This window comes from Streptosporangium nanhuense, assembly GCF_059358815.1.
This window is the reverse complement of record NZ_JCADBG010000001.1, coordinates 921308-978978: the sequence shown is the minus strand read 5'-3', so window position 1 is coordinate 978978 and position 57671 is coordinate 921308. Positions and strand designations below refer to the sequence as shown.

Annotated in this window: 48 protein-coding genes, 2 pseudogenes and 1 riboswitch (2 of these 51 running past the window's edge); of the genes and pseudogenes, 27 read left to right on the top strand and 23 right to left on the bottom strand. The window is 71.5% G+C overall.

Annotated elements, in window-relative coordinates:
* The 3 genes in view from AC5L38_RS04080 to AC5L38_RS04070 are tightly spaced (at most 6 nt apart) and all read left to right on the top strand, a layout consistent with a single transcriptional unit that may run on beyond the window.
* Positions 1-786, top strand: partial view of a serine hydrolase domain-containing protein gene (locus tag AC5L38_RS04080; RefSeq protein WP_495241376.1) — the 3' portion only. It extends 963 nt beyond the left edge of the window; only the last 786 of its 1749 coding nucleotides appear in the window; its start codon lies off the left edge, out of view; its stop codon occupies positions 784-786.
* 6 nt (positions 787-792) lie between these two features.
* A complete protein-coding gene (locus tag AC5L38_RS04075) occupies positions 793-1467 on the top strand; it encodes a response regulator transcription factor (RefSeq protein WP_495241375.1) in 675 nt (224 codons plus the stop codon).
* Positions 1464-2522: a HAMP domain-containing sensor histidine kinase gene (locus AC5L38_RS04070; RefSeq protein ID WP_495241374.1), complete on the top strand. Its 1059-nt coding sequence runs from the start codon at positions 1464-1466 to the stop codon at positions 2520-2522. Before AC5L38_RS04075 ends, AC5L38_RS04070 begins: the two co-directional genes overlap by 4 nt.
* A 75-nt stretch (positions 2523-2597) precedes the next feature.
* On the opposite strand, the gene AC5L38_RS04065 is transcribed toward AC5L38_RS04070, so the two are convergent.
* Both AC5L38_RS04065 and AC5L38_RS04060 read right to left on the bottom strand, forming a co-directional pair.
* Entirely contained in the window at positions 2598-3800 is a 1203-nt protein-coding gene (locus tag AC5L38_RS04065) for a DUF6716 putative glycosyltransferase (protein WP_495241373.1), read from the bottom strand.
* 97 nt (positions 3801-3897) lie between these two features.
* The gene (locus tag AC5L38_RS04060) at positions 3898-4866 is read right to left on the bottom strand and encodes a hypothetical protein (protein WP_495241372.1); all 969 of its coding nucleotides are present in this window, start codon (positions 4864-4866) and stop codon (positions 3898-3900) included.
* Between the two features lie 822 nt (positions 4867-5688).
* Positions 5689-5827, top strand: a riboswitch (cyclic di-AMP (ydaO/yuaA leader).
* An 18-nt stretch (positions 5828-5845) separates the two neighbouring features.
* Between AC5L38_RS04060 and AC5L38_RS04055 the strand changes: the two genes are divergently transcribed.
* The 7 genes from AC5L38_RS04055 (at position 5846) to AC5L38_RS04025 (ending at position 14169) form a co-directional block, all read left to right on the top strand.
* Positions 5846-6544, top strand: coding sequence for a CHAP domain-containing protein (locus AC5L38_RS04055; protein WP_495241371.1), 699 nt, complete (start codon positions 5846-5848; stop codon positions 6542-6544).
* 791 nt (positions 6545-7335) lie between these two features.
* Entirely contained in the window at positions 7336-8685 is a 1350-nt protein-coding gene (locus AC5L38_RS04050; protein ID WP_495241370.1) for an ABC transporter substrate-binding protein, read from the top strand.
* An 83-nt stretch (positions 8686-8768) separates the two neighbouring features.
* On the top strand, positions 8769-9746 hold the full coding sequence (locus AC5L38_RS04045) for a carbohydrate ABC transporter permease (protein WP_495241369.1): 978 nt from the start codon (positions 8769-8771) through the stop codon (positions 9744-9746).
* A 92-nt stretch (positions 9747-9838) separates the two neighbouring features.
* Complete coding sequence (locus tag AC5L38_RS04040) at positions 9839-10645, top strand: carbohydrate ABC transporter permease (RefSeq protein WP_362871105.1); 807 nt, start codon at positions 9839-9841, stop codon at positions 10643-10645.
* A complete protein-coding gene (locus AC5L38_RS04035; protein WP_495241368.1) occupies positions 10642-12066 on the top strand; it encodes a GH1 family beta-glucosidase in 1425 nt (474 codons plus the stop codon). Before AC5L38_RS04040 ends, AC5L38_RS04035 begins: the two co-directional genes overlap by 4 nt.
* Positions 12067-12100: 34 nt before the next feature.
* Positions 12101-13108: a LacI family DNA-binding transcriptional regulator gene (locus AC5L38_RS04030; protein WP_495241367.1), complete on the top strand. Its 1008-nt coding sequence runs from the start codon at positions 12101-12103 to the stop codon at positions 13106-13108.
* 71 nt (positions 13109-13179) lie between these two features.
* The gene (locus AC5L38_RS04025; protein WP_495241366.1) at positions 13180-14169 is read left to right on the top strand and encodes a phosphotransferase family protein; all 990 of its coding nucleotides are present in this window, start codon (positions 13180-13182) and stop codon (positions 14167-14169) included.
* Positions 14170-14273: 104 nt separating this feature from the next.
* Here the strand turns inward: AC5L38_RS04025 and AC5L38_RS04020 are convergent, their stop codons facing one another.
* The 4 genes from AC5L38_RS04020 to sigK all read right to left on the bottom strand — a co-directional run bounded on the left by AC5L38_RS04020 (position 14274) and on the right by sigK (position 17081).
* The gene (locus tag AC5L38_RS04020; RefSeq protein WP_495241365.1) at positions 14274-14693 is read right to left on the bottom strand and encodes a YkvA family protein; all 420 of its coding nucleotides are present in this window, start codon (positions 14691-14693) and stop codon (positions 14274-14276) included.
* Positions 14694-14846: 153 nt separating this feature from the next.
* Positions 14847-15455 carry a TetR/AcrR family transcriptional regulator gene (locus AC5L38_RS04015; RefSeq protein ID WP_495241364.1) on the bottom strand — a complete coding sequence of 203 codons (609 nt, stop codon included), beginning with the start codon at positions 15453-15455 and terminating at the stop codon, positions 14847-14849.
* 232 nt (positions 15456-15687) lie between these two features.
* The gene (locus AC5L38_RS04010) at positions 15688-16494 is read right to left on the bottom strand and encodes an anti-sigma factor (protein WP_495241363.1); all 807 of its coding nucleotides are present in this window, start codon (positions 16492-16494) and stop codon (positions 15688-15690) included.
* Positions 16491-17081 (bottom strand): ECF RNA polymerase sigma factor SigK, encoded by a 591-nt coding sequence (sigK, locus tag AC5L38_RS04005; protein ID WP_389907948.1) that lies wholly within the window; start codon positions 17079-17081, stop codon positions 16491-16493. Before sigK ends, AC5L38_RS04010 begins: the two co-directional genes overlap by 4 nt.
* A gap of 94 nt (positions 17082-17175) precedes the next feature.
* Here sigK and AC5L38_RS04000 point away from each other — a divergent pair, with 94 nt between their 5' ends.
* Both AC5L38_RS04000 and AC5L38_RS03995 read left to right on the top strand, forming a co-directional pair.
* Positions 17176-18393: an FAD-dependent oxidoreductase gene (locus tag AC5L38_RS04000; RefSeq protein WP_495241362.1), complete on the top strand. Its 1218-nt coding sequence runs from the start codon at positions 17176-17178 to the stop codon at positions 18391-18393.
* Between the two features lie 65 nt (positions 18394-18458).
* Positions 18459-19790, top strand: a complete 1332-nt coding sequence (locus tag AC5L38_RS03995) for a class II 3-deoxy-7-phosphoheptulonate synthase (RefSeq protein WP_495241361.1) — start codon at positions 18459-18461, stop codon at positions 19788-19790.
* Between the two features lie 265 nt (positions 19791-20055).
* On the opposite strand, the gene trxA is transcribed toward AC5L38_RS03995, so the two are convergent.
* A complete protein-coding gene (gene trxA, locus AC5L38_RS03990; protein WP_495241360.1) occupies positions 20056-20427 on the bottom strand; it encodes a thioredoxin in 372 nt (123 codons plus the stop codon).
* 427 nt (positions 20428-20854) lie between these two features.
* Between trxA and AC5L38_RS03985 the strand changes: the two genes are divergently transcribed.
* Positions 20855-23038: a fibronectin type III domain-containing protein gene (locus AC5L38_RS03985; protein WP_495241359.1), complete on the top strand. Its 2184-nt coding sequence runs from the start codon at positions 20855-20857 to the stop codon at positions 23036-23038.
* 401 nt (positions 23039-23439) lie between these two features.
* On the top strand, positions 23440-24498 hold the full coding sequence (locus tag AC5L38_RS03980) for a pentapeptide repeat-containing protein (RefSeq protein WP_495241358.1): 1059 nt from the start codon (positions 23440-23442) through the stop codon (positions 24496-24498).
* Positions 24499-24562: 64 nt separating this feature from the next.
* On the opposite strand, the gene AC5L38_RS03975 is transcribed toward AC5L38_RS03980, so the two are convergent.
* On the bottom strand, positions 24563-25462 hold the full coding sequence (locus tag AC5L38_RS03975; protein ID WP_495241357.1) for a LysR family transcriptional regulator: 900 nt from the start codon (positions 25460-25462) through the stop codon (positions 24563-24565).
* A gap of 79 nt (positions 25463-25541) precedes the next feature.
* Between AC5L38_RS03975 and AC5L38_RS03970 the strand changes: the two genes are divergently transcribed.
* Together AC5L38_RS03970 and AC5L38_RS03965 are read left to right on the top strand one after the other, a co-directional pair.
* Positions 25542-26801 carry an MFS transporter gene (locus AC5L38_RS03970; protein ID WP_495241356.1) on the top strand — a complete coding sequence of 420 codons (1260 nt, stop codon included), beginning with the start codon at positions 25542-25544 and terminating at the stop codon, positions 26799-26801.
* 2 nt (positions 26802-26803) lie between these two features.
* A complete protein-coding gene (locus AC5L38_RS03965; RefSeq protein ID WP_495241355.1) occupies positions 26804-27004 on the top strand; it encodes an NmrA family NAD(P)-binding protein in 201 nt (66 codons plus the stop codon).
* A 54-nt stretch (positions 27005-27058) separates the two neighbouring features.
* On the opposite strand, the gene AC5L38_RS03960 is transcribed toward AC5L38_RS03965, so the two are convergent.
* A complete protein-coding gene (locus tag AC5L38_RS03960; protein WP_495241354.1) occupies positions 27059-27898 on the bottom strand; it encodes an alpha/beta fold hydrolase in 840 nt (279 codons plus the stop codon).
* A 165-nt stretch (positions 27899-28063) separates the two neighbouring features.
* Here AC5L38_RS03960 and AC5L38_RS03955 point away from each other — a divergent pair, with 165 nt between their 5' ends.
* Complete coding sequence (locus AC5L38_RS03955; RefSeq protein ID WP_495241353.1) at positions 28064-28753, top strand: permease prefix domain 1-containing protein; 690 nt, start codon at positions 28064-28066, stop codon at positions 28751-28753.
* A 37-nt stretch (positions 28754-28790) separates the two neighbouring features.
* On the opposite strand, the gene AC5L38_RS03950 is transcribed toward AC5L38_RS03955, so the two are convergent.
* On the bottom strand, positions 28791-28961 hold the full coding sequence (locus AC5L38_RS03950; protein WP_495241352.1) for a hypothetical protein: 171 nt from the start codon (positions 28959-28961) through the stop codon (positions 28791-28793).
* 47 nt (positions 28962-29008) lie between these two features.
* On the opposite strand from AC5L38_RS03950, the gene pdxR reads away from it, so the two are divergent.
* Complete coding sequence (gene pdxR, locus AC5L38_RS03945) at positions 29009-30427, top strand: MocR-like pyridoxine biosynthesis transcription factor PdxR (protein WP_495241351.1); 1419 nt, start codon at positions 29009-29011, stop codon at positions 30425-30427.
* Between the two features lie 205 nt (positions 30428-30632).
* Here pdxR and AC5L38_RS03940 read toward each other — a convergent pair whose 3' ends face one another.
* The gene (locus AC5L38_RS03940; RefSeq protein WP_495241350.1) at positions 30633-30962 is read right to left on the bottom strand and encodes a helix-turn-helix transcriptional regulator; all 330 of its coding nucleotides are present in this window, start codon (positions 30960-30962) and stop codon (positions 30633-30635) included.
* 166 nt (positions 30963-31128) lie between these two features.
* On the opposite strand from AC5L38_RS03940, the gene AC5L38_RS03935 reads away from it, so the two are divergent.
* The 5 genes and pseudogenes from AC5L38_RS03935 (at position 31129) to AC5L38_RS03915 (ending at position 37604) form a co-directional block, all read left to right on the top strand.
* Entirely contained in the window at positions 31129-32313 is a 1185-nt protein-coding gene (locus AC5L38_RS03935) for a cytochrome ubiquinol oxidase subunit I (RefSeq protein WP_495241349.1), read from the top strand.
* A gap of 9 nt (positions 32314-32322) precedes the next feature.
* The gene (locus AC5L38_RS03930) at positions 32323-33093 is read left to right on the top strand and encodes a cytochrome d ubiquinol oxidase subunit II (protein ID WP_495241348.1); all 771 of its coding nucleotides are present in this window, start codon (positions 32323-32325) and stop codon (positions 33091-33093) included.
* A 16-nt stretch (positions 33094-33109) separates the two neighbouring features.
* Positions 33110-34897: pseudogene (gene cydD / locus AC5L38_RS03925) on the top strand (thiol reductant ABC exporter subunit CydD); the annotation flags it as partial.
* On the top strand, positions 34886-36862 hold the full coding sequence (cydC, locus tag AC5L38_RS03920) for a thiol reductant ABC exporter subunit CydC (RefSeq protein WP_495241546.1): 1977 nt from the start codon (positions 34886-34888) through the stop codon (positions 36860-36862). The pseudogene cydD and the gene cydC, both read left to right, overlap by 12 nt.
* 328 nt (positions 36863-37190) lie before the next feature.
* Complete coding sequence (locus tag AC5L38_RS03915) at positions 37191-37604, top strand: SRPBCC family protein (protein ID WP_495241347.1); 414 nt, start codon at positions 37191-37193, stop codon at positions 37602-37604.
* A gap of 140 nt (positions 37605-37744) precedes the next feature.
* On the opposite strand, the gene AC5L38_RS03910 is transcribed toward AC5L38_RS03915, so the two are convergent.
* Complete coding sequence (locus AC5L38_RS03910; protein WP_495241346.1) at positions 37745-39145, bottom strand: family 43 glycosylhydrolase; 1401 nt, start codon at positions 39143-39145, stop codon at positions 37745-37747.
* Positions 39146-39702: 557 nt separating this feature from the next.
* On the opposite strand from AC5L38_RS03910, the gene AC5L38_RS03905 reads away from it, so the two are divergent.
* The gene (locus AC5L38_RS03905) at positions 39703-41208 is read left to right on the top strand and encodes an RICIN domain-containing protein (RefSeq protein WP_495241345.1); all 1506 of its coding nucleotides are present in this window, start codon (positions 39703-39705) and stop codon (positions 41206-41208) included.
* 181 nt (positions 41209-41389) lie between these two features.
* Here AC5L38_RS03905 and AC5L38_RS03900 read toward each other — a convergent pair.
* Positions 41390-41758: pseudogene (locus AC5L38_RS03900) on the bottom strand (VOC family protein); the annotation flags it as partial.
* Between the two features lie 735 nt (positions 41759-42493).
* Here AC5L38_RS03900 and AC5L38_RS03895 point away from each other — a divergent pair.
* Complete coding sequence (locus AC5L38_RS03895; protein WP_495241344.1) at positions 42494-43054, top strand: hypothetical protein; 561 nt, start codon at positions 42494-42496, stop codon at positions 43052-43054.
* A 153-nt stretch (positions 43055-43207) separates the two neighbouring features.
* Here AC5L38_RS03895 and AC5L38_RS03890 read toward each other — a convergent pair whose 3' ends face one another.
* The 3 genes from AC5L38_RS03890 to AC5L38_RS03880 form a co-directional block, all read right to left on the bottom strand.
* A complete protein-coding gene (locus AC5L38_RS03890) occupies positions 43208-43438 on the bottom strand; it encodes a hypothetical protein (protein ID WP_495241343.1) in 231 nt (76 codons plus the stop codon).
* A gap of 240 nt (positions 43439-43678) precedes the next feature.
* Positions 43679-45049 carry a S1C family serine protease gene (locus AC5L38_RS03885; RefSeq protein ID WP_495241342.1) on the bottom strand — a complete coding sequence of 457 codons (1371 nt, stop codon included), beginning with the start codon at positions 45047-45049 and terminating at the stop codon, positions 43679-43681.
* A 205-nt stretch (positions 45050-45254) separates the two neighbouring features.
* Entirely contained in the window at positions 45255-46358 is a 1104-nt protein-coding gene (locus tag AC5L38_RS03880; protein ID WP_495241341.1) for an NAD(P)/FAD-dependent oxidoreductase, read from the bottom strand.
* A 244-nt stretch (positions 46359-46602) separates the two neighbouring features.
* Between AC5L38_RS03880 and AC5L38_RS03875 the strand changes: the two genes are divergently transcribed.
* On the top strand, positions 46603-47073 hold the full coding sequence (locus AC5L38_RS03875; protein ID WP_495241340.1) for a MarR family winged helix-turn-helix transcriptional regulator: 471 nt from the start codon (positions 46603-46605) through the stop codon (positions 47071-47073).
* 248 nt (positions 47074-47321) lie between these two features.
* On the opposite strand, the gene AC5L38_RS03870 is transcribed toward AC5L38_RS03875, so the two are convergent.
* The 7 genes from AC5L38_RS03870 to AC5L38_RS03840 form a co-directional block, all read right to left on the bottom strand.
* Positions 47322-48857, bottom strand: coding sequence for an AMP-binding protein (locus AC5L38_RS03870; RefSeq protein ID WP_495241339.1), 1536 nt, complete (start codon positions 48855-48857; stop codon positions 47322-47324).
* Positions 48858-49054: 197 nt separating this feature from the next.
* Positions 49055-49660, bottom strand: a complete 606-nt coding sequence (locus AC5L38_RS03865) for a hypothetical protein (RefSeq protein WP_495241338.1) — start codon at positions 49658-49660, stop codon at positions 49055-49057.
* 168 nt (positions 49661-49828) lie between these two features.
* Positions 49829-50485, bottom strand: a complete 657-nt coding sequence (locus AC5L38_RS03860) for a methionine ABC transporter permease (RefSeq protein ID WP_495241337.1) — start codon at positions 50483-50485, stop codon at positions 49829-49831.
* Positions 50485-51444 (bottom strand): methionine ABC transporter ATP-binding protein, encoded by a 960-nt coding sequence (locus AC5L38_RS03855; RefSeq protein WP_495241336.1) that lies wholly within the window; start codon positions 51442-51444, stop codon positions 50485-50487. The genes AC5L38_RS03860 and AC5L38_RS03855 overlap by 1 nt, the downstream gene beginning before the upstream one ends.
* Before the next feature lie 95 nt (positions 51445-51539).
* A complete protein-coding gene (locus AC5L38_RS03850; protein WP_495241335.1) occupies positions 51540-52670 on the bottom strand; it encodes a Fic family protein in 1131 nt (376 codons plus the stop codon).
* 151 nt (positions 52671-52821) lie between these two features.
* A complete protein-coding gene (gene lon, locus AC5L38_RS03845; protein WP_495241334.1) occupies positions 52822-55191 on the bottom strand; it encodes an endopeptidase La in 2370 nt (789 codons plus the stop codon).
* A gap of 282 nt (positions 55192-55473) precedes the next feature.
* Positions 55474-56319 carry a cellulose binding domain-containing protein gene (locus AC5L38_RS03840; protein ID WP_495241333.1) on the bottom strand — a complete coding sequence of 282 codons (846 nt, stop codon included), beginning with the start codon at positions 56317-56319 and terminating at the stop codon, positions 55474-55476.
* A gap of 437 nt (positions 56320-56756) precedes the next feature.
* Here AC5L38_RS03840 and AC5L38_RS03835 point away from each other — a divergent pair, with 437 nt between their 5' ends.
* On the top strand, positions 56757-57671 hold the 5' portion of the coding sequence (locus tag AC5L38_RS03835; RefSeq protein WP_495241332.1) for a sensor histidine kinase. Its footprint extends 399 nt past the window's final position; only the first 915 of its 1314 coding nucleotides appear in the window; its start codon is at positions 56757-56759; the stop codon falls past the right edge of the window.

Below are 57671 nucleotides of genomic sequence, written 5' to 3'. Positions count from 1 at the left end.
TGGGTGGCGTTCGACGACTCGCTGTTCGGCGAACCGTTCCTGGCCACGGCGGGGGGCGGCGGCGAGATCGGCCACAACACCACCGTCGCGTGGATTCCCGGGCAGCGGCGGGTGGTCGCGATGGCGGCCAACAGGCCGGAGGTGAGCGCCGAGGACCTGCTGCGGGCGGTGGGCCCGGCGCTGCTCGGCGGCGGCCCGCTGCCCACCCCCACCCCCGCCTCCACCGCCGCGCCCCGCGACGGCGGCGATCTCGCCGCTATCGTCGGAACGTACGAGCTGGAGACGGGGGGTTCCTTCGACGTGAGCGCGACCGCCGGCGAGGTGACGGTCTCCGCCACCGGCCCCGACGCCGTCGCGGCGCTGTTCCCGCCCCGCGGGCCCGCCGGCGACCCGCGCGGGCACGACGGGCGCGTGCTGGCGCTGCTGGCCGGCCGGACACAGGAGGGCCGCAAGGAGCGGGAGGCCCTGACCGCCTCCTTCGGGCCCCTGGGCGACGTCACCCTGGCCGGAACCGTGGTCAGCGGCGGCGAGGTGCGCACCTACGTCACCATCGTCGCGGGGACGCGGCCGGTCCTCGGCTGGTACAGCGTCAACGAGCGAGGGGGTGTCGAGGCGGCCGAGGTGCCCGCGAGGCCCCCGAGGCTGACCTTCGTCGCCGCCGGGAACGGCCACTACCACCCTGACGACCCGGCCGGCACCGGGCCCGCGGTGAGCCTCTCCTTCCCGGACCGGAAGCTGGTCGTCTCACAGGCGGGCGGGACGTCGACCGCCCGGCGGGCCGGCTGACGCGCCGTGCGCATCCTGATCGTCGAGGACGACCCCGACCTGGCCGAGCTGGTCGCCCTCGGCCTGCGCAACGAGTCGTACGCGGTCGACGTGGCGGCGACCTGCCGCGAGGCGGAGGAGGCGCTGCGGACCACGGCCTACGACGTGGCCTGCCTCGACCTCTCCCTGCCCGACGGCGACGGGCTCGACCTCGTGCGGCGGCTCGCCCTCGACCCCGGCCTGCACCGGCCCCGGCGCACGCTCGTGCTGACCGCCCGCGACGCCGTCGCCGACCGGGTGGCCGGCCTGGACGCCGGCGCCGACGACTACCTCGTCAAGCCGTTCCACTTCACCGAGCTCCTCGCCCGGCTGCGGGCGCTGGGCCGCCGCGGCGACGAGCTCGGATCGGTCCTGCGGGTGGGCGAGCTGACACTCGACCTGACAGCCCACCGGGTCTGGCGATCCGGCGTCGAGCTCGACCTCACCTCGCGCGAGTACTCGCTGCTGCGCTACTTCATGCACCATCCCGGTGCGACGCTCTCGGCCGAGGACCTGCTGGAGCACGTGTGGGACGCCCACGCCAACCCCTTCACCGCCTCGGTGCGGGTGATCCTCAGCCGGCTGCGCAGGAAGCTCGGCGACCCTCCCCTGATCGTCACGATCACCAGCGCCGGCTACCGGCTGAAGGGGCCCTCGTCATGACCCGTCCCTGGCGGTCGCTGCGCGCGCGCCTGGCCGTGCTCGGATTCCTCGCGATCTACCTTCCGGCCCTCCTGCTGTTCGGGGTGATCCTGGTGACCGACACCGAGACGACCTCCTGGCTGGTCGACGGCGTGGAGAGCACGCGGACCGTGTCCGGGCACAGGTCGGCGTGGGTCACCTGGACCATCCTCGCCCTCGCCCCGGCCGCCGCCGCGCTGGCCTGGTGGTGGGCGGGCCGGGCGACGGCCCCGATCGAGCGGATCCGCGCGGCGGCCGACGACATCGGCGGGACCGACCTGAGCCGCCGCATCGCCCTCGACCGCGGGCCGGCCGAGGTGGTGGCGCTGGCCGCGAGCTTCGACGCCATGCTCGACCGGCTGGAGCGGGCCGCCGCGACGCAGTGGCGGCTGATCGACGAGACCAGCCACGAGCTGCGCGTGCCGCTGTCGGTCCTGATGACCAACGCCGAGGTGCTCCTCGACCACCCCGCGCCCACCGTCGAGATCTACCGGCGGGGGCTGCAACGCTCGCGGGCGGCCTCGGAACGGCTCCGGACGACGATCGACCACCTGCTGGTCGACGCCCGCGCGCGGGCCCGCGCCGTGGACCGGCGGCCGGCCGACCTGGTGACCCTGGTACGCGACGTCGTCGAGCACGCCGGCGTGCTGGCGGCCGAAAAGGAGATCGGCCTGTCGGTCACCGGCCCGCCCGCCGCCGTGTGCTCCGTCGACGAGCCCACCATGAGCCGGGCGATCTCCAACCTCGTCGACAACGCGATCAGGTACGCCCCGGCCGGATCGGAGGTGGAGATCGCCGTCGAGGTCGCAGGTGCCGAGGCCGCGGTGACCGTGACCGACCACGGCCCCGGCATCCCCGCCGGCGAGCGGGAACACGTCTTCGAACGCTTCTGGCGCGGCCGGCGCGACGTCCCCGGCACCGGGCTCGGCCTGCCGATCGCCAGGCAGATCGCGCTGGCCCACGGCGGCGACCTCACGCTGGACCCTGCCCGGCCCGAGGGCGACGGCTGCGCCTTCAGGCTCACCCTGCGCCGCTGACCGGTCCCGGGGACGGCCTTCGGCTCGCGGCCCCGGACCGGGGCACCGCCGCGACACCGTGTCCGGGGGCCGTTCCTAGCCGAGCGCCTTGAGGTAGCGGCGCATCCGGCGCTTGGCGCGGTAGCCGACGCGCAGCACGTTCGGCGGGACCTCCACGCGCATGCGGGCGCGGCGGCGGGCGGCGGCGTACTCGGGGCCCTCCAGCAGGGAGCTCGCCGGGACGAGCCGCCCGGAGCGGGCCTGCCCGACCAGGGAGACCATCCGCGACACCCAGTCGCTCTCGCCGCCGGGGTGGAAGTAGTTGACCTTGCACCAGGCGTCGTCCGGGTCCAGGAACCGCCCTGCGGAGAGGTCGTCGAGGGTGCCGAGCAGGCCGCTGTCCTCGAAGACCAGATTGATCATCTCGGCGCCCACCCCGAAGTCCGACAGCACCAGGAGCGGCACCCGCTGGGCGATCGCCTCCAGCGCGGCGGTCGAGCTGACGGTGACGAATCCGGCCGCGTGGGCCAGGTGCTCGTGCATGGGCCCCACCGCGAAGCGCACGGCCTCGGCGCGCACCCGGCCCTCCTCGGCGAGCGACTGCCACAGGCGCTGGTAGTGGTGGCGCTCGTTGTGGGTCTGGCGCTCGGTGTCCAGGGCGCGGAGCTTGACGACGACGTCCAGGTCCGGCCGCCTGCGGGCCAGCTCGGCCAGGGCGAGCAGGACGCGCTCGCGCTCCTCCCTGCGCCTGGGCACCTTGGCCTGGGTGGCGAACACCACCCGGTCGCGCGGCCCGGTCGCGGGGGTCTCCACGCCGTCGCGCAGGAACGGCAGCCGGGCCAGCCCGATCTGGCCGCCCCCGCCCAGCCGGCAGCCGATCTCGGAGAACTCCTCGACCTCCCGGCCGCTGTGCAGCACGAACAGGTCGCACCCGCTGCGGAACAGCCACGCCTTCTCGGTGGCGGGGACGGAGATGCCCGGCAGCCCCGAGACGAACACCGGCCGGGGCCGCAACCCGGCCAGCACCTCGCCGACCAGCACGTCCACCACGGGTCCCGTACAGGCGACGAGCACCACGTCGGGCCGAAGGCGCTCCGCGGTCCGGCGCAGCGCGCGGGCCGACAGCACGGGCGGGTCGGCCGCCGAGCCGGCGACGGCCGCGTGGATCTGCGCCGGCGACGGGGTGATGGGGGTACGGATGACCGCCAGCTCCGTCTCGCAGCCCGAGGGCAGGTCCCTCAGCAGGCAGGCCGCCCACTTCAGGTAGGAGTCGGAGTCGGCCACGGCCAGGACCTTCAAGGAGAACCTCCGGCGGGGAATCCCCGGTTTCGTACGGTTTCGTGTGCAGGGAAGCGCGTCCCGCGCGCGGCGGGCCCGCCGGGCGTCGGCCACGGGATCATGCCCCGGGGACTCCCGTGTCGTGATGGGCGAACCTCGACAGGTGCGAGCGCAGTGACGGCGCCGCCTCGGCCGTCCACCACTCGTCGGGGACGTCCACCGTCTCCACGGCGACGCCCCGGGCCGAGAGCAGGACCCGCAGGGAGGTGACCGCGGTGGACGGCAGGCTGAGCACCCGCTGCTCGGCGGCGAGCCCGCGCAGGGTCATCTCGGCGGGGGTCCCGCCGTCGTAGACGGTGATCCCCGGCTGCTCCCCGACCCGGACGAGGTCGTCGGGATCCTCGCGGCGGTGCGGGAAGTAGGCCACCGGACCGGCCGAGCCGAGCCCGGCCAGCCAGGTGAAGTAGCGGTCGCGGTGGATCAGGCCGTTGCGGACCAGCGAGGTGCCGAGGACGACGGTGCGCTCCTCGGGACGGGGCCCGCGCAGCGGCTGGGACCGCAGCCAGGCGAAGTCGTGGGTGACCAGCTCGGCTCCCCCGGCGCGTACGGCCTTCGCCAGGTCGGGGGGCACGGGCAGCGCGGTGAAGATCGACAGTCGTCCCGAGCGGGCGGCGGCGCGCAGCCTGAGCCCGGCCGCCGCGCCGAGGGCGGTCCTGAGCCTTCCGGCCTTCGCCCTGGCCCTCAGCAGGGGCGTTCCCACCCTGCCGGTGAGCAGTTCCAGGAGCCTGATGGTGGCGAGACCGTCGTCGACGATCACGATCCGGCCGGGGAGCGCGGTGAGCCAGCGGAACTGGACCTTGCCGGAGAAGGCGTCGCCCACCACCCAGGTCTCGCCCCGGCGCGGCCTGGGCATGTCCTGCCTGGCCGCGGTGAGCTCCAGCCCCCTCGGCAGGGTGAGACGGCCCAGCTCGCGGCCCGTCACGGCCAGCGGGCGGAGTTTCGCCCTGGGCACGAGATGGCTGCGGGCGCCGAGCAGCCCGGCATGATGTGCCTCCACCGCGCAGAGCATCTGCAGCGGGGACTCCACCCAGGCAACGGCCGAACCCTGATCCCGCGCGTGGTCTCGGCCGTCCTCCACGCCGGGCGATGACCCGTTCACGACTGCCACAACCTAACCCGGTGTGCTTAAGCGCCCGGGAACTGCGGGTGAACAGCCGACCACGCGCGTCTGTTGATGATCGTCCGGACTTTACCCGCGGGCGCGGCGGGGCCTCGGGGAAAGCGTGTTCCTTTACTCGGCACCTTTACCTTCGCGGGGTCACGGAGCCTCGCGGGGCCCCTCACGGGCACATCTCTTTACCTTCCGGGCGGCGAGGCCCGCCCGCTGCCCTCCATCATCGCTCTGAGCTGCGCAAACTCCCTCGGGCGCGGGGCCGGGGCCACTGGATCCGGCGCGCCGCCCCCGGCCCCCGCATGGGGGAACCTCTACCATCGGAATACTTTTTACCATCGAATACATGTTCGAAACTTTACCGGGTGCCTCACGCCCTTACCGAGGGTCCGCTCGCGCGTCATAGCACCCCTCCGCAGGCGACTCGCGGGCGGGTGCGGAAAACCCGGATCGCCGCAGGGGCAGGGGATCCCGACGTCGGCGCGAGTTGCGCCCGACCACCTCGGGGAGGTGTGGCCGAGGTCGCCGCGCCCCGCCTCTCCGGCCGGAGGGCACCCCGCAACACCGACCTGATTCAGGCGTATTCCCAAGTCAAGGCAATATGTCCTACTTGTAATCGTCTGTCCCCCTGACGTACCTTCGTCCTATTCGTGGCGATTGCCTAGGTCTATCCAGGTCTGTGCATTGCCGTCACATTGCCCGACTGTGTCCCACCTGGTGGAGCCCCTCCACCGATGGTGAGCACGGCCGCCGAATCCGCGAGGTCTGCGGAACCGGGGAACCACGTTCCTGGGGTGAATCAGCGCACCTGTGCGCCGTAGGGCACTTCCCAGCCCGAACCCGTCAGCTAACCCGGTAGGCGGAATGGAAGCGAAGCAAGGAGTCGAACCCCCGTATGACTAAGCATCGCCTCATCTCCACCCCCCGCGCCGCCTGCGCCATCATGGGCGCGTGCGTCGCCCTGGCGACCGGCACCACCGGCACCGCCCTGGCCGCCGACGGCCACGGCGTCGTGAACGCGCCGCCCGTCGACACCAAGGCCCAGGACGCCAAGGCCGCCAAGACCCCGCTGCAGATCGTGGCCGAGAGGCTCCCCAAGGTCTCCGCCGCGAAGGTCCTGGACATCGCCTCCAAGCAGATCGGCGTCCGCGAGAACGCCAACGGCGGCGGGACCAAGTTCCACTCCTGGTACATGTCGAGCCCCCGCGCCAAGGAGACCCTCGCGCGCGACGGCGGCAACACCGTGTACGACTACGCCAACGCCCCCTGGTGCGCGATGTTCGTCTCCTGGGTCGGCGAGGTGGCCGGCATCCGCCCCACGATGGGCTGGGACGCCTACACCGTGGCCCACGCCAAGTGGTTCAAGAACAACGGCCACTGGGGCACCATCCCGACCCCCGGCGCCGTCGTCTACTTCGACTGGGCCGGCGGCAAGAGCATCGAGGGCATCGACCACGTCGGCTTCGTGAAGAAGGACAACGGAGACGGCACGATCACCACGATCGAGGGCAACACCGGCAACGGCGACGTCGAGCAGCGCGTCCGTCCCGTCTCCGAGGTCGTCGGCTACGGCTACCCCGTCTACTCCAACTGACCTCACCCGGTCCGCTTCGACCGACCGCGCTCACCGCCGCCCGCGGCCGCCGTTCCCCCACGGCGGGCGCGGGCGTCCCGGCCCCCGCCGGCGAACGACGGCCAGGTCCCGGCCGGTGAACGACGGCCAGGTCCCCGCCGGTGAACGACGGCCAGGTCCCCGCCGGTGAACGACGGCCAGGTCCCCGCCGGTGAACGACGGCCAGGTCCACACGCTCCCGGGGGCGCCGCTCGAACGAGCGGCGCCCCCGGGAGCGTTTCGCGTCCTCCCCCGCCCGGCTCCGGCCCCGGGACCGGGACCGCCCTCCTGCCCGGCCCCCACCTTGGCCCCTCTCCGGCCCGGCCCCGAGGCCGCCCCGCCTCACCTTGCCCTCGTTCCTCCTCGCGCCGGCCTTCCCGGCGCATCCGCTCCAGCCGCGCCCGCCCCTTCCCGGACTCGCCCTGACACCCCCTTGACAAGCCCCGCGCCGACGTCTTCCGAGGCCTCCCCCGACGGACCCTCTCCCAGGAGGACACGAAATGCCCCGACTGTATGCCCGTGAGATGGGAGCGCTCCCAATAACCAGTATGAGGCGTTTGTGAACGTTTCATGCCGGTAGTCCCACCTAAACCGCCCGGATGTAACGGTTGAGTTTCGGCATATTGACGTCCCGGTTGCCTATCGTCCACTCTTCGTGGGAGCGCTCCCAAAGCACATTGAGGAACGACCTCGTCGCGAGGACCGGTTTGTCGGGGACCGGTCCGCGATGTCGCCTCCCAATGATTCGGGCGACCACCTGAGAGGGGTCCGGAATGTTGAACAACAAGCGGCACGGCAAGCTCGCCGCCGTCTCGGTCATGGCGGCCACCGCCCTGGCCATCACGTCGTGCAGTTCCAGTGAGCCCGCCGCGCCCGCAGCGGGCGGTAGCTCCGCCGCCGCGGCCGAGCCGGTGACCATCACCGTGCACACCTTCGGCGGCGGCGAGAACTTCGGCTACGACAAGGCCGTGGAGACGTGGAACGCGGCGCACCCGAACATCCAGGTCAAGTACCAGAACCTGACCGACCGTTTCGAGGACGTCTACCTCCCGCAGCTGCTCCAGCGCCTGCAGGCCAACAGCGGCGCGGCCGACATCATCGCCCTGGACGAGGGCGCCATGGGCCTCATGAAGGCCCGTCCCCAGTTCTTCACCGACCTCGCCGAGTACGGGCTGGACAGCCGCAAGGCCGACTTCCCCGCGGCGAAGTGGGACAACGGCATCAACGCCGACAACAAGCTCTTCGCCCTGGGCACCGACATCGGCGGCATGACCATGTGCTACCGCAAGGATCTGTTCGAGAAGGCGGGCCTGCCCACCGACCGTGAGGAGGTCGGCAAGCTCTGGCCGGACTGGGCCGCCTTCAAGGCGATCGGCGAGAAGTTCAAGGCCGCCAACCCCGGCAAGACCGATCCCAAGTTCCTCGACGGTCCCAACACGCTCTACAACGTGATCCTGTCGCAGGAGGCGCCCAAGAACGGCAACGTCGCCTACTTCGACAAGAACAACCAGCTCATCATCGAGACCAACCCGGCCATCAAGACCTCCTTCGACACGGTGAAGAGCTTCAGCGAGGCGGGCCTGACCGCCAAGCTCGCCTCCTTCACCCCGCCGTGGAACGCCGCGATCAAGAAGGGCGCCTTCGCGACCATGGGCTGCCCGGCCTGGATGCTCGGCGTGGTCTCCGGCGCGGCCGGTGACAGCAACAAGGGCAAGTGGGACGTCGCGTCCGTGCCCGGTGGTGCGGGCAACTGGGGCGGCTCCTACCTGGCCATTCCCAAGCAGAGCAAGCACCCCAAGGAGGCCGCCGAGGTCCTGAACTACCTCACCGGCAAGGAGGGCCACGTGATGGCCTTCCAGGAGGCCGCGGCCTTCCCGAGCTCCCTCCCCGCGCAGCAGGACCCGGCGGTCGCCGACCTGAAGAACCCGTTCTTCAACGACGCGCCGACCGGCCAGATCTTCGGCGCCTCGGTCAAGGACCTGCTGCCCGTCTTCCTCGGCGAGAAGCACGCCCAGGTCAAGACCTCGGTGGAGAAGGTGCTCGAGGGCATGGACCAGGGCTCGGTTCCCTACGACCAGGCCTGGACCAAGTTCCTCGAGGCCGGCGTCAAGGCAGCGGGCTGATCCCCGTACCGACCCGCATCGGCCCGGCTGCGGTGATCCCGCGGCCGGGCCGGTCGCCTGCCCACGCTGAAAGGCACTGACCGATGACACTGCACGTCGACTCCCCGGCCGCGCCACCGCGGCCCGGCCCCCGCCGGCCGGCCGGGCGCCGCGGACCGAGACGGGGCAGTGGGTGGGCCCGGTTCGACCTCCGGGCGACCCCCTACTTCCTCGTATCCCCTTATTTCCTGCTTTTCGCCGTCTTCGGCATCTTCCCCCTCGGCTACACCCTCTGGGTCTCACTGCACGAGTGGGAGCTCGCCGGGGACAAGACCCTCGTCGGCCTCGACAACTACATCGAGCTGATCACCGACGAGGCCTTCTGGAACGCGGTGATCAACACCCTCGGCATGTTCGTCATGTCGACGGTCCCGCAGCTCGTCCTGGCCCTCCTGCTGGCCAACGCCCTCAACAAGCGCATCCGGGGACGGCTCTTCTTCCGCCTCGGCGTGCTGCTGCCGCTGATCACCTCCGTCGTCGCCGTCGCGGTGGTCTTCACCCAGCTGTACGGGCGCGACTACGGCTTGATCAACTGGTTCCTGAGCTTCTTCGGGGTCGACGCGATCAACTGGCAGAACGAGAAGTGGTCCGCGTGGATCGCGATCTCCACGATGATCGACTGGCGCTGGACCGGCTACAACGCGATCATCCTGCTCGCCGCCATGCAGACCATCCCCAGGGACCTCTACGAGGCCGCGTCCATCGACGGCGCCACGCCCAGGCGGCAGTTCTGGCAGATCACCATCCCGATGCTGCGCCCGACGATCATCTTCGTCGTGTTCATCTCCACCATCGGCGGCCTGACGCTGTTCACCGAGCCGGTCATGTTCGACGGCAACCCGACGATGAGCGGCGGCGCCACCGGCCAGTACCAGACCGTGGCGATGTTCATCGTCAAGGAGGCGTTCCGCGACTTCGACTTCGGCTACGCCGCGGCCGCCTCGTGGCTGCTGTTCGCGCTGATCCTCATCGGGACGCTCATCAACTACTCCTTCACCCGCCGTATCGGGGGTTCCAAGTGACGGTCACCCAGCTCCGGCGGCCTCCTGCGCAGCACTCCAGGCGGCCCTCGGGCCCGTCGGCCGCGCGGAACCGCATCTGGGACGCCGGCCCCATGACGAAGGTCGTGCTGGCCTTCGCCCTCGTGCTGTCGGCGTTCCCCATCTACTACATGTTCATCATGGCCACCCGGACCAACGAGGAGGCCATCGACGTACCGCCGCCGCTGTTCCCCGGCGGCCACCTCGGCGAGAACATCGCGCGGCTGCTGTCGACCGAGGACGCCTACTTCATGACCGGCCTGGTGAACTCGGCCATCGTCTCGGTCACCGTGACCGTCTCGGTCGTGCTGATCTCCACGCTGGCCGGCTTCGCCTTCGCGAAGCTGCGCTTCCGGGGCAGCAAGATCCTGCTGGGCCTGATCCTGGTGACGATGATGGTCCCGCTCCAGCAGATGGGCGTCGTGCCGCTGTACGAGCTCATGGTCACCCTCGGGTGGACCGGCCAGCTGAAGGCGGTGATCCTGCCCTTCCTGGTCAACGGCTTCGGGGTCTTCATGATGACCCAGTACGCCACCCAGGCGGTGCCGGACGAGCTGGTCGAGGCGGCCCGCGTCGACGGCGCCTCCACCATGCGCATCTACGTGAACGTCATCCTCCCCGCGCTCCGGCCGGGAATGGCGGTCCTCACGCTCCTGGTCTTCATGCAGACCTGGAACGAGTTCATGTGGCCGCTGATCGTGCTGAACCCGGACAACCCGGTGGTTCAGACGTCGATCGCGGCGCTCAACCAGGCCCACGGCACCGACTACGTGATGCTGTTCACCGGCACCGCGGCGTCGGTCCTGCCGCTGTTCATCGTTTTCATCGCGTTCGGCCGCCAGATCGTCGGCGGACTCATGGAAGGTGCGGTCAAGGCGTGACGACGCAAGAGACGCGAATTCAGACCCCGGAACTGATCTTCCCGACGAACTTCGTCTGGGGCGCGGCCACCTCCGCCTACCAGATCGAGGGCGCCGTGTCGGAGGGCGGCCGAGGCCGTTCCATCTGGGACACCTTCGTCAAGCAGCCGGGACGGGTGGTGAACGGCGAGCACGCCGACGTCGCCATCGACCACTACAACCGTTACCGGGACGACGTGCGGATGATGGCCGAACTCGGCCTCGGCGCGTACCGCTTCTCCGTCTCCTGGCCCCGGATCCAGCCCGAGGGGCGCGGTGCCGTCAATCAGGGGGGCATCGACTTCTACAGCCGCCTGGTCGACGAGCTCCTCTCCCGGGGCGTCGACCCGTGGGTGACGCTCTACCACTGGGACCTGCCCCAGCCCCTGGAAGACGCGGGCGGCTGGCCGGCACGGGACACGTCGAAGCGCTTCGCCGACTACGCGGCGGCCGTGCACGACGCGCTGGGCGACCGGGTCCGCAACTGGAGCACGGTCAACGAGCCCTGGTGCTCGGCCTTCCTCGGGTACGCCTCGGGCGAGCACGCCCCCGGGCGGCGCGAGCCCGACAAGGCCGTGCACGCCGCCCACCACCTCCTGCTCGCGCACGGCCTGGCCGCGCAGGCGATCCGGGCCCAGCGGCCCGAGACCGTCATCGGCGGCTGTGTCAACCTGTACGCGATCACGCCCCAGACCTCCTCCGAGGCCGACCAGGACGCCGCCCGCCGCATCGACGGGCTGCAGAACCGCTTCTTCCTGGACGCCCTGCTCAAGGGCGAGTACCCGGCGGACGTCCTGGAGGACCTCGGCCGCCCGGCGGGGCTCGTCCACGACGGGGACATGGAGATCATCTCGACGCCGCTGGACAAGCTGCTGATCAACTACTACAGCCGCTTCACCGTCTCGGGCACCCCCGGCGGCGCCGCGTCGGCCGCGGCGGCGCCCACCGACACCGGGTCGCCCTGGGTCGGCAGCGAGCACGTGTCGTTCGTCGAGGGCGGGCGGCCCGTGACGGCCATGGGCTGGGAGATCGACCACTCGGGGCTGCTGGAGGTCCTGCACCGGCTGGCCACCGAGTACCCGCGCGTCCCGCTGGTCATCTCCGAGAACGGCGCCGCCTTCGACGACGTCGTGGGCCCCGACGGCGTCGTCCACGACCGCGAGCGGGTGGACTACATCGACGCCCACCTGCGCACCTGCCACGCCGCGATCGAGGCGGGCATCCCGCTGGAGGGCTACTTCGCCTGGTCGCTGATGGACAACTTCGAGTGGGCGTGGGGGTACGGCAAGCGTTTCGGACTGGTCCACGTCGACTACGAGACCCAGGTCAGAGTTCCCAAGGAGAGCGCTCTCTGGTATGCCGGGACCATCAGGCGTGGAGGCCTGAGCGGTCCGGCAGAATAGGGGCCGGGAAATCCACCACTGGGGGCGCAAACACATGAACGGCGACCGTCGTCCGACGCTTGAGGCGGTCGCGGCCCTGGCCGGTGTCGGCCGGGGCACGGTGTCGCGGGTCATCAACGGCTCGCCGAAGGTCAGCGAGAAGGCCCGCGACGCCGTGCTGCGAGCGATCCAGGAGCTGGGTTACGTGCCCAACCGGGCGGCCCGCGCGCTGGTCACCCGGCGCACCGACACCGTGGCGCTGGTCGTCTCGGAGTCGGAGCTGCGGGTCTTCGACGAGCCGTACTTCGCCGGGACCATCCGCGGCATCGGCTCGGCCCTGTCCGAGACCGGCCTGCAGCTGATCCTCGCGATGGCGCAGTCGGAGCAGGAGCACGAGCGTCTGGAGCACTACCTGACCGGGCAGCACGTCGACGGGGTGCTGCTGATCTCCCTGCACGGCGCCGACCCCCTGCCGGGGCGGCTGGAGGCGATGGGCGTGCCGACCGTCATCGGCGGTCGGCCGGTCGGCCTCACCCCCTACAGCTACGTCGACGTCGACAACCGGGCCGGGGCCAGGCAGGCGGTCAAATACCTGCTGGGCAGGGGCCGCCGCCGGATCGCCACCATCGCCGGCCCCCAGGACATGGGCGTGGGCGTCGACCGGCTCGCGGGCTACCGCGACGCGCTGCTCGCGACCGGCGTGAGCGAGATGGTGACGTACGGCGACTTCAGCGAGGAGAGCGGGATGGCGGGGATGCGCAGGCTCCTCGCCGAGCACCGCGACCTGGACGCCGTCTTCACCGCCTCCGACCCGATGGCGCTGGGCGCGATGCGGGTGCTGCGCGAGGAGGGCAGGTCGGTCCCCGGCGACGTCGCGGTGATCGGCTTCGACGACTCCCCCGCCGGGGCGCACTCCTCCCCCGCCCTCACCAGCGTTCACCAGCCCACCGAGTCGATGGGCCGGCAGATGGCCCACCTTCTCGTCGCCCGCATCAACGGGGAGCAGCTGGAGCAGCCGGTGGTGATACTGGACACCCACCTGATCCAGCGCGACTCCGCCTGACTTGACTCACCCTCGCCCCCCAGGCAGCACTGAGGCATGACAAGGCAGTCCAAGGTAGGACAAGGCGGGAAATGGACAGCAGGACGAAGCGCCCCCTCACCCCCGCCGAGCTCGACGCGCTGGCGCGGCGGGCCCTGGGCGTCGGCGTCTCCTCGGTCACCGAGATGACCGACGGCTTCGCCAACGCCGTGTGGCGGCTCGCCCTGCTGGACGGGCGCGAGGTGGTCCTGAAACTGTCGCCGCCGCCCGAGCTGGAGCAGCTGACCTACGAGCGCGACCTGCTGCGCACCGAGGCCATGGTCTACGGCCTGGCCGGCCCCGCGGGGGTGCCGGTCCCCGAGCTGCTGCGCGCCGGGTTCGACGACCCGGTGCTGGGCGGCGACTACCTGGTCCTGTCCGCCCTCGGCGGGGTGCCGTGGAACCAGGTGCGCCCGGCCGAGGCGGACCGGCGGGCCCTGCGCCGGGAGCTCGGCGGCCACCTGGCCCGGCTGAACACGATCACCGGTGACGTCTACGGCTACCCGTACGCGGGCCTGACCGGCGGCACCTGGCGGGAGGCGTTCCTGGCGATGACCGGTGCGCTCCTGGCCGACGCGGGGCGCTACGCCACCCCGCTGCCGAGGCCGGTGCCCGAGATCGCGGCGGCGATCGAGTCGGCCGCGGGCGCGCTGGACGAGATCACCACCCCCCGCCTGGTCCACTTCGACGTGTGGCCGGGCAACGTCTTCCTGACCCGCGACGAGCCGCCGCGCATCCAGGCGATCATCGACCACGAGCGGGCCTTCTGGGGCGACCCGCTGGCCGACCTCGTCACCCCGACGATCTTCGGCGAGCTGGACGAGTCGGACCCGATCGTCGCCGGGTACCGCGACGCGGGCGGCGTCGTGGAGTTCACCGCTCCGGCCCGCACCCGGATGGCCCTCTACCGGCTCTACCTCGGCCTGATCCTCCTGGTCGAGAACGGTCCCCGCCAGTATCCGGAGAAGGAGTACGCCTCCCTGCGCGACCGCGCCTCCGCGAGCGTGCTCAGAGCCCTCGACGCGCTCCCCGCGGCGCCGTGACCGCGGCGGTCGTCAGCGTGCTCAGAGCCCTCGACGCGCTCCCGGCGGCTCTGTGACCGCGGCGGTCGTCACCTCGTGCCGGCGCGGGGAAACGCGGCTTCCGGCTATCGGGGTCCTCCGGCGAGGCGCCGGACGACGGCCAGCCCCTCCGGCGTGCCGGGCCAGTGCCCGGCCAGCGCGTCGGGACCGGCCCGCCTGACGACCGAGCGCAGGACGAGGGCCACGACGATCGCGTCGTCGGCGTAGCCGAGCACCGGGACGAAATCGGGGATCAGGTCGACGGGCATCGCCAGATAGGCCAGCAGCAGCCATAGCCGGACCCGTACCCCGCGCGGCAGGCTGCCGTCGCGCGCGAGCCCGGCGACCAGGCGGAGCAGGTCGGGCAGCAGGCGCAACGCCTCGCCCAGCGCGCCTCCCCTGGGACGCGCCGCCACCAGGAGGGCGGCCAGGATGAGCCAGAGCAGCGCCGTGCCCCCCACGATGCCCCCCACGACCCCCGCCGCCACCTTCCAGACCTCGGACACCTTCGGCCCCTCCCTCGTTCTCGTCGCCCGGCGAACACCGCCGTACCGGCGCCCCGGACGCCGGAACGGAGGCCAGGGTACGCGCGACCCGGGAGGGACCGGGGCCGCCGGGGCCTTCTCGGAGAGCTCGTGGCGGCTCGTGGCGGTGGGGCTTCAGGCCGCCGAGGCCCGCAGCGCCGTCAGGGCGGCGTCCAGCGCGGCGCGCAGCGGCCTGATCGACCGCGTCGTCTGGGTCAGCAGCAGGCCCCCCTGGAGCGCCGCGAAAATCGCCAGGGCCAGTTCCTCGGGGTCGGCGCCGGCGCGCAGCAGGCCGGTGGCGCGCATGCGCGTGAGCCCGGCCCGCAGGTATCCGCACCAGCGGTCCATGTGCCCGGCCACCTCGGCGGCGCGCTCGGGGTCGGTGCCGACGAGCTCGCTCGCCATCGCCCCGATCGGGCAGCCCCAGTGCGGCTGCGAGCCGTAGTGCGCGATGACGGCGTCACGCCAGCCCTCCCACGCCTCCCAGGTGTCGAGCGTGTCCAGATACGGCCGCTGCGCCTGGAGCACCCGCTCGGCCTGGAACGCCGCGATCGCCGCGACCAGGTCGCGCTTCCCGTCGGGGAAGTAGTGGAACAGCTGGCTCTTGCTGGTCGCCGTCCCGGCCCGGATGTCGTCCAGGGTCGTGCCGCCGACCCCGCGGGCCAGGACCAGGTCGGCGGCGGCCTCGACGATGCGGGCGCGCGTGAGCGCCCCCTTGACGGTGAACTTCGCCGTGGTCGACATGCCGCCAGCATAACTCCCTGGACCGCACGGTCCAATAGATCGGCGGACCGGGAGCGAGGCGGGAGCGAACCGGGGACGGACCGGGGACGGACCGGGGAGGGACCGGGGACGGACCGGGGAGGGACCGGGGACGGGGGCGGGGACGGGATGGGGACGGGGGCGGGGACGGGATGGGGACGGGGGCGGGGACGGGATGGGGCACACGCGGTCGTCACCGGCCGCGAGGCCCCGTTCAGGTGGAGGGGAGATCGGCGATCATGATGGGGGTCGTGGTGGGCTGGTCGGAACCCCCCGCCGGTTCGACGGTCAGGCCGACCCGCTCGTCACCACGCAGGGGGGTGGCCAGGACCGGGACGACACCGCCGTCGGCGGCCCGCTCCAGCAGCCCGGCCGGGCGGACGCCGTCGCCGCCCATCAGCCACAGCTCGTAGACCCGGGAGCCGGGCAGCGGCGGCAGCCCGCTGGCGGTGAAGATCATCCTGCCCCGGGAGGGCGCCACCACGATGACGCCGGTGCCTCCGGAGGAGACGCGCTGCCTGACGGTCTTGGCGTCGGGGGCCGCGATCACGGCGACGACCTGCCTGAGTTCCTCGCGTTCCCCGGCGGCGTCGACCGCGACGACACCGAGGACCACCGCCGCGGCGGTCGACACCGCGGCCAGGCCGGTCAAGACCCGCCCGCGCCAGGGGGAGGCCGGGCGCAGCGGCACCACGTTCCCCTTCCCGTGCCGGCCGGGCCGCTCGGACCGGTCGGGCCGCTCGGGCTCAGGCCGCTCGGGTTCGGGCCGCGCGGCCTGGCGATCCAGGATCGGCGGCTCCTGCCGCACCTCGGCGATCCGCGTCATGACGCGGGCCCTCATCGCCCGGGGAGGGGGTTCGGCCGCGCCCAGGGCGAGCCGGGCGGCGGTCTCGGACAGGCCTCGCACCTCGACGGCGCAGGCCTCGCACCGGGCCATGTGCGCCTCGAAGAGCGCCGCGTCCCGCTCGGGCAGGGCGTGCAGCGCGTACGCGCCGGAAAGGGTGTGGAGGTCGTCGTTCACCTTTCCACCCCCATGCAGTCGCGGAGCCGCACCAGGCCGTCGCGCATCCTCGTCTTGATCGTACCCAGCGGCACCTTCAGCAGCCCGGCCACCTCGGGGTAGCTGTAGCCCCCGTAGTAGGCCAGGGTGACGGCCTGTCTCTGCAGGTCCGTCAGGCCGCCGAGGCAGCGGCGCACCCGCTCGCCCTCCAGCCGGGTGGTCACCGTCTCGGAGACCTGGTCGTAGGGGATCTCCCCGGACATCCTGGAGACCCTTTCCTCCCGGTCGGTGGAGGCCTGGGCGGACCGGACCCGGTCGACGGCGCGGCGGTGGGCCATCGTCATCACCCACGCCAGGGCGCTGCCTCGGGTCCGGTCGTAGCGGGAGGCGGTACGCCAGACCTCGACCAGGACCTCCTGCGCGACCTCCTCCGCCTGCGCGCGGTCGCGCACGACACGTCGCGCGAGGCCGAAGATCGGGCCGGCCAGCAGGTCGTAGAGCCGCTCGAAGGCCGGCTCCCGCCCGAGGGCCACCTGGGCGAGCAGGTCCTCCAGCCCGGGGGGACCGTCAGGATCCGGCACCCCCGCGGGGTCGCTTTCTGTCCTCACACTTCGCCATTCGACACTGGATCAGGGGTGGATTGCCACCGAACCTGTTTTCTTCCGCCGGATCCTGTGCCACAATTTCAACAGGTGATGAATTATGAGACGAAACACATGTGTGATCGCCGGGGGCGGCCCGGCGGGCGCGATGCTCGCACTGCTGCTGGCCAGGGCCGGCGTCGAGGTGACGCTCCTGGAGAAGCACGACGACTTCCTGCGCGACTTCAGGGGCGACACCATCCATCCCTCGACCCTGCAGATCCTCGACGAGCTGGGCCTGGCCGAGGAGTTCCACCGGCTCCCGCACCGCAAGACGTACGGGATGGAGATCCACACCGACGACGCCACGGTGCCGGTCGCGAATCTGAGGGGGCTTAAAGGCAAATATCAGTACATCGCCTTCGTGCCGCAGTGGGAGTTCCTCGACCTGCTGACCACCGCCGCCAAGCGCTACCCGAACTTCCGCCTCCTCATGAAGGCCGAGGTGCTCGGCGTGATCCGCGAGGGAGACGCGGTGCGCGGGGTGCGCTACCGGGACCCCTCGGGCGAGCACGAGCTGCGCGCGGCGCTCACCGTGGCCGCCGACGGCCGCCACTCCGACGTACGCCGGGCCGCCGGGCTCGTCCCCGTGGAGCACAGCGCCCCCATGGACGTGGTCTGGTTCCGGCTGCCGCGCGAGCCCGCCGATCCCGGCGTGACGTTCCTGCGGCTGTCCAACGGCCACATGATGGTGGCGATCAACCGCGAGACCTACTGGCAGCTCGCCTACCTGATCCCCAAGGGCGGCTTCGAGGCCCTGCGCTCGCAGGGGATCGAGGCGCTCCGCGAGCCGGTCGCCAGGCTCCTGCCCTTCCTCGGGGACCGGGTCGGGCAGCTGCGGGACTTCGAGGCGGTCAGCGTGCTGTCGGTCGCGCTCAACCGGCTGCGCCGCTGGCACCGCCCCGGCCTGCTGGTCATCGGGGACGCCGCGCACGCCATGTCGCCGATCTTCGGCGTCGGCATCAACCTGGCCGTACAGGACGCGGTCGCCGCCGCGAACCTGCTGGCCGGGCCGCTCGCCGCGGGGGCGGAGATCCCGGAGTCGCTGCTCGCGAGGGTCCAACGGCGGCGCACCCCGCCCACCGCCATCACCCAGTTCGCCCAGCGCGTCGTCCAGAGCCGGGTGATCCGGCCGGCGCTGAGCGAGCGCCCCCGGCCGGTGCGGCTGCCGCGCGACATCTCCAGACTCCCCTTGATCGGTGCGCTTACCAGGCGTTTTGTCGGCTTCGGTATCCTTCCGGAGCATGTTTCCAGCCCGGTAAAATCTCACCAGGTATAAAGACCTTCTCACTACGTGGACAATCGGGTCTGTTCGAACAGCCTCTTGCAATAGCCTGGTATGTCGTGAGCATCAACCTCGATTCCTGGCGGCAGCTGCCTGCGGCGCAGCAGCCCGAGTGGCCCGACCGCGGCGAGCTGGACAAGGTCGTCACCGAGCTGAAGGGCCTCCCGCCCCTCGTCTTCGCGGGCGAGTGCGACAACCTCAAGGCCGACCTCGCGGCGGTGGCGCGGGGCGAGGCCTTCGTCCTCCAGGGCGGAGACTGCGCCGAGACCTTCGCCGGCGCCACCGCCGACGACGTGCGCAACAAGCTCAAGACACTGCTCCAGATGGCCATCGTGCTGACCTATGCGGCGAAGGTCCCCGTGGTGAAGATCGGCCGGATGGCCGGGCAGTTCGCCAAGCCGCGCTCGAAGAACTTCGAGACCCGCGACGGCGTCGAGCTGCCCGCCTACCGGGGTGACATGGTCAACGGCTTCGACTTCACCGCCGACTCCCGCATTCCCGACCCGTGGCGGCTGCTGCGGGCCTACCACTCCTCGGCGGTGACGCTCAACCTGGTCCGCGCCTTCACCAAGGGCGGTTACGCCGACCTGCGCCAGGTGCACGCCTGGAACCAGGACTTCGTGATCGAGTCCCCGGCCGGCAAGCGCTACGAGCAGCTCGCCCGCGAGATCGACCAGGCGCTGGCCTTCATGCGCGCCTGCGGGGCCGAGCCCGAGGAGTTCCACACCGTCGAGTTCTACTCCTCGCACGAGGCGCTGATCCTCGACTACGACCAGGCGCTCACCCGGATCGACTCGCGGACCGGCCGCCCGTACGACGTCTCCGCGCACATGGTCTGGATCGGCGAGCGCACCCGCCAGCTCGACGGCGCCCACGTCGACTTCTTCGCCAGCATCCGCAACCCGATCGGCGTCAAGCTCGGCCCGACGACCAGCGCCGAGGACGCCCTCGCGCTGATCGAGAAGCTCAACCCCGACAACGAGGCCGGGCGCCTGACCTTCATCACCCGGATGGGTGCCTCCAAGATCCGCGAGCACCTCCCCGAGCTGGTGGAGAAGGTGACCGCGAGCGGCGCCCAGGTGGCGTGGATCTGCGACCCCATGCACGGCAACACCTTCGAGGCGCCCAGCGGCCACAAGACCCGCCGCCTGGACGACGTCCTGAACGAGGTGGCGGGCTTCTTCGAGGTGCACCGCGCGCTCGGCACCCACCCGGGCGGCGTCCACATCGAGTTCACCGGCGACGACGTCACCGAGTGCGTGGGCGGCGGCGCCGAGATCGTCGAGGACGACCTGGCCAGGCGCTACGAGACGGCCTGCGACCCGCGCCTCAACCGCGGCCAGTCGCTCGACCTGGCCTTCCGGGTGGCCGAGCTCTACCGCTCGGTCTGATCTTCCGGACCGGACGGACCGGATCAGGCCGGATCAGGCCGGATCAGGCCGGGTCAGTCAGGTCAGGTCGGGTCGGGTCGGCAGGGCCGGAAAGGCCGGACGAACCGGGTGGGCCACCTCGGCGGGCGCCGAGGCGGCACGCCAGGCCCGTCCGGCTCGTCCAGCCCATGCGGCCCATACGGCTCCGTGGCCCCGCGGTCATGCGAAAGCCCCGCACCATCGGACGTCATCCATCCGGCGGTGCGGGGCTTTCGCGATCCGGGCATCAGCCCTTCTGGGCGCCCAGCTCGTTGGCGAGCTCGGAGCGGATCGCGTCCATGTCAAGCGCGCGGACCTGGCCGATGAGGTCCTCGAGGGCGGGCTCGGGCAGCGCGCCCGGCTGGGCGAAGACGACGATGCCGTCGCGGATGGCCATGATCGTCGGAATCGAGGTGATCTCGAATCCCTGCGCGAGCGCCTGCTCGGCCTCAGTGTCGATCTTGCCGAACTTGATGTCGGTGTGCTTCGCCGACGACTTCTCGAAAATCGGCCCGAAGGTGCGGCACGGTCCGCACCAGGCCGCCCAGAAGTCCAGCAGGACGATCCCCTCATCGGCGATGTCGTTGAAGTTCTTCTCGGTTACCTTGATGGTGGCCACCGGTGGCTCCTCCTGTCGTTCACGTCTGTATGGCTGGCATAACCACTTCCCCTCCCCGCGCATTCCATCCCGCCATCCCGCCAGGTCACCGGCGCGCGGGAACCCGCCGGGCCGGTGAACGCGGCCGGGAGCGGCGAGCTCGGACGCCGGTCCGTGCCCGGTCCGTACCCGATGCGTGCCCGATCCGGACGCCCGCCGCCGCCGAGCACGGCGCACCGCTCCGAAACTTTCCGGACGACGCTCCCGGTAGGAAAAATAAGCCTTCTTTCACCTGCTTTCCGAAAGTTTTGCTGGTGGTCAAGCCATGCCTCCAGCTCAGGGGCTTGAGGAAAAGCCGACCTCCGAAACATTTCGGTGTCCGCGTTGACGTCTTTCGGTCGTGTTCCCAGACTGATCGCCAACACCCCCACCCGGAAGGGAGAGCCCAGTGATCATCGGCTTGACCTGCTTCAAGATCCCTTCGAGGGTCGTCGCGCTGGCGGTGGCGGCGGCGCTCTCGATCGCCGGAGCGGTGACGGTGACCACCGCCGAGGCCACCGCCGCCGCGGTCGGAGTCGAGAACGAGGGGGCCGACTGCGCGGTGCCCGGCCTGCCCGACGCGGGATCGCTGCCCACCGACTCCAGGCTCCCCGACCCCTTCAGGAAACTGGACGGTACGCGCGTCTCCACCCGCTCCGAGTGGCGGTGCCGTCGCGAGGAGACCAAGAGACTGGCGGAGAAGTTCGTCTACGGCGAGAAGCCCGTGAAGCCCGCGAGCGTCACCGGGACGGTCTCCAGGACCGGCGTCACGGTGAACGTGAACCACAACGGCAGGAGTTCCAGCTTCTCCGCGAGCGTCTCGCTGCCGAGCAGCGGGTCGGGCCCCTTCCCCGCCGTCGTCGTCCTGGGAGGGTTCGGAGCCGACACGGCCGCCATCAGGGCGGCCGGTGCCGCCGTCATCAGCTACGACCCCTACGCGGTCGGGCGGGAGGGCACGCCGCGCAACAACAAGCAGGGCGCCTTCTACAGCGTCTACGGCTCCTCTTCCAGTACCGGACTGCTGATGGCCTGGGCCTGGGGGGTGAGCCGGATCATCGACGTCATCGAGCAGTCGGACGGCAGCGTCCTCAGGGCGGACGCGACCGGCGTCACCGGGTGCTCCCGGTTCGGGAAGGGCGCCTTCGTGGTCGGCGCGTTCGACCAGCGCATCGCCCTGACCATGCCGATCGAGTCGGGAAGCGCCGGCGTCCCCATCTTCCGCGGGATTCCCGGGGAGGGCGCCCAGAGCCTGAGCAGCGCGTACGGGGAGCAGCCCTGGCTGGGCGACGCGTTCGGCTCCTTCACCGGCAGCCCGGCACGGCTGCCGGTGGACACCCACCAGATGGTGGCCATGGTCGCGCCGCGCGGGCTGTTCGTCATGGACAACCCGCACATCGCCAACCTGGGCCCCCGATCCGCGAGCGTGGCGGCCCTGGGCGGGGCGGAGGTCTACAAGGCGCTCGGCGCGGGAGACAACATCACCTACTGGTCCGACGTCCAGGACGGCAGCCACTGCGCCAACCGGTCCGAATGGCGGACCCCGCTGCAGCAGAACATCCAGAAGTTCCTGCTGAGGACCGGCAGCGCCCCCGGCGCGATCAGGATCTCCTCCAGGGCGTCCGGCAACCTGTCCGAGTGGCGGGACTGGCAGACCCCGGCCCTCGGCGACTCGGGCGACACCACCCCGCCGAGCACGCCGGGCACCCCTGCCGCCTCCGGCGTGACCGCCACCGGCGCCACGCTGACCTGGACCGCGTCCACCGACCAGGGCGGTTCCGGTCTGGCCGGCTACACCGTCCACCGCGAGCAGGGCGACACCGATCCGCAGCTCGGGCAGTCAGCCACCACCTCGGTCACCCTCACCGGGCTGACCGCGAACACCCGGTACCAGGTGTACGTGCGGGCGCGTGACGGTGCGGGCAACCTGTCGGGCAACTCCCAGCCGGTCACCTTCACCACGACCGGCGGGGGTGGTGGCGACACCTCGCCGCCGACCGCCCCGGCCGGCCTGACCGCCTCGGGCACCACGTCCACGGGCACGGCCCTGAGCTGGACGGCCTCGACGGACGACACCGGCGTCACCGGCTACGACATCCTGCGCGCGCCCGGCGCGAGCGGTGGCACGTTCACCCAGGCCGGCACCTCGGCCACGACCTCGTTCGGCGACACCGGCCTGACCCCGGACACCACCTACCGCTACCAGGTCAGGGCGCGGGACGCGGCGGGCAACACCTCGCCCGTCTCGAACACCGCCCAGGTCACCACTCAGCCCGGCACGTCCACCGGAACCTGCACGGCCGTCGCGACCGCGCAGACCCAGTGGAGCACCGGGTACGTCATCCAGCCGCTGACCGTCACCAACACCGGCACCTCGGCGATCACCGGATGGACGGTCACCTTCACGCTGCCCGCCGGGCACACGCTGACCGGCTCGTGGAACGGCACCACCACCGTCAGCGGGCAGGCCGTGACCATCAGGAACGTCGGCCACAACGGCGCCCTCGCCCCCGGGGCCGCCACCAGCGGCGTCGGCTTCCAGGTGAGCCGCCCGAACGGCGACACCTCGCTCCCGTCCGGATACACCTGCGCCTGACGGCGCGGACGGCACGACGTGACCTCCGCGGGGCGACCCGCCTCGCGGAGGTTCGCGGCGGCGAACGTGCGGGCCCCTTGGCCCCTTGGCCCCTTGGCCCCTTGGCCCCTTGGGCTCCTCGGGCTCCTCGGGCTCCTGGGCTCCTGGGCTCCTGGGCTCCTGGGCTCCTGGGACGAAGCGCACGTGAACCGGAGCGCGGGGCTCCGCGCATCGCAGAAAACACACATGACCGCGTAGCCCGTGAAATCACGAAGGCTCTGCGCATGGCGGAACACACGCACATGACTGCGTAGACCGTGAAATCACGAATGTTGACACTTCATGGCTATCCTCCCCGGCCAGATGTGGCTTTCCTTGACCGGGAAGTCGCTTGCCCCGGCGTCCGCGGGTATCACTTGGACATGAGAACGCTGGACGTGGGCTGGGCGACCTGTACCTCCCCGGAGTGCGCCGGATCCGCGCGGCAGCCGTACGGCCGCTGCCTGGCCCATCTGGACGACGCCGAGCTCGACGAGGTCGTCCGCGGCCTCTCCCCCGGCTCCGCCGTCGACCTGCGGGCCACCGTCGTCGGCAGGGACCTGCTGGAGCGGATCCTCACCGCGACCCGGGGGCGCCTGGGCCGGGCGCGGTTCGACTGGGCGACCTTTCCCGAGAAGGTGCGGTTCGGCGACATCGCGTTCGGCGGGGACGTCTCGTTCGACCACGCGCACTTCCGGCACCTCGCCTCGTTCTTCGACGCCCGTTTCGCGCGCAACGCCTCCTTCAGGGAGGCCAGGTTCGACCAGGGGCTGTCCCTGCACGGCGTCGCCATCACCGGGCACGCGGCTTTCGACCGGGTCTCCATCGACGGCGACGCCCTGTTCGGAGGCGCCGTCTTCAACCGGACCGCGTCGTTCGAATGCGCTGACTTCCATGGCTTCGTCACCTTCGACGGCACCGGCTTCGCGGGCGACGCGACCCTGAGGGGGTGCAGGTTCCGCCGTACGGTCTCCTTTCGCAAGACGAGCTTCGGCGGGCTGGCCGGGTTCGACGGGGCGCGTTTCTCCTCGGGCGGCTACCTGGCCCCGATCTCGGTCGGCCGCCACCTGACCCTCGCGGGGGCGTGGGCGGGCAAGGGGCTCGACGTGACCACGGGCGGGTGCTCGGTGGACCTGCGGCGCCTGGAGGTGGGCGGGCGGCTGAACGTCCGGCTCGACGACGCCGAGGCCGACCTGGAGGGGGCGACCCTGCACGGCCCGGCCACGGTGCGGGGCCGTGACGGCGCCCGGGTGACCTCGCTGCACGAGGTGGACGCCGAGGAGCTGGAACTCGCCGACCTGGACCTCAGCACCTGCCTCTTCACCGGCATGCGCCATCCCGAGGGGCTCCGGATGAGCGGCTGCGCGCTCGCCGTCGTCCCGCGCGGCGCCCGGCTGGGACTGCGCTGGTGGCCCCGGTGGCGCGCCACCGACCACGGGTGAGCCTCTTCCCCTGAACCTTCGACAGCCCGGCTCGACCGGCCGCCGTCTCGCCGGGCACCCGGGGTCACGAGTCCGGTGATCCCGAGGACCCGGCCGCCGGGACGCCGAGCGCGGACAGGAACGCCGCGGCGGCGGGGGACGGCGGGAAGCAACTCCAGACGAGGTGCTCCATGCGGGCGGGGGCGTCGCGAAGCCGGAGGACGGGCAGATCCGGAAGTTCGGGGACGAAGGCGGCGGGCAGCAGCCCGACGCCCAGGCCCTGCCGGATCAGGCGAGCCATGAAGTCCATGTTCGTCACCTCGAAGGCGACCTCGCGTGCGATTCCGGCCGCCGCGAACGCCTCGTCCGACTGGGCGCGTGCGGCGGTGCCCGGGGGGAAGTCGACGAACGGTTCGTCCGACAGCTGGTGGAGGTCCACGCGCTTCCTGTCCGCCAGCGGGTGGCCGGGTGCCACCGCCGCGACGAGGTCGCCGCGCGCCAGCTCACGGCCGCGGACGCCCTTGGGGCGTACGCCCACCGGCAGCCCCAGGAACGCGGCGTCCAGGGTGCCCTGCCGCACCCGTTCGACCAGTTCCTCGCTCGCGCCCGAGCGGAGGGTGATCCGCACCTGCCGATGCCGCAGGTGGAACTGCTTCAGCGCGGCCGGCAGATCGACCGCCGCGACGGTGGGAATGGCCCCGATGGCGAGCCGTCCCCGGATCTCGCCGGTGGCGGCCGCCACCTCGGCACGGGCCCGTTCGGCGGCGTCGAGAGCCTGACGCGCCGCGGGCAGGAACGCCTCGCCCGCGGGGGTCAGCCGGACGCGGCGGCTGGTGCGCTCGAACAGCTTGGCGCCCAGCTCGCGTTCCAGGCGGGCGATCTGGTGACTCAACGCGGACTGGACGACCAGGCACCGCTCGGCGGCGCGGGTGAAGTTGCTCGTCTCCGCGACGGCTACGACGTAGCGCATTTGCTGGAGTTCCACGGATCAATCGTGAAGCACGATCGATCGGATGACGAACATGTGTTGGACTCATTGATCATTCGTCGCCGAGGCTGGACGCATGACGACGACGAGATCCCCTCGGGACGGCGGCCTGCCGCGCGGGCTGCTCATGCTCATGTCGGCGGCGACCGGGCTGGCGGTCTCGGGAAACTACTTCGCGCAACCGCTGCTCGACCTGATCGGCCGGGAACTGGGGCTCGGCCCCACCCTGGCGGCGCTGACGGTGACGGCCGCGCAGGGCGGGTACGCGCTGGGGCTGATCCTGCTGGTGCCGCTCGGCGACCTGGTGGAGCGACGGCGGCTGGCGGTGTCGCTCTACGCGGCGACCGCGGTGTTCCTGCTGGTGTCGGCCGCCGCCCCCGGTGGCACGGTGCTCCTGGCCGGTACGGCCCTGACCGCGCTGACCTCGGTCGGAGCGCAGGTCGTGGTGCCGTTCGCGGCGGCGCTGGCGGACCCGGCCGAACGTGGCCGGGTGGTCGGCACGGTGATGACCGGGCTGATGCTCGGCCTGCTGCTGGCGCGGACCGCGTCCGGGGTGTTGTCGGAGCTGGGCGGGTGGCGGACGGTCTACTGGGTCAACGCGGCCCTGATGGCGCTGATGGCCGTACTGCTGCGCGTCTTCCTGCCCCGGCTCGGCGGGGACGGCGGGCGCCTGTCCTACCCCGGGTTGCTGCGCTCGACGGCCGCGATGTTCCGCCACGAGCCGTTGCTGCGCTGGCGGGCGGGTGTCTGCGCGTTGAGCCTCGCCTCGTTCGGCGTGCTGTGGACGGCGCTGACCTTCCTGCTGGTGCGGCCGCCCTACGGCTGGTCGGAGTCGGCCGTCGGCCTGGTCGGCCTGGTCGGTGTCGCGGGCGCGCTGACCGCCATGGTGGCGGGACGGCTGGCCGACCGCGGGCACGTCCAGGTCGTGACCGGCGCCGGGACGGTCCTGCTGCTGGCGTCCTGGCCGTCGATCGCGGCGGGCGCGCACTCGCTGATCTGGCTGCTCACCGGCGTGATCGTGCTGGACCTGGCGCATCAGGCGGTGCTCAACGGCAGCCAGAACGTCCTCTACGCGCTCCGGCCCGAGGCCCGTAACCGGATCAACTCCGCCTTCATGACCTCCCTGTTCCTCGGCGGCGCGGTGGGGTCCGCGCTGACACCGGTGGCCTGGGTGAACGGCGGCTGGACCGGCGTGTGCGTCCTGGGCGCCGTCCTCTCGGCCGGGACCGTCGTGCTCTGGGTCCTGGAGCGCGTCACCGTCGGCCGGGCGGCGGGCGCCTCCACGGAGACCCCGGGCGGCCCGGCCCGTACCCCCACCACCATCAAGGGAGAATGAACGTGTCACGCACCGTACTGATCACCGGCGCGACCGGGACCGTGTCCACCGCGCTGATGAGGGCGCTGGAAGGGGCCGGAGTGAACCTCCGGGCTCTCGTCCGCGAGGAGTCCGCGGCGGACGGCCCGCGCGAGCGGGGCGCCGAGGTCGCCGAGGTCGCCCGCGACCACGCCGCGGCGTTCGCCCCGGCCGGCGACCGCTGAACCCGTGCCCCGGACGCCCGCGTCGGACCATCCCGCGGCCGGCCCGGCGGCGCACTACCCGTCGAGCGTGCGGGAGCCGTCCCCCGGGGCCGTCCCGGTCAGGAAGGCCGTGACGTCGCCCGCGAACCGGCCGCTGCGGAACGTCCCGAGGTGACCGAGGCCGGGGTAGGTGATCAGGCGGCCGTCGCGGACCCCCTCGGCGGTCTCCCGGAAGAGCTCGACCGGGTAGTCGAGGTCCCTCTCACCGCCGAGGACCAGGGTGGGGGCGACGACGTCGGCCAGGCGCCCGGTCAGGTCGAACCCGTCCTCCGCGCGGGCGAAGGCGAGCATGTCGCGGGGGTCGCCGGGCCGCACCAGCGGATCAAGCAGCCACAGCAGCGCCCCGGCCAGGGCCCGCCCGGCGGGTGAGGCGGCGGCCGTGACCGCCTGGTGCTGCAGGCCGCGCCGCCCGGCGGCGACCGCCTCGGTGTAGCGGCGCTGGAGCCGCCGGACGCTCGGCGTGAGCCTGTGCGCCGCCCCGGCCACGACCAGCGCGCGTACCACCTCCGGATGGTCGGCCGCCGTCTGCAGCGCCACCGAGCCTCCCGACGACAGGCCCAGCACGTCGACCGGCCCGCCGAACCTCGCGTGGAGCGCCTCGGCGTGCCGGGCGGCGATGTCGGCCATGGTGGTCCCCGGAGCCATGCCGGGAGCGCGGCCCACGGCGTACAACCGGAAGTGGCGGGCCAGCGGGGCCAGCACCCGCAGTTCCGCCTCGCGCGCCAGCCCGGCCGGGTTGGCGTGGGCGGGGGTGAACCAGCGCAGCACGACGAGCGGCGCGCCGTCGCCGAGGGCGTAGTACGGCAGGTCGTTGGCCAGCGTGCCCTGCCGCACCTTGAGATCCCTGCTTCTCACGGCGACCCCCTCCCTCCCGCCCGGTGTCGCTGGATTCGAGCGTATTCGCAGGTGGGCGTGGTCGACTCGGGGTCTTCTCAGGGTGGTCCCCGATGCGCCGGTCCTGGCGGGACACCAGGATGGGAGACACATACCCTGGACGGAAATCGGGCGACTGGAGAGCATATGGCAGGCACCGGGGTCATCGAGGACTACGTGACCGGGCTCAGCCGCACTCTCAGAGGCCCTCGGAGACCGAAGCTCGACATGATCACCGAGGCGCGCGACAGCCTGCTCGACACCGCCGAGGCGCTGGAGAGCGACGGCCTGAGGCGCGACGAGGCCGAGCGGGTGGCGGTCGAGGAGTTCGGGCCGATCCGCGAGATCGCGCCCGGCTACCAGGAGGAGCTGTCCAACGCGGCGGGCCGGCGGCTGGCCGTCCTGCTGTTCGTCACCGTGCCGCTCACCGCGATCATGTGGAACGTGCTCTGGAAGGTCTTTCCCGCCGCCCCGGCGGCGTACGAGAGCATGCCGGCCTGGTTCGTCATGGTCGCCCGGGGCGTGGACATGCTCCAGATGTTCATCGGCGCGGTCGGCGGGGTCGCGCTGTTCGCGCTGGGCCGGGGACTGCGCAGGATCAGGCGGCCCCGGCTCGTCACCCGGGCCCTGGGGGTCTTCGTCTGGGCCATGCTGCCGGTCATGCTCGTGTCGTGCGGGGCGCTGATGGTCGGCTCGCGCGACTCCGCCGGGTTCGGCGCCTACCTGCCGGGGACCGTCGCGTCGGTGGTGAGCTACGCGATCTGGCTCCTGCAGCTGTACGGCGCCTCCCGCTGCCTGAGCGTCACCCGGCGCGAGCCCGTCCCCGCGGCCGCCTGAGCCCCGCGGCCGCCTGAGCCCCGCGATCGCCCGGACCTCACGGGCGCCGCCCCCACCGGAACCACCGTGATCGCCGGGCGTGCTTCAGGCGATGAGCGGACAGGAGCACGATCTCTTCGGGGTTGGCCGTCTCAGCGCCTGTTCGCACATGCTGATCGGGGCCCAGGAAGTAGGTGGTGAGGCCGACGGCCATGGCTACGTGTCTCATGCCAGGAAACCTAGGGAAAATCTGGCCCATGGATATAGTCCAGATCCATGGAAGAAAAGTGGTCCAGATTGGGGCTGGACCTCCACCTCAGGCTCGGCTCCGGACACGGACTGCGGACCGGTCTGGAACACGCGCTGCGCGACGCGGTGCGAGGCGGCCGGCTGCCGCCGGGCACACCGTTGCCCTCCTCACGGGCTCTCGCCCGGGATCTGGGTGTCGCTCGTGGCACCGTCACCCAGGCCTACGATCAGCTCGTCGCCGAGGGGTACCTGGCGTCCCGGCCGCGGTCGGGCATCCGGGTGGCCGACCGGCCGGCCGAACCACCGGCGGTCAAGACCGCGCTGCCCCTGCACACCACCCTGCCCTCCGTACCGGGCGCGGACCTGAGGCCCGGCCTGCCGGACCTGTCGAACTTCCCCCGGCGCGAATGGCTCGCCGCCACACGGCGGATCCTGCAGACCACCCCCAACACCACCTTCGGATACGGCGACCCCGCCGGACACGCCGGGCTCAGACAGGCGCTGGCGGAGTACCTCGGCCGTGCCCGCGGCGTGGTGACCAGCCCGGAGCGCATCATCGTGTGTGCCGGTTACACCCACGCCCTTCGGCTCATCTGCCAGGCACTTCGCTGGCAGGGGGCGTCCTCCGTCGCCTTCGAGGACCCCTCCCTGCCCGACTACCCCGCCCTGGCCGAACAGACCGGGCTCCGGGTGACCCGCGTCCCCGTCGACCCCGACGGGCTGGTCGTCGACCGGCTCACCGACGAGGCCGCCGTCGCCGTGACCCCCGCCCATCAGTACCCCCTCGGGGTCACCATGAGCCCCGCCCGCCGAACGCGGCTGCTGGCGTGGGCCCAAAGGACAGGGGGGTTCGTGCTGGAGGACGACTACGACGGCGAGTTCCGTTACGACCGCCAACCCGTCGGCGCCCTGCAGGGCCTCGCCCCCGACCGTGTCATCTACGCCGGGACCGCCAGCAAGACCATCGCCCCCGGCCTGCGCGTCGCCTGGATCGTCGTACCCGCCGGCCTCATCGCGCCGCTGCGGGCGTCGATGTCCTGGGACGAGGCCTACGTCAGCGTCATCGACCAGCTCGTACTCGCCCAGCTCATCCGCACCGGTGAACTCGACCGGCACCTGCGCCGCTGCCGGACTCGCTACCGGCGCCGAAGGGACCGCCTCGGCGACGCCGTGACCCGGCACCTGCCCCACGGGCGCCTGTCCGGAATCGCGGCCGGCCTGCACGCCGTCCTCCAGCTCCCCGACACCGGCGTCCCGGAAACGCGTCTCCTCTCCCACCTGGAAAGGCGCGGGGTCACCGTCGGTGGCGTCACTCCCTTCTACGGCCGGCCGGAAGACGCCCCGCCCGGCATCGTCATCGGCTACGCGACCCCACCGGAACACGCCTACGGCAACGCCCTCGACACACTCGTCGACGCGCTCCGCGATCAGGGGTTCGCCGGGTAGCGCCGAAGGCTCGCGCCCCCGTCCGCGCCGCCCGGCGACCTGCTCCGCCGTCCGTACCGGCCTGATCGGTGCCGCCAGCGGGAGGAGCGCGCACCGATCCCGGCAGAGCCCGGCAACCGACCGGCGCGCCCCTGTCGGCCCATGGCCGTTCGAGCCCCGCCGGAGCGTGGTGCCGGTGACCCGGGACGTACCGGCTCAGGGGGCGTCAGCGGGTGGCGCGCGGTTCCAGGACGCTGCCGATGGCCCCGGTGAACTCCCGCCAGGCTGAGCGCTCGCCGGCGAGGGCCGTGCGCCCCGAGGAGGTCAGCCGGTAGGTGCGCCGCCTGCGCCCGCTCACCGTGGCCCACTCGCTGGCCAGGTATCCCGCCTGCTCCAGCCGTCGCAGTGCCGGATAGACCGTGCCGGTCGGCACGTTCAGCGCGCCGCCGCTGCGCGCCTGGAGCGCCTCGATGATCGCGTAGCCGTGCAGCGGCTCGTGCTCGAGCACGGAGAGCAGCAGGGCGTCCATGTGCCCTCGGAGCGCGTCGGTGTTCACCCGGCCACCTCCGTCCGCCGGACGAGTCCAGTGTCACCGCACCCGGCGGTTCGTTCGCTTCGCTCGCTCACGTCGTCACCCTACCTCCCGTATAGACATGCTACATGTAGGCGGTCTACATGTAGAGTGTCTATAGGTAGACAAACACAACAATGGAGGTGAGACCGTGAACGTGCTCGACCTGGCCCGGACACAGTTCGCCGTGACAGGGAGCCTCCACTTCCTGTTCGTCGTGCTGACCCTGGGCCTGGCCCCCCTGATCGCGATCATGCACACCCGCTACGCCGTCACCGGCAAGCCGGTCCACGAACGGGTGACCCGCTTCTGGGGCCAGATCTACGTGATCAACTACGCGCTCGGCATCCTCACCGGGCTGGTGATGGAGTTCCAGTTCGGCATGAACTGGAGCGGCCTCTCCCACTACGCCGGGGACGTCTTCGGCGCGCCGCTCGCGATCGAGACGCTCGGCGCGTTCTTCCTGGAGTCCACCTTCCTGGGCCTGTGGATCTTCGGCTGGCACCGGCTGCCCACGTGGCTCCACGTGGCGTGCATCTGGGTGGTGACGCTGACCGCCTACGCCTCCGCCTTCTGGATCATGGTGGCCAACTCGTTCCTGCAGAACCCCGCCGGAGCCGTGGAGCGCGACGGCCACCTGGTCCTGACCGACCTCGGCGCGCTGCTCACCAACCCGGCGCTCACCATGGCGGTGCCGCACGTGCTCGGCGCGGGCCTGTGGACCGGCGGTTTCGTGGTGATGGGGGCCAGCGCCTACCAGCTGTTCCGGCGCACTCCCGAGAAGGAGTTCTTCACGAGCTCGCTCCGCACGGGAGTGATCACCTCGCTGATCGGCTCGCTGATCACGGTCGGCTTCGGTTTCGCCCAGTTCGGCGTGATCGGCGACATCCAGCCGGGCAAGTTCGACGACGGGGGCCTGGCCGGGCTGGGGCTCGGCTTCATGATCATGATCGGCGAGCTGCTCAACCTCCTCCTCGTGCTCGTGCTCGCGCCGACCGTGTACTGGCTGCCGCGCTGGCGCCGGCTGCACCCCGTGCTGATCGCGATCACCCCGCTGCCGTTCGTGGCGGCGATCCTCGGCTGGCTGGCCAGGGAGTCCGGCCGCCAGCCCTGGATGGTCAACGGGAAGCTGACCGTCGCCGACGCCATGTCCCCCGGGCTCACCTCCGGGATGGTCACCGTCTCGCTCATCGCCTTCGCCGGCGTGCTCACCCTGCTCGCGGTGATCGACTACGTGCTGATCGCCCGCACCGTGCGGCGCGGGCCCGCCGCCGTCACCCTCGGCGCGGACGCGCCGGCCGACCCCACCGAGCGCGCGCACGCGCTCAACCACTAGGGAGAGACCGTGGACATCCTCTGGCTCGGCGTGTTCGCCCTCCTTCTGATCGGCTACTTCGCCCTGGAGGGCTTCGACATCGGCGTGGGCATGCTGCTGCCCGTGCTCGCCAGGACGCGCGAGGACCGGGACGAGGTCGTCGCCGCCATGGCGCCGTTCGTCCTGGCCAACGAGGTGTGGCTGGTGGCCGTGGCGGGCGTGCTGTTCGGCGTCTTCCCCTCGATCGAGGGCGACGTGCTGTTCGGCCTCTACCCGCTGGTGGTCTCCCTGCTGGTGTCGTGGATCGTGCGCGACGCCGGGCTCTGGTTCCGCCGCCGCGCCGACGGGAGCGCGTGGCGGTCGACCTGGGACTGGGCGATCGCCGTCGGCTCGTACGGCCTGGCACTGAGCTGGGGCATGGTCCTGGTCGCGGTGGCCGGCGGCCTGGCGGGCCCCCCGATCGGCCTGGCGGGACTGGCGGGCGGCCTGGTGGTGGCCGCGCTGCTCGCCTTCCACGGCTGGACGTTCGTCTCGTGGCGGCTGCCCGGCCGGGTGACCGGCGCCCGCCGCACCGGCCGGGCGCTCCTGATCTCCGCGTGCGCCGCCGCGGCGCCCGTCGCGGTGCTGCTCGCCGTGCTCGCCCCCTGGCTGCTCGACCGTACGGCGCCCGCCGGGACGCTAAGTGTGCTCAGTGTCATGATTCTGCCCTTCGCACCGATCATGGTGGGTGCGCAAGTATGGGTATGGCGGGCGTTCGGTCCCGGGCGCACCGCCTCCGATCGGGTTCCGTCGTTCTTCTGAGCTCCCTAGGGTTGGCATGCACAAGGATCTTGTACGGCTGGCACTGAGCGAGCGGGCCGTCCGCAACCACCTGGCCGTGTGCCTGGCCGCCGCGGTCCTGACCGGGCTGCTCGTCCTCGTCCAGGCGGAACTGCTCGCCGGGGTGCTGTCCGGGCGGTTCGCGACCTCGGCTCTGATCCTGCTGGCGGTGGTCGTCGGGGTCCGGGCGCTGTTCGCCCTGGCGCAGGGGGTCGCCGCCGGGCGCATGACCACCGGGGTGAAGTCCGCCCTGCGGCACCGCCTGCTGGCGCGGCTGCGGGATCTCGGCCCCGTCAGACCGGCCTCCCAGCGCTCGGGCGAGCTGGTGACGCTGACCGGGCGGGGCCTGGACGCCCTCGATCCCTACCTGTCGGGCTACCTGCCCGCGGTGGCGGTCGCGGGCGTCGTGCCGATCGCGGTGCTCGTCCGGCTGTTCACCGCCGACCTGGCCAGCGCGGTGATCGTGCTGGTCACGCTGCCGCTCATCCCGATCTTCGGGGCGCTGGTCGGCATGCACACCAAGGCCGTGACCGAGCGCCAGTGGAGAGCTCTCTCCCGCCTCGGCGGACACTTCCTGGACGTGGTTCGGGGCCTTCCCACGCTGCGCGCCTTCGGCAGGGCCCGCCACCAGGCCGAGGTGATCCGGCGGGTGGCCGACGCCCACCGGGCCGCGACGATGCGCACGCTGCGGGTGGCCTTCCTGTCCTCGCTGGTGCTGGAGCTGGCCGCGTCGCTGTCGCTGGCCCTGGTGGCCGTCCCGGTGGGCCTGCGGCTGCTGTCCGGCTCCCTGGACCTGTCGGCCGCGCTGCTGGTCCTGCTCCTGGCACCGGAGGCGTACCTGCCGCTGCGCAACATGGGCGGCAGGTTCCACGCGGCGATGGAGGGCGTCGCCGCCGCCGACGAGGCGTTCGGCGTGCTCGACGGCCAGGCGAAGACGGCAGGGACGGCGAAGACGGGGACGGAGACGGCGGGGACGGAGACGGCGGGGACGGAGACGGCGGGGACGGAGACGGCGGGGACGGAGACGGCGGGGGCGGCGAAGACGGAGGCACGGCCTCCTCACGACGAGCACGCGGGCCCGCGTACGGCGGCGGGGAGCACACCGGGACAGGGAGCGGGGCCGGACGGGGCGCCGGAGATCCGGCTGGAACACGTCACGGTGCGTTACCCGGACCGTGAGGAGGCCGCGCTGGAGGACGTGTCGCTGGTGATCGCGCCCGGTGAGCGGGTGGCCCTGGTCGGCGAGAGCGGAGCGGGCAAGAGCACCCTGCTCCACCTGCTGCTCGGCTTCGTCACCCCCTCGGAGGGCAGGGTGCTGGTCGACGGCGTCGAGATCGGCGACCACGACTCCTGGCGCGCGCGGCTGGCGTTCGTACCGCAGCGCCCGCACCTCTTCGCCACCTCGGTGGCCGACAACATCGGGCTCGGCGCCCCCGGCGCGACGATCGGCGAGATCAGGGCCGCGGCGCGGGCCGCGCAGGCCGACGAGTTCGTCACCGCGCTGCCTGAGGGCTACGACACCGTGCTCGGCGAGCGCGGGACGAACCTGTCGGCCGGGCAGCGGCAGCGGGTCGCGCTGGCCCGCGCGTTCTGCCGCCCGGACGCCGGGCTGCTCCTGCTGGACGAGCCGACCGCGCGGCTCGACGGCCGCAGCGAGGGCGCGATCGTGAGCGCGACCCGCGACCTCGCCGAGGGCCGCACCGCCGTGATCGTCGCCCACCGGCCCGCGATGATCGACCTGGCCGACCGGGTGATCCGGATCGCCGACGGCCGCGTGGTGACCGAGGAGGGCACCGGCCGGGACGCGAGAGGGGACCTCCTCGTGACCGGCGTCAACGGGATCCCGGCGGGCCGGACGGACAGCCGGCCGGCGGACCGGGTGGACGGACGCCTTGCCGACCACACGGGCGAGCGACCGGCGGACCCGGCTGACCCGGCGGACGGACCATCGACGAACCACACGGATGAGCGACCGGCGAGCCGGACGGAGGAAGGACCGGCGAGCCGCGCGGACGAACGATCGGCGGGCCGGGCGGAGGAGCGATCGGCGGGCCGGGCGGAGGAGCAATCGGCGGGCCGGACCGGCGGGCGGCTGGTCCTCGCCGCGGCGGGGGCGGCGGCGGCCGAGCTGGCCGGGCTCGGGCTGATCGGGTCCGCCGCGTGGCTCATCACCAGGGCGGCCGAGCAGCCGCCGCTGGCGGCGCTGAGCGTGGCGATCGTCGGGGTGAGGGCGTTCGCGACGACCAAGGGCATCTTCCGCTACGGGGAGCGCCTGTCCGGTCACGATGTGGCGCTGCGGGCCCAGGCGACGACCAGGGAGCGGCTGTACCAGGCGCTCATCCCCACGGCGTCGTCGAACAGGCGCGGAGCCGACCTGCTCAGCCGCATGGTCGACGACACCGACGCGGTACAGGACCTGCTGGTGCGCTGCCTGCTCCCGGCTGTCGCGGCGCTGGTCACCGGCGTGGCCGCGGTGGTGATCGGGCTGTTCCTGCTCCCGGCGGCGGCGCTGGCGCTCCTGGCCGGGCTGCTGGTGGCCGGGGTGCTGATCCCGGCGGGCACGGCCGCCGCCGCGAGGCGCTGGTCGGCGCGGATCGCCCCCGCGCGGGCGGACCTGGCGGCCCGGGTCGCCGACCTGGTGCACGGGGCGGCCGACCTGACCGCCTACGGGGCGGACGAGCGGGCGCTGGCCGCCGCCGCCGAGACCGACGCCCGGCTGGCGGCGCTGGAGCGCAGGCAGGCCCGGGCGAACGCGGTGGCCTCGGCCCTGGGCCTGCTCACCCAGGGACTGACCGTGGTGGCCGTCGTCCTGCTGGCGAGTGCTGCCGGGGCGGGGTCCGTGGTCACCGCGGTGCTCGCGCTGGTCTCGCTGGTGTCCTTCGAGCCGGTGCTGCCGATGGCCGCGGCCGGGGAGCGGCTGACCGGGGTGCTCGCCGCCCTGCGCCGCCTGCGGGAGGTGGGCGCGACCCCACCGGCGGTCTCCGAGCCGGCCGTCCCCGTCGCGGTCCCCGCCGGGCCGCCGACCGTCGAGATCGAGGACCTGGTGGTCCGGCACGGCACAGGCCTGCCCCCCGCGCTGGACGGGGTCAGCCTCACCCTCACCCCCGGCAGGCGCGTCGCCCTGGTCGGCCCCAGCGGAGCGGGCAAGAGCACCCTGCTGTCGGCCCTGATGCGCCTCGTCGAGCCCGAGTCGGGGACGATCCGGGTCAGCGGGGTGGACATCCGGGAGCTGGCCTCCGACGACGCCCGGCAGGTGATGACCGGGCTGACGCAGGACCCGTACGTGTTCCAGACGTCGGTACGGGACAACCTGCGGCTCGCGGGCCCGGAGGCCGGTGACGAGGAACTGGCCGAGGCGATGCGGCGGGCGCGCCTGGACCGGTGGGTGGAGCGGACCGGCTGGGACGCGGTGCTCGGGGAGGACGGGCGCACGGTGTCCGGGGGCCAGCTGCAGCGGCTGGCCCTGGCGCGGGCGCTGCTGCACGACCCGCCGGTGCTGCTGCTGGACGAGCCCGCCGAGGCCCTGGACGAGACGACGGCGGACGCGCTCATGGCCGACCTCCTGGACGCCACCCACGGCCGTACGACACTGCTCGTCACGCACCGCCTGCGCGGGCTGGAGCCGATGGACGAGATCCTCGTGCTGGAGAACGGCTCGGTGACGCAGCGCGGCACCCACCGGGAGCTGGTGTCCTCCCCCGGCTACTACCGCGACCTGTGGCGCTCGGAGGCCCTGACCGCCGGTCGGTGAACGCCTCCGGGGCGCTCCCCTGCCGCGTTCGGGGCAACGCGGGCGGAGGCGAAACCATAGGTAGCACCCGCCCCCACCTGGTCTCACAGTCCACAGTGATCCACCGTCATCCGGCCTCGCCCGGGGTCGTTGTCATTCGGTGGCAAGGTCACCCGGACCGCAGCCAGGCGAGGACAGGAAGCCGCCGTGGCGGAGCCTTGGGATGGCCGGTGGCGCGGCTGAAGCCGTGAAAGGTCGGCGGTGAGCTCCTCGAAGCGCCCGCTCGGATACTCCGGCTAGGGTGATCACGACCTGTCTCGCTCCGATCTGAGAGGAATCCCCCGGCGCCATGGCTTCCATCCGCCACGAGATTGTGATCAACTCCTCTCCCGAGCACATCTGGGACGTGCTGCGCGACGTCGGCGCCGTGCATGAGCGCCTGCTGCCCGGCCGCGTCGTCGACACCCGGCTCGAGGACGACCAGCGGTTCCTGACCTTTCCCGACGGGCACGTGATCCGTGAGTTGATCGTCGCGGTGGACGACGACGCCCGCCGCCTGGCCTACTCCGTCGTCGAGGGCGCGCGGCCGGCGCTCCAGCACCACCATGCCTCGTTCGAAGTCCACCCCGAGGGTGACCGCGCGGGCCGGCTGATCTGGACCACCGACGTCCTGCCGCACGCACTCGCGACCGAGATCCGGATTCGCGTCGAACGCGGCGCGGTGGAGATGAAGCAGGCGATCGAAGCGGCAGCAGGCGGCTGAACCGCCGACCGGCACACCGATCCCCTCCGCACGTCTACCTTGTACCCGACTCCGCACGGGACGCCGTAGGCCGACAACCAACGTTGTCAGAAAAGTCGTGCCTTGTTCTCCGGATACTTCGTCGCGACCGGGATGACCGCTCAGAGGGTGGGCACGATCGGGCGGATCGTGCCGTCCGTGTTGAACTCCATCCGGTCGACGGCCACCTCCCTGTTGGTCCCGTTCCCCGCCGGTACGGCGAACCGGTGGTAGGCGACGTACCACGTGTCGGTGCCGGGTGCCCGGACGACCGAGTGGTGGCCGGGGCCCTTGATCCCGGCCTCCAGCCGCTTCTGCAGCACGACGCCGCGCCTGGTCCACGGGCCCGTCGGGCTCGTCCCGGTGGCGTACGCCACCCGGTAGTCCTCGCTTCGGGTGTCGTTCTCCGACCACATGAGGTAGTAGGTCCCGTTGCGCTTGAACACGAACGGTGCCTCGTTGTAGCCCGACGGGGTGATCACGCGCACCTGCGCGGGGTCGAAGGAGGTCATGTCGGCGTTCAGCGGCACGACGCGGGCGGCGCCCTGTCCCCAGTACAGGTAGGAGCGGCCGTCGTCGTCGGTGAAGACCATCGGGTCGATCGCCTGGCCGGAGTACTGGCCGGCGGCGACGAGCGGCCGGCCGAGCGCGTCCCGGAACGGGCCCGCGGGCGAGTCGGACACCGCGACCCCCAGCTGCTTGGCGGTGTTCCCCGAGGCCGCGCCGCCGCTGAAGTACATGTAGTAGCGGCCGCCTGCGGCGGCGACCGCGGGCGCCCAGGCCGAGTCGTCGGCCCACGACACGTCCGGGCCGTGGTTCAGGACGACGCCGTGGTCGGTCCAGTTCACCAGGTCGGCGGAGGAGAACGCCTTGTAGTACGTGCCGCCCCAGCCCGCGTAGCCGTCGGTCGTCGCGTACAGGTAGTAGCGGCCGCCCGCGGCGATGACGTGCGGGTCGGCGAACAGGCCGGGGATCACCGGGTTGCGGTTCGTCCTGGGCGCCCACGGCGCGGCGATCTTGAACGAGCTGTCGGCGCGGAAGGCCGCGGTGTCCTGGTAGGTGTCCAGCCAGAGCCCGAAGTCGCGGTGCCTGATCCGCCGGCCCGGATAGTTGTAGGAGGTCAGGGACGTCGAGCCGGCGACCGACCCGTCCACGGCGCAGAACGTGGCGTCGGCGCGGAAGGTCGCGTCGCCGGTGTTGGCGTCGACGCGCAGCCGGTAGTCATAGTGCCGCAGGAAAAGGCCGCTCCTGGTCTGGAAGGAGTAGCAGGACGGCGAGGCCAGGCCGTTGACCACGGTGAAGGTGGCGTCGAGCCTGGTCTGGGCCGGGCTCGCGGAGGTCACTGGGTCGAGGCGGCCGAGCGCGTCGGCGTGCCGGACGTAGTGGCCGGGGTAGTTGACCGCCTCCAGCGACCGGGCGCCGGTCGGCAGCGTCGCGGCGTGCGCCGGAGAGGCCGTCGTCACCAGGGTGGAAATCGCGAGCACGAGCGCGGCCGTCCCGGCCGCCCGTCTGCCGACCGTCATACGGACCTCTTTTCGAGCTCTGAAATGTTATCGCTAACATTCATTGACGGAAAACCGCCGCACGAGGAGGCGGGGAACGCCGATGCGATTGGCACACCATCCGCGACCACTGCGGAGTGGCAGGTCAGGTCGGCGCCACATCAGTGTGTGCGCTCACAATCGATCGGTCAAGCCTGTCAGACCCGGCGAATGCGCGTTCCGGGATCCCCGGGGTCCTGTTGACATCCGCGATGGCGACGTAAACACTCTGCGGAAACGCAGCGGGAACATTGACGCGCCCGATCGTCCCCACCTGCGGGTCAACGTGAAACGTCAATTGTTAGCGCTAACGCAATTGTGCGCCGTTCCGCCCCTCGGAGAAGGGTGCCTGTCGTGTCCCTGCGCCGGACGATCCTCGCGGGCGTCGCGTCACCGGCGACCGTGCCGAGCCGCGTCGTCGCCCCCGCCGCCGGACGACGGCCCACGGCGGCGGGGAGTCCGACCGGCTTCACCGGCCACCGCGGGTGCGCCCAGGTCACCCACCGGGCCGGACCACGTACCAGGAGGTGTGGATCACCATGAGAACGAGCTTGCGCGGGGCGATCGGCAGAGTGGTCGCCGCCGCCCTTCTCATCGCCGGTGCCGTCGTCACCCAGCCGGTGGCACCCGCCGCCGCCCAGGCCGCCCAGGCCGCCCAGGCCGCCCAGGCCGCCCAGGTCACCGAGGTCACCGAGGTCACCGAGGTCACGATCACCAACGGGACGCAGTTCCGCGACACCGCCGGGAACCCGCTGCAGGCCCACGGGGGCGGGGTGCTGAAGGTGGACGCGTACTACTACTGGTTCGGCGAGAACCGCAACGCCGACAACACCTTCCGCGCCGTCTCGGTCTACCGGTCCACCGACCTGCGGAACTGGGAGTTCCGGCGCGACGTCCTCACCCGTACGTCGGCCGCCGAGCTGAACGTCTCCAACATCGAACGGCCGAAGGTCATCTACAACAGCTCCACCGGCCGCTACGTCATGTGGATGCACAAGGAGAACGGCGTCGACTACGGGCAGGCCCGCGCCGCCGTCGCCTCCTCCGCGACCGTGGACGGCGACTACACCTACCACGGCAGCTTCCGCCCCCTGGGCCGGCACATGTCCAGGGACATCACCCTCTACAACGACAACGGCACCGCGTACATGATCTCGGCCGCGAACGAGAACTACGACCTGCACATCTACCGCCTCACCTCCGACTACCTGAACGTCGACACCCTGGTAGGCAACTTCTGGCCCGGCGGCCACCGCGAGGCCCCGGCCATGTTCAAGCGCGGCGGCACGTACTTCCTGCTGACGTCCGGGGCCACCGGATGGAACCCGAACCAGGCCAGGTACGCGACGGCCTCCAGCGTCTCCGGACCGTGGAGCGGGTGGACCAACGTCGGCGACGGCACGACGTTCGGCTCCCAGCCGGCGTACGTCCTGCCGGTGCAGGGCACCTCGACGACGAGCTACCTCTACATGGGCGACCGGTGGGCCGGCGCGTGGGGCGGCCCGGTGAACGACTCCCAGTACGTGTGGCTGCCGATCACGTTCCCGTCCGCCACGAGCATGAGCCTGAGCTGGAGCTCGCAGGTCACCGTCGACACCGCCACCGGCGTGATCTCGGGTTCCGTCGCACCGGCGTACCGGATCACGGCCCGGCACAGCGGCAGGGTGATGGACGTCGTCAACGCCTCCACGGCGAACAACGCCGAGGTGAAGCAGTATCCGTGGAACGGCGGCGGCAACCAGAGGTGGCAGTTCCAGGAGACCGGCGACGGCTACTTCCGCCTGGTCGGCCAGCACAGCGGCAAGTGCCTCGACGTGGCAGGCGCCTCGACAGCCGACGGCGCCAACGTCATCCAGTACACCTGCGGCACCGGCACCAACCAGCAGTGGCAGTGGACCGCCACCGGCGGCTACTACCAGCTCAGGGCCCGCCACAGCGGCAAATGCCTCGACGTGGCAGGCGCCTCGACAGCCGACGGCGCCGACATCCAGCAGTACGCCTGCGGCAGCGGCACCAACCAGCAGTGGACCCGCACCCAGTCCTGACCACCGGCACGACCGGGGGCGTCCATCTCGCGGCGGACAGGACCGATCGGCCTGATCGGCGCCCCGGGCCGCTTCCGGCCCTCAGGCGGTGCGAGGCGAACGTCCTCAGCACCCCGGGGGCATGGCGCATGAGCGCACAGGGCTCGCCGTGCCGGGGTGTCGTCGCGGCCCCGCGTCAGGACGGGACCAGGACGCAGAACTCGTGGCCCTCCGGGTCGGCCAGGCACGTCCATGACACGTCGCCCTGGCCCACGTCGGCGGGCGTCGCACCGAGGGCCTTCAGGCGCGCGACCAACTGCGCCTGGTGGGCCGCGGAGGTGGTGGCGAGGTCGAGGTGCACCCGGTTCTTCGTCGACGTCTTGGGCCGCGGGACGGGAACGACGTCGACGCAGACGGCGACCGGGTCCGGCCAGACGAGGCCGCCCACGGGCCCGACGTAGGTGGTCACGCCGGGGCTGTAGGCGCTCCAGCCGAGCGCCCGCGCCCAGAACCGGCCGACCGCCGGGGCGTCGAGAGCCTTGATGTTCACCTGAACGGGTCGCAGCGCCATGCGGGCGACCCTACGCGCCCGCCCCGCGGATCGAGCCCGGAGAATTCGAGCTCCTGACATCCTGCCCGCGAAGCGGAAGGCCGGCCCCTCTGGATTCCCGCCCGTGGAGCCGCACATGAACGCGCCGCGGGGACCGTCCCCGGCCCCCGCGGTGTCCCCCGGACCGCCCGAACCCCCGGCCCCTGCGGCTCCCCCGAGCCCCTCGGCGGAGGAGGGAACGGCGGGCCGCCCTGCGCTCCGCCGAGCCCGCAAACACAAGAAACCCGGCCTGGAAAATCAATGACTTTCTCCCCGCCCCGCCTCAGACTCAAGATCGTGCCACGGCATCGTTCACATTTCGGATATATCGGAACGACCACCTCTGCGACCTGCCCCTTCACGACACCCCGAACCGCCCCCGCACTCCGGACCGCCGTCTCCGGCCTGACCGGGACGCCGTGGTGGGCCGGGGTGACGCGAGGGCGTTTGTACTCGCCGTGACGTGTTCGGAGGATGACGGGAATGCGCCGGAGTTCGTCATGCCCGGCCGAGGCCGAGGACGACGGCTCGTGAGGAGATTTCGCCCGTCGCCGCGGGAAGGTCGCTCGAGAAATCCCGACCACCAGAGCCGTTTCGCCGATATCACCTCACCGAACGATCCCGCCCGGCCCGAGTCGCCGGCGGAAAAGGCGAACAGAGAAGAACGAGAACCGGACGCACGGCAGAGTGCCGAGGGCACGATATCGGAACAATCGAATGTCGAACGGCGACACCTACTGGATCGACCTCCGGCAGTCGCACCGAAATCCCACCTGGGCGCCGGCCGATGCCCAGGCGGGCTTCCACGTCCGCCCCCCAGAAAGTAAGGCGACCATGGCAAGGATCATCACCGAACTCATCGACGAGCGAGAGATACCGAAATATTTCTCCGGCGTCGCGGACATCGAGGCGGAAGGCGAACTCGACGATATCGAAATCGATCCGGATGGGTGGGTCGGCACCGACGACGACGGGATCGCGATCGATGGGGGAGACAGCGAGAGGTATCTGATCAAGTACGAACTCTGGGACGGCCCCCCTCCCCCTAGCGAGGCCTGGGAAAGGAGCTGGTCCGGAAGCGTGCGTTTGACCTCCGGAAAGGTGCATGCCGTCAATGAATACTCCGGCGACGCGTTCTACGGCACGGAGTTCGACCTCGGCAGAAAGGACTGCGTCTGGCAGGTCAGGGTCCATCGCAATCTTCTCGACCACAAAGTCTTCACGTCGGCCCTGATCGGCGTCACCCTCATCAACATCCAGTTCTGGCTGGACGACTGAGGTGGCCTGAGGGAGAACGGCCCGGCCGATCGGGAATCCCCGGGCACCGCGTACGATTCCGAGGAATCCTTGGAATCAAGGAAGCCGGGGAATCGGGGCGCCGGGCTCATCCTGGACGTGACGGACGGGACGATCAGGCCCCACCCCGGTCACCTACGGTTCGGGGGTTTCCGCTTCGCGGTCATCCTGGAGCCGAGGTCCCTCCGCCGGAAGCCGTTTCCCCAGTTCCAGGACCGCCTGCGCAAGAGCGCCGATCATGAAGCCCGCCCCCGCGATCGAGATCGGCACGGCGTCTCGATATCCGTCGTGGTCCGTGAGAACCGAGGCGACGCTGAGAAACAGCAGGAGCGTACCGAGCGAGAGAAACAAATGGCGCGTGCCCATGCCAAGTGATCATAAGGACACGAGGCGCGTGTACCCGCGCCGGAAGCGCGTTCTTTTCCGGCGTACTCGGCCTTTTCCGGCGTACTCGGCCCGCTCCCGAAAGTCGCGTTCGAGAAGACAGGCCGGCACCGCCGGGAGTGCCTCGGACGGCGAGCCCGGTGGGGCGGGGCCCCGGACATGAACGCGCCGCCGGGGCCGAGGACGTGTCCTCGGCCCCGGCGGCGCGCCCGCCCCTGGGTCTTACTCGCCGGTCTTCTCGGCGAGGGTCACGGTGACGGTGCCGGGCTGCCCGTCGCGGACGTAGGCGATGGTCACCTGCTGGCCGGGCTTGAAGCCGCGGACGGCTCCGACCACGGTGGCCGCCTCGTCCACGGCCGTGTTGTCGATCTTGGTGATCAGGTCGCCCTGCCGGATGCCCGCCTTGGCCGCGGGGCTGCCCTCGGTGACCTGGCCGACCAGGGCGCCGCCCGCGTCCCCGGTGGCGTCGGTCACGCTCACGCCCAGGAAGGCGTGGGAGACCTTGCCGCTCTCGATGAGCTGCTGGGCGACCTGGTTGGCGGTGGTGATGGGGATGGCGAAGCCGACACCGATGCTGCCCTCACCGCCGTTGGTGGCGATGGCGGTGTTGATGCCCACCACCTCCCCGGCCGCGTTGACCAGCGCCCCTCCCGAGTTGCCGGGGTTGATCGCCGCGTCGGTCTGGATGGCGCCGCCGATGGTGGTGGCCCCGCCGCCGCCCGGCCGCTGCTCGCCCCAGCCGGGCGGGAGCTGCTGCCGGCCCTGGTCGCCGCCGACGGTCAGGGTACGGTTCAGCGCGCTGACGATTCCCGCGGTGACCGAGCCCGACAGGCCCAGCGGGCTGCCGATGGCGAGGACGGAGTCGCCCACCTTCAGCCGGTCGCTGTCGCCGATCGTGGCCTTGGTGAGACCGGAGACGCCCTCCGCCTTGATGACCGCGAGGTCGGTGGCCGGGTCGGTACCGATGATCTTCGCGGTGGCGGACTTCCCGTCGCTGAACTTGACGGTCACCTGGCTGCCCGGGCCCCCCTGGCCCCCGGCCTCCACCACGTGGTTGTTGGTCAGGATCAGGCCGTCGGCCGACAGCACCACGCCGGACCCCTCGCCCCCGCCGGCGGCGGTCCTGATCTCGATCGACACCACGGAGGGCTGGACGGCCTGGGCGATGTCGGCGACCGTGGTCGCGTTGCCCACCGGGCTGACCACCGGGCTGGACGACGAGACCTGGGCGACCGCGCCGCTGTTGAGACTCGTCGCGACGAAGGCCCCCGCGACCCCACCACCGACGGCCATGGCCGCCAGCGCGAGACCGGCACCTACCTTCTGCCCGGCGCTGAGCCGCCCGCGCCGCGGGGGGACCGCCCCCGGTCCCCCGTGGTGTCCCCCGGGCCCCCCGGCCCCTCCGGCTCCCCCGAGCCCCTCGGCGGCGAGCTGCTCCGGCACCGGGTGGATCAGCGTCGGCTGTGGTCCGGTGTCGGCGCCGGCACGGTAGGTGCCGGGCCGGGGCGGTACCTTGCCGAACTGGGTCCAGCCGTCGTTCCCGGGGGTCGCCTCGGCCGGTGCGTTCTGCTGCTCGTTCCTGTTCGGGTCCATGCGTCTTCCCCCACGTCCTACGTCCCCCGGTCGAACCGGGCGGAGGCCGGTCCTCACCGGCTAGTGAAAACAATGCCCGACGACGTGTAAGCGCAGGTTAAGAGCCTGATCGCGATGATCGGGATCCTCTGACAACGGCTTTATCAGCCGTGCTCAGCGAGGGTCCCGATCACTCGAAATCACCGGGCGAAAACTTCGCGGCTCCCTATCGGGCCCCGAGGATCTCCGCCTGACTCTCGATCAGCAGGCCGCGGCCCTTGATCTGCGCGACGCCGGCGCTGTCGAGGAGGTCGTCCTGGCCGGGGAGCTGGCCCGCGCCGCGCTCCGGGCCGAGCGGTACCAGGATGACGGGCGGCATCGGCTCGTACGCCCCCGGCTCCCCCTCGCCGGTGATCAGGGCGCGGATGTTCGCGGCGACGACGTCGGCCTGCTGTCCCGCGTGCACGGCCATCGGCGAGCCCAGGGTGATGATGTCGCCGAGCGCGAAGACGTTGTCCTGCCCGGTCACCCGCAGCTCGGGGGTCACCTCGACGAGGCGCCTCGCCGTGAGGGCGGGAGCCAGGTCGTCGGCGAGGTAGCCGGTGAGGGGCGTGACACCGTGGCAGCGGTACCAGATGTCGGCGGTGACCTCGGCGCCCGCCTCGGTCGTCACGGTGAAGGGCGCGACGGTGCCGGGCTCGGTCGGTGGCGCCTCGCGCAGCGGGCTGCCCAGCAGCAGCTCGATGCCGAGCTCGTCCAGCTGGCGGCGGAGCTCGGCGCGCAGCTCGGGCTTGAACGGGCCGGGGAGGATGTCGTCGCCGATGTCGGCGACGGTGATGCGCTTGTCGGGCCAGGCGGCCCTGATCTCTCCGGCGAGCTCCAGTCCCACCGGACCCGCGCCCAGCAGCAGCACCCCGTCGGCCGCCGCGAGGGCCTGGTGCGAGGTCCGGTAGCGCTCGTGCGCGACCTCGGTGTCGACGGCGTCGGTCTTGCCGGGGAACGGGTAGGAGGAGCCGGTCGCGAGCACGATGTAGTCGGCGGCGATCTCCTCGCCGGACCCGAGGACGACGCGCTTGGAGTCGACGCTGACGGCCCGGTCGCGGACCACCCGGCCCCGGGCGAGCAGGGTGTCGTACGGGAAGTACATGCTCGGCAGCCAGGTCGGGTCCACCAGGGCCCGCAGCCCGGCGACGTTGTGCACGAAGGCGTCCTTGGGCTCGACGAGCACGACGTCGGCCACGTCGTCGAGTGCCTTGGCGACGCGGACGCCTCCGTAGCCTCCGCCGACCACGGCGACGGTGGGCTGCCAGGCGGGTGCGGTATCGCTCATCACAGGTTCCCGATCTCTTTCTGGTACGGAATCACGGTGGTCCGGCGCGGATCGCGAGCCAGGACGACCGTCGGTCGAACCCGGTCACCCCACGGCGGACACGCCGACCGGGGCCCCGAAAAGGGCTCTGACCAGGTCATACGTGCCGACGCGGGCGTTCGGCATGTCGTTGACACTAACATATCGTTGAAGGTAATCAACTATCTATCTGCTTCGATCATTTCACTCGTGTTACGGTACGAGCATGGAAGTCGAGGACATCCGGCCACCCAGGGCCGTGGATCGCCTCGGCATGCTCCTGGCCCGCCACGGCACCATCACGAACCTCCGCATGCGTCAGGCGCTCGGGGTGACCGGCCTGACCCTCAGGCACGCCATCACGCTGATGAACCTCGACGACAACGGCCCCATGGGCCAGCAGGCCCTCATCGAGGCACTGGCGGTCGATCCCAGCGTGCTGGTGGCGATCCTCAACGACCTGGAGCGTGACGGGCTCGCCGAGCGCCGCCGCGACCCCGCCGACCGGCGCCGCCACATCGTGGAGATGACCGCCGCGGGAGCCGACGCGCTCACCAAGGTGCAGGAGGCGCTCACGGCGATGGAGCGGGAGCTGTGCTCCGGCCTCGACGAGAAGGAGATCGTCCAGCTCTACGGGCTTCTCAGCCGCATCAACACCTCGGCCGAGGAAGAGAAACAGGCCTGCACCGAGGAGTGACCGCCCGGGGCACGGATCGGGGGCCGGCCGGGGCACGGATCGGGGGCCGACCGCGCGGGTTCCCCGGCGACCGCCGCACGCGAACCTCGCCCGTCGCGAACGAGCCCGCCGACCAGACGCTCGAAGGCACCCCCGTCGCGAACGAGCTCGCCGACCAGACGCTCGAAGGCAACGCCGCCGCACGCGAACCTCACCGGTCGCGGGCGAGCCCGCCGATCAGGCGGGGTGAGGGAACGGCCCCGGACGGCTCAGGAGCCGGCGGGCCAGTACTCGTCGCGCAGGAGGCGCTTGTAGAGCTTTCCCGTCGGGTGCCTGGGCAGTTCCTCGCGGAAGTCGACCGACCGGGGACACTTGTAGAGCGCGAGCTGGGACTGGCAGTACTCGATCAGCTCGGCCTCCAGCCCCGGGCCCGCCAGGTCCATGGAGAGCGGCTGCACGACGGCCTTGACCTGCTCGCCCATCTCCTCGTCGGGGATGCCGAAGACCGCCACGTCCGCCACCTTCGGGTGGACGGCCAGGACGTTCTCGGCCTCCTGCGGGTAGATGTTGACCCCGCCAGAAATGATCATGTAGGAGCGGCGGTCGGTGAGGTAGAGGAAACCCTCCTCGTCGACGTAGCCGATGTCGCCGAGGGTGGTCCAGCCCCTGCCCCGGGGGTCGCGCGAGGCCCGCGTCTTGTCCTCGTCGCCGTGGTAGACGAACTGGGGGCCGTCGGAGAAGTAGACCGTGCCGTGCTCGCCCGGCGGCAGCTCGCCGCCGTCCTCGTCGCAGATGTGGACGACGCCGAGCAGCGGGCGGCCGACCGTCCCCTTGTGGGCGAGCCAGTCCTGGGAGCCGACGTACAGGAAGCCGTTGCCCTCGGTCCCCGCGTAGTACTCGTGGACGATCGGGCCCCACCAGTCGATCATCCGTTCCTTGACGGGGACGGGGCAGGGGGCGGCGGCGTGGATCGCGCAGGCCAGCGACGACAGGTCGTAGCGCGCGCGGGTCTCCTCGGGCAGCTTGAGCATCTTGATGAACATGGTCGGCACCCACTGCGAGTGGGTGACGCGGTACTTCTCGACGAGCGCGAGCGCCTGCTCGGGGTCGAACCTCTCCATGACGACGAGCGTGGCGCCCAGGCGCTGGAAGCTCATGCAGTAGCGCAGCGGGGCGGCGTGGTAGAGCGGCGCCGGGGAGAGGTAGACGCTGTCGGCCGAGGGTGCGAACAGGAACTGGATGAGCTGCAGCAGCGGCCCCGGCGTGTCCAGCGTGGCCTGCGAGAGGGTGGGCTTGACGCCCTTGGGCCGCCCGGTGGTGCCCGAGGAGTAGAGCATGTCCACGCCCTGGCACTCGTCCTCGACCGGGGTGGCGGGGTGGGCGGCGACGGCCTTCTCGTGCGAGTCGAAGCCGGGGGCCACGCCGTCCAGCATGAGCCTCAGCCCGACGCCCGGGGTGCGGTCGGTGACGGAGACGGCCACCTCCGCGAGGGCGGCCGAGGAGATGAAGACCCGGGCCTCGCAGTTGTCGACGATGTAGGCGAGCTCGTCGGTCTTCAACCGGGGGCTGATCGCGGTGTAGTACAGGCCGGAGCGGTGCGCGGCCCACGCGATCACCAGGAACAGCGGGTGGTTCTCCAGCATGAAGGCGATGTGGTCACCCGGCCGCAGCCCGGCGGCGCGGAAGAGGTGGGCGAGGCGGTTGGACTCCTCGTCCAGTTCGCGGTAGGTGACGACCCGCCCGGAGCCCGCCATGATCACAGCGGGTTTGTCGGGTGAGACTGCTGCGATCGCTCCCGGATGCATGAAACCGAACATTACTCGGTGAGAAGTTCGGTGAGAAGTGCCCGCACGCGACTGGGCCGCGACCTCGTGTGAGGTCGCGGCCCAGCGGGTGCCCGGGCCTCGGGAGAGCCCGGCGTGCGGATCGGCGTGACCGTACCCGGAAGATCCCGGTCGTACGGATCGGCGTGACCCTACCTCTGAGAACCTGCCCTTATGGATCAGGCGTGGCTGTAGATGTGCTCCCAGCCGCCCTGGTAACCGTTGGGGTGGCCGTGGTTGCCCCGGCTCACCTTGACGTAGATGTGCTCGGCGTCCACGCCGGAGAAGGAGTAGAAGCCGGGCTTCTTGGAGCAGTTCTTGAAGCCCTTGAAGCTGGTGGAGCCGTCGAAGCCGACGACCTTGAAGGTCTCCCACGCGCAGAAGTGCTTGGGCTTGCTCCACCACTTGTGGTTGGTGAGCTTAGTGGCGACGGTGTAGTGGTACTCGTGCTCCCACTTCCACGCGCGCTTCTTGAACCACTGCTTCACCCACTTGCACTTCTTTTCACCCTTGTACCAGGTGCACTTCTTGACGAACTTCGAGTACTTCTTCCAGTACCAGTGCTTCTGTGACTTCTTCTCGACGACGACCTTGCCCTCGGCCTCCGCCTTCTTGTCACCGGAGTAGTACGGACCCCAGGTGTCGGCGAAGACGGGGGTCGCGGTGGTCGCCGAGGCGGCCGACTTGATGGGAGTCGCGGTCTCGGCGTTGGCCATCGCCGGGGTAGCCGTGACGAGCAGGGCGGCCGTACCGGCGCCCAGAAGGATTCGGCTGGCGAATCGCATTTTGAGGGGTTCCTCTCGGGAGTGAGGATTTTGACACCTCAAGTTGTACGATGCGCCGATTGCCCGTCACTTTCACTTCACTTAAAACACCAGGCCAGTGTGATGATCAAATCAGATTACTTGCCGGATAAATCATGAAATGGCAGTAAACGATCAGTTGACATCCGGTCAACCGCGCGCGAGACGGCGGGCGACGGTGTCGCCCAGGGTCTGCACGAGTTGCACCACGGCGACCAGCACGACAACGGTGACGATCATGAGCGTGGTCTCGAACCGCTGGTAGCCGTAGCGGATGGCCAGGTCCCCGAGCCCTCCCCCGCCGATCGCCCCGGCCATCGCCGAGTACGAGATCAGCGCGACCACGGTCACCGTGAGCCCCGCGACCAGGCCGGGCATCGCCTCGGGCAGCAGGACCTTGCCGACGATGGTCACGCGTCCGGCTCCCATGGCCTGTGCGGCCTGCACCTTGTCCCTGCCGACCTCGCGCAGCGCGGTCTCCACCAGCCGGGCGAAGAACGGCGCCGCGCCGAGCGTCAGCGGGACCACCGAGGCGATGGTGCCGATGGTCGTGCCGACGATCAGCCTGGTCAGCGGGAGGATCGCGATCATCAGCACGATGAAGGGCAGCGAGCGGCCGATGTTGACGATCAGCCCGAGCACCCGGTTGAGCACCGCCGAGGGGAACAGCCCGCCCCGGTCGGTGGCGACCAGCGCCACCCCGAGCGGGAGGCCGAGGATCACCGTGAACAGGGTCGACCACAGGACCATCTGGACGGTCTGGCCGGTCGACTCCATCAGCAGCGGGAACATCTCTTCCCAGGTCATCACGCCTCCTCGACGAGCAGGCCGCGTTCGGCCAGGTAGGTGAGCGCGGCGGCGCGCTCGTCACCGGTGACGAGCAGGCGCAGCCGTCCCGTCGAGACGCCCGCCACCTCCTCCAGGGCCCCGCCGAGGATGTTGACGTCCACGTCGAACTTGCGAACCACCTGCGACACCACCGGCTCGCCGGCCTGCCCGGTGAAGGTGACGGTGACGTGGCCCGGCTCGGGCTCCGGCAGGGGGAACAGCTCGGCGGCGAGCCTGGAGCCGGGCCTGGAGATCAGTTCGGGGATGGTCCCCGACTCCTCGACCAGGCCGTCCCGCATGACGGCGACCGAGTCGCAGATCGTCTTGACGACGTGCATCTCGTGGGTGATCAGCAGGATCGTCAGGCCGAGCTCGCGGTTGAGGCGCTTGAGCAGGGCCAGGATCGACTGCGTGGTGCCCGGGTCGAGCGCCGAGGTGGCCTCGTCCGACAGCAGCACCGGGGGGCTCCCGGCCAGCGCGCGGGCGATGCCGACCCGCTGCTTCTGCCCGCCCGACAGCTGCGCGGGGTGCGCCCCGGCCTTGTCGGCCAGCCCGACCAGCTCCAGCAGCTCGGCCGTACGCTTGGCGCGCTCGGCCTTGGCCACCCCCATGACCTCCAGCGGGAAGGCGACGTTCCCCGCGACCGTGCGGGAGGAGAGCAGCGCGAAGTGCTGGTGGATCATCCCGATCTTCTGCCGGGCCCTGCGCAGGTCACCCTCGCGCAGGCCGGTCAGCTCCTGCCCCGCCACCGAGACGGTGCCGGAGGTGGGCCGCTCCAGCAGGTTCACGCAGCGCAGCAGGGTGCTCTTGCCGGCGCCGCTCTGCCCGAGCACGCCGAATATCTCACCCTCACGGACGTGGAGATCCACCCCGTCGACGGCGACCACCTCGCGGCCCCGATCCTGATAGACCTTCCGCAGGCCCGACACATCGATCACAGCAGGTCCCCAACGCGCCCTTGATTTGCCCTCATTCCCGACATGTTATGTGAAACCGATCACCCGTCACGAACCCCCGCAGCCAGCGGCCCTGGTCACTGCCGGTACGGGTCACGCAGCGGCACGACCCGCTGGGCGAAGTCCTCCTTGATCACCCGCATCCTCTCCCCTGGCGCGTAGAAACGGCCCTTGGTCTCCCCGTACGGTCTGAGCCACCCCTTGGCCGTCAGGTCGCGCAGGTCCCTGACCGCCTGCCCCTGGCTGAGCGACTCGTCCAGCTGGTATCTGCTCCGGCGCAGCCGCCGGTTGACGAACACCTCGTAGAGCGCGGAGACGGTGCGGGCGTTGAGCCCGTCGGCGTCGACCCGCTCCTCCAGGAGCATCCACACCTCCCCCGCCTCGGAGAGCCTGCGCCTGACCCGCTGGGCCTGGAGGTGGTGGGCGCGCAGGCAGAAACGCACCCAGTGCAGCATGTCCCCGTGCGGGCTCCAGCTCCGCCTGCCCCCCACGGCCAGCACCCGGTAGTAGTCGACGGTGTTCTCAGCGATCCCCAGCCACTCCTCGATGGAGGAGAACTCCGGGGTGGTGATCCGGTCCCTGCCGAGCACGAGCGTCTGCAGCGCCCGCGACATGCGGCCGTTGCCGTCGCGCCAGGGGTGGATGCTCACCAGGTTGAAGTGGGCCATCGCCGCCCGCACGTAGCTCGGCGCCTCCAGGTCGCCCTCGTTGAGCCAGGCGACCAGCTCGGCCATCAGCTCCGGCACCCGTTCGACATCGGGCCCCTCGTAGACGACCTCCCCGGTGGAGGAGTTACGCACGTATACGCCACCGGGCCGTACCGTGCCCGGCGTCTTGTCGAGATGGTGGCCGATCATCATGAAGTTGAGCGCGTGGAGCAGGCCGGCGTCGAACGTGAAGACGGGTGCCCGGGAGAGCAGCTGGATGTAGGTCAGTGCCTGCTGGTAGCCGGAGATCTCCCTGGCGACCGCGGCGGAGGTGTCCAGGGGCTCCTCACCGGCCATGATGGACTCGATGTCCTCGACGCTGGCCCGGTAGCCCTCGATCGAGTTGGAGCCCTGGATGGCTCGCGCCTGGAGCTGGCGCCTGAGCTGGCCGTCCCAGCGATGGGTCTCCGCGAGGCGGTATTTCAGGTCGCGGCGCATCTCCTCGATCTCGCCGAGCACCGCTTCGTCGACGGCCTCCAGGGGAGGCGTTCCGTAGAGCATGAGGCCCATGTCACCATGACCGAATCATTCGGTCAATCAACTTGATGATTCGTCCATTTATATTCGTTAAGCCCGTTCCGTACGGGAACGACGACGGCCCGCCCCCTCCAAGGAGGGGGCGGGCCGTCACGGGCAGCGCGGATCAGGCGGCTCAGGCGGCGGTGTGCTGGGCCACCTTGGCCGGGGTGAGCGCGATCTCCAGGACCTCGCGCACGTCGCTCACCGTGTGGACGGTGAGCTCGTCGCGGACGGCCTGCGGGACGTCGTCCAGGTCGGGCTCGTTGCGCGCCGGGATCAGCACGGTCGTGATGCCCGCCCGGTGGGCGGCGAGCAGCTTCTGCTTGACCCCGCCGATCGGGAGCACCCGGCCGGTGAGGGAGACCTCGCCGGTCATGGCCACGTCACCGCGGACCTGGCGGCCGGAGAGCAGCGAGGCCAGGGCCGTGATCAGGGTGACGCCCGCGGACGGGCCGTCCTTGGGAACGGCTCCGGCCGGGAAGTGGACGTGCACCGAGCGGTCCTTGAGGGAGGCGACCGGCAGCTCCAGCTCCGCGCCCCGCGAGCGCAGGTAGGAGAGCGCGATCTGAGCCGACTCCTTCATGACGTCGCCGAGCTGGCCGGTCAGGGTCAGGCCCGTGTCGCCGGTCTCGGGGTCGGCCAGGGACGCCTCCACGTAGAGGACGTCGCCGCCCGCCCCGGTGACCGCCAGCCCGGTGGCCACGCCGGGCACCGACGTACGCTGGCTGGCCTCGGGGAGCGAGGACTCCGGCACGTTGCGCGGGCGGCCCAGGTAGGGGACCAGGTCTCCGACCGTCACGGGCAGCTCGCTCTCGCCGAGCGCCACGTTGGCCGTGACCTTGCGCAGGATCCTGGCGATCGAGCGCTCCAGGGACCGGACCCCGGCCTCCCGGGTGTACTCGCCGGCGAGCTTGCGCAGCGCGTCCTCGCCGAGGGTGACGTCCTCGGCGGTGAGGCCGGCCTTGTCGAGCTGGCGCGGGAGCAGGTGGTCGCGGGCGATGGCGACCTTCTCGTCCTCGGTGTAGCCGTCGAGCGTCACGATCTCCATGCGGTCCAGCAGCGGGCCGGGGACGGCCTCCAGCACGTTGGCGGTCGCCAGGAAGAGCACGTCGCTGAGGTCGAGCTCCACCTCCAGGTAGTGGTCGCGGAAGGTGTGGTTCTGCGCCGGGTCGAGCACCTCCAGCAGCGCGGCCGTCGGGTCGCCCCGGTAGTCGGAGCCGACCTTGTCGACCTCGTCGAGCAGCACGACCGGGTTCATCGAGCCGGCCTCGCGGATGGCCCGGACGATCCGGCCGGACTGGGCGCCGACGTAGGTGCGCCGGTGACCGCGGATCTCGGCCTCGTCGCGCACGCCGCCGAGGGCGACGCGGACGAACTTGCGGCCCATGGCGCGGGCCACGGACTCGCCGAGGGAGGTCTTGCCGACCCCGGGAGGACCGGCCAGCGCCAGCACGGCGCCGCTGCGGCGCCCGCCGACCACGCCGAGGCCCTTCTCGGCCCTGCGCCCGCGGACGGCGAGGTATTCGATGATGCGGTCCTTGACGTCGTCGAGGCCGGTGTGGTCGGCGTCGAGGACGGCGCGGGCCGCGGCGATGTCGTAGGAGTCCTCGGTCCGGTCGTTCCACGGGATGTCGAGGACGGTGTCGAGCCAGGTGCGGATCCAGCCGGTCTCGGGAGACTGGTCGGAGGTCCGCTCCAGCTTGTCGACCTCCTTGAGCGCGGCCTCGCGTACCTTCTCGGGCAGGTCGGCGGCCTCGACGCGGGAGCGGTAGTCCTCCTCCTCGGAGGCGGAGGTGTCGCCGTTCAGCTCGGCGAGCTCCTTGCGGACCGCGGCGAGCTGCTGGCGGAGCAGGAACTCGCGCTGCTGCTTCTCCATGCCCTCCTGGACGTCCTTGCGGATCGTCTCGGCCACGTCGAGCTCGGCCAGGTGCTCGCGGGACCACTCGACCAGCTTCTCCAAGCGGTCGGCGGGGTCGGCGGTCTGGAGGATCTCGGCCTTGCGCGGGGTGCTCAGCCAGGGGGCGTAGCCGGAGTTGTCGGCGAGGACCGAGGGGTCGTCCATCTGGTTGACCGCGTCGACGACCTGCCACGCGCCCCGCTTCTGCAGGATCGTGGTCGACAGCGCCTTGTACTCCTTGGCGAGCTCGTGGGCGCGCTCACCCGACGCGACGGCGGGAATGCGGGTGGCCTCCACCCACAGGGCCGCGCCGGGACCGGTCGTGCCGGTGCCCACCCGGACCCGGTCGACACCGCGCACCACGGCCGCGGGCTCGCCCCCGGGGAGCCTGCCCACCTGCTCGACGATCGCCCTCACGCCCACCGAGCCGTATCTTCCGTCGATCCGGGGAACGAGAAGGACCTCCGGCTTGTTGTCAGCGAGAGCCTGCGCCGCGTCGATCGCGGCCCGGACCTCGGTCTCCGACAGGTCAAGCGGGACCACCATGCCCGGCAGCACGACCTCGTCGTCGAGCGGCAGAACCGGGAGGATCAAGCTCTCACTCATGTGAACTCCAAGGGTTGAGTTATACACACTCAATTAATGGGAGCCCAAGAATGTTCCCGGGGTTGAGCGAGTTCGCTGTGAGCGATCGTAATCGTGTAATCATGGCTGCTCGGACGACCGTGAACCCCAGGGAGAGCATGTGTTCCAAGCCCGTCCGGGCGAGGCGCGCCCCCCTCCGGGAACGACGGGGGTGCGTGTCTCGCCCGGTTCCGGCCCTCCGGTTCCGCCGCCGGACCGGACCTGGCCGGTCAGCGAGGGCGTGTCATCGGGACAGCCCCTTCCTCACGACTGAGCACACGTGATCCCGTTGACCCGGAAGGCCGCCGGAGGGGGGTTGGCGCCCGTGTGGGTGCCCTGGAAGCCGATGAGCAGCGACTGCCCGGGAGCTAGGTCCCTGTTCCAGGGCTGGTTCACGGCCGTCACCGCGCTCGCGTTCTGCGACCAGGTCGCCGACCAGCCGGAGGTCACCCGCTGGCCCGGGTCGGCGAAGGCGAACGCGAGCTGCCAGTCGGTGAAGGTCGCGGAGCCGGTGTTGTAGATCCTGATGTTCGTGCTCATCCCGTTGCTCCACGGCCAGGAGGCGTACTCCACCTCGCAACTGCCGGGCACCGGGGGGAGGTCGTTGTAGATCGTGACGGGCACCGTCCCGGACGGGGGGCTCACGTCGCCCTTCGTGTCGACGGCCACGACGTACAGGTGGTGGACCTCCGACTCGACGTAACGCGGGGGGAACGGAAGGAAGATCGTCGCCTCGGTGACCGCGGGCTGGAGGGTGGCCAGCCGGACGGCCGTGCCGTTCTTGTTCTCGTACACGTAGTAGCAGGCGATGCCGTGCGGATCGCTGGAGGCGGCCCAGCTCAGGCGCACCTGGGTGAGCATGACGTCCACGACCACGGGCGTTCCCGGCGCGGTCGGCGGGGTGCTGGAGGGCGCCAGGGTCTGCGGTGCCGTGCGGCACGGGAGGGCGGGGGACGGAGAGGACGCCGGCGCCGGTGTCACCGCCGCTGCCGGTGCCGGTGCCACTGCCACTGCCGGTGCGGCCGTGGCGCTTCCGGCCGCCAGGATGACGAGAGCGGCGGCCGTCACTCCCCCGCCGGTCCAGCCGGCCAGCCATGTCGTTACCCGCATCGATCTGCCCCCTTCAAGGGTCGGCCCTTTCAAGGAAAGTCACACTCCGGACGCAACCGGTCAACATCGCGCCGCCACCAGGACCGGGTGACCTGGTGGGCGGCGCCGGACGATGAAACGTTCAACGACGACGGGCGCACGGGAACCGCCCGAAGGAGAGCGAGGGCGCGGCCGCTCCCGCCCTCCTACGCGACCTCGGCCGAAGGCTCCCGCCCTCCTTCGCGACTCCACCCGGAAGCTCCCGCCCTCCTACGCGACCCCGCCCGGAAGGCGACCCGGCGTGTGTGGCGGACGGCGGCCCGGTCCGGGCACGACCCGAGTCCCCGAGGGCACGGGCTCCGTCCCCGGTCGTGTCTCCTGCCCCACCCTGGGGTGACCTTCGAAGGTCACCCCACGGTGGGATGCGGGTGACGACCGCGCCGCCTACGCTGATCCAGGTGATCCCCAGCCCCGCGCGGCGGTTCCTCCTGCGGCGCGCCCAGCGGGTGTGGAAGACCGCCGTGCGGCTGGCCCGCCCGCTCACCGAGGCGCTGGTGACCGGGACGCCCGACCCCGCTCGGCCCCGATCACGCCGTCTCGTCCGTCGCGTGCCGCGCGCCCTGGGGCTGCTGCCGTTCCAGAGGATCGACCTGGTCCTGCTGGGCGACCTGGCGCTGACCTTCGTCCTGTTCGGCGGCGGCCTGTCCTACCTCCAGACCGAGGCGGCCGCGGCCCGTTCCCTCCTCGACCAGGAGGGGCTCATGTTCGCGGCCCTGGCCTTCTCGCTGCCTCTCGCGCTGCGCGACCGGTGGCCGCTGGCCGCCTGGCGGTCGGCCTTCCTGCTCGTTCCCCTGGGGACGGTCGTCTCGCGGCAGTTCCTCCACGAGGTCCCCTACACCGCGGCCGCCTCGGTCACGTACGTACTCGTGGTCTACGCGGTCGCGGTCCGCTGCGAGCGGCACATCACCGTGGGCGTGTGGATCGTCTCGTTCCTCGTCGCCTGGATGATCCATCCCAACTCGCTGGCCCTCGTCGCCGGCGCGGTCTCGGTGACCGTCCTGTTCGGCTACAACGTGCGCGCCAGGCGGCTCGCCGCCGGGCTGCTGGCCCAGGAGGAACGGCGCAGCGAGCGGGCCCTCGCGGCCCAGGCCGCGCTGGAGGAGCGGGCCAGGATCGCCAGGGAGCTGCACGACGTCGTCGCCCACCACATGTCGGTGATCGCCATCCAGGCCGAGGCCGTCCCGCTGCAGGCGGCCGGGGACGCACGGCGCCTGGAGGAGGGGCTGAGGGAGATCCGCGCGCTCTCCCTCGCGGCCATGACCGAGATGCGCCGCGTGCTGGGCGTCCTGCGGGAGGGGGACGGGCACATCGAC

Bases quoted from the DNA above. Each gene is read 5' to 3' on its own strand.
- AC5L38_RS03890 (WP_495241343.1), bottom strand. From the start codon at position 43,438: ATGGGCACGCGCCATTTGTTTCTCTCGCTCGGTACGCTCCTGCTGTTT.
- AC5L38_RS04000 (WP_495241362.1), top strand. From the start codon at position 17,176: ATGAGACGAAACACATGTGTGATCGCCGGGGGCGGCCCGGCGGGCGCG.
- AC5L38_RS03970 (WP_495241356.1), top strand. From the start codon at position 25,542: ATGACGACGACGAGATCCCCTCGGGACGGCGGCCTGCCGCGCGGGCTG.
- AC5L38_RS03885 (WP_495241342.1), bottom strand. From the start codon at position 45,049: ATGGACCCGAACAGGAACGAGCAGCAGAACGCACCGGCCGAGGCGACC.
- AC5L38_RS04045 (WP_495241369.1), top strand. From the start codon at position 8,769: ATGACACTGCACGTCGACTCCCCGGCCGCGCCACCGCGGCCCGGCCCC.
- AC5L38_RS04015 (WP_495241364.1), bottom strand. From the start codon at position 15,455: ATGTCGACCACGGCGAAGTTCACCGTCAAGGGGGCGCTCACGCGCGCC.
- AC5L38_RS03895 (WP_495241344.1), top strand. From the start codon at position 42,494: ATGTCGAACGGCGACACCTACTGGATCGACCTCCGGCAGTCGCACCGA.
- AC5L38_RS04050 (WP_495241370.1), top strand. From the start codon at position 7,336: ATGTTGAACAACAAGCGGCACGGCAAGCTCGCCGCCGTCTCGGTCATG.
- AC5L38_RS03860 (WP_495241337.1), bottom strand. From the start codon at position 50,485: ATGACCTGGGAAGAGATGTTCCCGCTGCTGATGGAGTCGACCGGCCAG.
- AC5L38_RS03880 (WP_495241341.1), bottom strand. From the start codon at position 46,358: ATGAGCGATACCGCACCCGCCTGGCAGCCCACCGTCGCCGTGGTCGGC.
- AC5L38_RS03910 (WP_495241346.1), bottom strand. From the start codon at position 39,145: ATGACGGTCGGCAGACGGGCGGCCGGGACGGCCGCGCTCGTGCTCGCG.
- AC5L38_RS03850 (WP_495241335.1), bottom strand. From the start codon at position 52,670: ATGCTCTACGGAACGCCTCCCCTGGAGGCCGTCGACGAAGCGGTGCTC.
- AC5L38_RS03870 (WP_495241339.1), bottom strand. From the start codon at position 48,857: ATGCATCCGGGAGCGATCGCAGCAGTCTCACCCGACAAACCCGCTGTG.
- AC5L38_RS04070 (WP_495241374.1), top strand. From the start codon at position 1,464: ATGACCCGTCCCTGGCGGTCGCTGCGCGCGCGCCTGGCCGTGCTCGGA.
- AC5L38_RS04025 (WP_495241366.1), top strand. From the start codon at position 13,180: ATGGACAGCAGGACGAAGCGCCCCCTCACCCCCGCCGAGCTCGACGCG.
- AC5L38_RS03905 (WP_495241345.1), top strand. From the start codon at position 39,703: ATGAGAACGAGCTTGCGCGGGGCGATCGGCAGAGTGGTCGCCGCCGCC.
- AC5L38_RS04030 (WP_495241367.1), top strand. From the start codon at position 12,101: ATGAACGGCGACCGTCGTCCGACGCTTGAGGCGGTCGCGGCCCTGGCC.
- pdxR (WP_495241351.1), top strand. From the start codon at position 29,009: ATGGAAGAAAAGTGGTCCAGATTGGGGCTGGACCTCCACCTCAGGCTC.
- AC5L38_RS03875 (WP_495241340.1), top strand. From the start codon at position 46,603: ATGGAAGTCGAGGACATCCGGCCACCCAGGGCCGTGGATCGCCTCGGC.
- AC5L38_RS03980 (WP_495241358.1), top strand. From the start codon at position 23,440: ATGAGAACGCTGGACGTGGGCTGGGCGACCTGTACCTCCCCGGAGTGC.
- lon (WP_495241334.1), bottom strand. From the start codon at position 55,191: ATGAGTGAGAGCTTGATCCTCCCGGTTCTGCCGCTCGACGACGAGGTC.
- AC5L38_RS04040 (WP_362871105.1), top strand. From the start codon at position 9,839: ATGACGAAGGTCGTGCTGGCCTTCGCCCTCGTGCTGTCGGCGTTCCCC.
- AC5L38_RS03955 (WP_495241353.1), top strand. From the start codon at position 28,064: ATGGCAGGCACCGGGGTCATCGAGGACTACGTGACCGGGCTCAGCCGC.
- AC5L38_RS04055 (WP_495241371.1), top strand. From the start codon at position 5,846: ATGACTAAGCATCGCCTCATCTCCACCCCCCGCGCCGCCTGCGCCATC.
- AC5L38_RS03865 (WP_495241338.1), bottom strand. From the start codon at position 49,660: ATGCGATTCGCCAGCCGAATCCTTCTGGGCGCCGGTACGGCCGCCCTG.
- AC5L38_RS03840 (WP_495241333.1), bottom strand. From the start codon at position 56,319: ATGCGGGTAACGACATGGCTGGCCGGCTGGACCGGCGGGGGAGTGACG.
- AC5L38_RS03950 (WP_495241352.1), bottom strand. From the start codon at position 28,961: ATGAGACACGTAGCCATGGCCGTCGGCCTCACCACCTACTTCCTGGGC.
- AC5L38_RS03915 (WP_495241347.1), top strand. From the start codon at position 37,191: ATGGCTTCCATCCGCCACGAGATTGTGATCAACTCCTCTCCCGAGCAC.